Below are 53,761 nucleotides of genomic sequence, written 5' to 3' on the forward strand. Positions count from 1 at the left end.
TAGCGCGCCGCCCTGTCACGGCGGAGGTCGCGGGTTCGAGTCCCGTCAGGGTCGCAAGTGTGTTGCCGATACCGAGTATCGGCAACACAATGCGATAGGCATTCGGTTCGGGTGCCGTCCGGCCAGGTAGCTCAGTTGGTACGAGCGTCCGCCTGAAAAGCGGAAGGTCGCCGGTTCGATCCCGGCCCTGGCCACCACGATTCACCGAAGCTCCGTTGTCGAGAACGTCGACAGCGGAGTTTTTTCGTTGTCCCTTATGGCTAGGGCGCGATCCGCAGTGTGTCGACGAGGCCGTCGCTGAGAACGAACTCGTACTTCAGTTCCACCGGGCTTCCGGGGAAATTACCGTCCACTGTGGTGGTGACCACGTAGCTGTCGTCGGCGACCGTCTCCGTTCCGGTCACCTCGACCGTGTAGGTGAACTTCGATTCGAGGTCCCTGCGCCATTGCCGGATGCCGTCGCGCCCTCGGACGGTCCGGCCTTCGTCGGTCACGGCCCCGTTTTCGGTGAAGCAGGCTGTGAGCGCATCGAGATCTCCTGCGTCGGCTGCCCGAAAGTAGCGCGAGACGATCTCGGGTGTCGTGGTGGTACTCATGGGGTTCTCCCTGTCCCTGCCGGGTGAGGCAGTACGGCGTGTATAGCAACGCTATAGAAGTAGCATAGCGGTGTGACAACAAGGAGTGTGGCCGGTAACGCCCGGGACCGTCTGCTGAAGGCGGCGGCCCAACTGCTCGACGAGGCCAAAGGCAAGCCCGTGTCCACCCGGGCCGTCTGCGACCTCGCCGGCGTCCAGGCCCCGACGCTGTACCACCACTTCGGCAGCAAACAGGGCCTGTTCGACGCGGTCGTGGAGTACGGGTTCGGCCAGTACATCCGGGGCACGAATCGGCGAGAGGACGACCCGGTCGACGATCTGCGGCACGGCTGGGACGATCACGTCCGCTACGGGCTCGACAATCCCTCGTTCTACGTTCTGTTGTACGGCCGGATCGCCCCGGGGGAGTCGTGTGCGGTGACCTCCGTCGCCGCGGCGAAGCTCCTCGAGTTGCTGACCGAGATCGCGCAGCAGGGCCGCCTGCGGGTGACGCCGGCAGTCGCCGCCGGACAATTCGTGGCGGCGAACGTCGGCATGACCCTGCACCTCATCGCTCAGCCGGAGGGCCGGGCCGACCTCTCCCTGTCACGGGAACTGCGGGACAACGTGATCGCCGGGCTGATCCGGCCGGCACCCGACGCTGTGAGGTCGGAGGCCTCCCGAGAGGTGGTCGAGAAGGCGGACGCGCTCGCACGCGCCCTCGACGCCGATGCGGGGCGGTCCGGGTTGAGCGCCGGCGAACTGCTCCTGATGCGGGAATGGCTCGACAAGCTGGCGGCAGCGACCTAGCCCTCCGAGCGCTGCCGAAGTGTGCCGAGGATCTCGCGGTAGTGCAGGTGAGCCATGAAATGGCCACCGGTGCGGATGTTCAGCGTGGCACCGGGAATTCGGCGGGCGAGCGCGGGCGGCCAGTGCGTGGGCACGAGTTCGTCGTCGCTTCCACCCCAGACGTCGACCGGCACGGTCAGATCCTCGGGCGCGAACCCCCACGGCCGCATCCACGCGCGGTAGTCCTCCACCATCCCGGGGGCCGTCCGGAGTGCCTCACCGGACATGAGCGAGAAATTCCGGACCGGCTCGGAGCGGAGAACGGCCGCGTCCGCAGCACCGAGGTCGCGGGCACCGAGCCGCCGGAACAGCCGCGGAGCACGCAGCGCAACGGCGCCCATGACGCGAAAGCAGCTCCGCGCCACCAGCGGGGCGTGCTGGGACAGCCGGGTGAACGCGCGGTCCCCGGCGGGAAGCTGGGCGAACACCCCGGATTCGGTGAGGGGCAGGGCACCGGCGATCACCGCGACACTGGTCACGCGCGACGCGACCCTAGAGCCCACCGCGAGCGCGTACTGTCCGCCCATCGACCACCCCATGACACCGAAACGGCCGACACCGAGGTGATTCGCGAGGTCTTCGACGTCCCGGGCCCAGTCGAGGACCGTCCGGCCCGGCTGCGGATCCGACAGTCCGATCCCGGGACGGTCGGGGGACAGGAGACGGATGCCCGCGTCGCGAGCACTCCGGTCGGCGGGCGCGACGTCGAGGCGGCCGGCGAGTCCGCCGTGCGCGTTCACGACGGTGAATCCACCGGGGTCGCCGTACTCCGCGAAACCCATCAGGCGTCCGTCACGCAGCCGGATCACACGATCCTCGGGTCCGACATGAACTCTGGGCACGGGAAACCTCCGGCGGTCGAGGCGAGTCTATCCGGGGGAGGCCTCACGCAATCCGGACATCGTGACGACCGGAACCGGTGCCGTCGCCGGACGACACCGAGGTGACTGTCGCTAGGCTGACGTCCATGAGCAGTGCTGAAGAGCCGCTGACAGCGGGCCGCGACGGACTACTGTCGTTGCTTCGCAACGGGCAGCTGCCCTCGCGGGGGGCCAAGGCCCCGCAGCGGGAGCGTTACCAGCGGATCGTCGCCGCGGCGATGGAACTCGCCTCCGAGGGCGGGTACGACGCCGTGCAGATGCGGGCCATCGCCGATCGGGCCGGAGTCGCGCTGGGCACCGTGTACCGCTACTTCCCGTCGAAGAACCACATGCTGGTGATGGGCCTGTTGATGGTGTTCGAGGGGATGCGGTCCCGGTTCGAGGACGTCGCGATCCCGGGGGACACGCCGTCCGAGCGGATCCTGTTCGTCCTCCGGAAGAACACGGAAGTCCTCGAGAAGGACCGGCCCCGATACGAGGCGCTGGTGCGGGCGTTCATGTTCGCGGACGCGTCGGCTTCGGCCGAACTGGATGCGTTCGGCGCCCTGATGACCGAGATGTTCGCCAAGACCATCGGCGTCGAGCAGATCTCCGACGACCAGCTGAACGCCATCCGCGTGATCGGCGACGTCTGGATGTCGAGCCTGGTGTCCTGGGTCGCCGGCCGCATCTCGGTGGACGAGGTGATGGCTCACCTCGGGCTCGCGGTCCGTCTCGTGTTCCGGCGCCTCGGCGGCTAGTTCGCGAGCTCAGCGGAACGACTGCCGGATCACCGGTTCTCGCCGCTCGAGGATGGTGGCGGTGTGCTGGCGCACCATGGCGTCGAGGTGCTCACCCTGCGGTGCGAGCCAGAAGTCGCCCCGATCGATGCCTGCGAAGACCAACTCGGCGAACGTGTCGGTGTCGAGTCCGTCGGTGCCCAGCAGTTCGCGCATCTGGGCGACCATCCGGTCGACGGCCGGATGGGAGATTGCCCCGAACGGGTTGTCGAACACGGACGTGACGACGGGCCCCGGCGCGAGCACGCTCGCGGACACGGGGGCGCCCACCATGCTCAACTCCATCTGCAGGCACTCGGTGATCGCGACGACCGCGAATTTCGATGCGCTGTACGGCGACATCATCGGACCGGGCGCGAATCCACCGACCGACGCCGTGTTGACGACGCGGCCGCCGCCCTGGTCGATCATGCGCGGAACGAACGCCCGGATCCCATTGACGACACCCGTGACGTTGACACCGAGGGCGGCGTCCCAGTCGGATTCGCCGAGTTGCCACAGGAACCCGGCGCGCATGATTCCGGCGTTGTTGAACAGCAGGTCCACCCGGCCGAACGAGTCGAACGCGAGATCGGCCAGGGCGTGGACGGACCCGGAGTCCGCGACGTCCGTTGCGCAGGTGAGGGCGGCTCCGCCCAGGTCCGCGGCCAGACGGTCCAGTGCGGCCGTGTCGATGTCGGCGAGCACCACGGTCATACCGCGGGCGTGCGCGTGCCGGGCGATTCCCGCCCCGATTCCCGAGGCCGCGCCGGTGACGACGACAACCTGCTTCTCACGTGTTTCCGGTTCCGTCACGGCTCGACCGTAGGGCCGTAGCCGGCCGAGTCGGCCCGGGTTTCTCTCTCAGCGGGAGGTATTCACGTGCCGCGACGCCACAGCGGTTCGAGGTCCGGGCCCTCCTCGCCCTGCTGTTGCGCGCCCCGGAAACGTGCCGCGAAGACGATCCAGCCGATGGCGGCCATGAGCAGGAAGCTGACCAGCCGGTAGACGACGATCGCGGATACTGCTTCGGCGCCGGTCATTCCGCTGGCGGTCAGTGCGGGGACGAGCACCGCGTCCATGACACCGAGTCCTGCGGGCAGGAGCGGGATGGCCGACCCCGCGGCGTTGCCCGCCGCGTACGCGACGGCGAGTCCGGCGAACCCGGGATGTGCGCCGACCGCGTAGCACGCGAAGGCGAGGCACGAGGCGTCGGCGATCCAGTTGAACAGCGACCACCCGAACGCGCGGGCCGTGTCGCGGCGATCCATCCGGACGGCGCTCATCTGGTTCACGATGTGCTTCCATCGGCGAACACCGTTCAGCGGAGGCTTCTTTCGAAGCGCATTGAATCCGCGTAGCGCGGTGATGCCGACACCTTCGAGGGCGTCGGGCCGCGAGGCGGCGTACTGAGCCACCACCAGGAAGGCGAACAGGCCGCCGCACGTGAAGATCAGCGAGAACGGGTTGGTCTTCGCCCCGACGAGCAGTGCGCCCGCCAGTCCGACGAGCGCCAGGCCGATGGCCTGGAGGGCGCCGGCCATCACCAGTTGCCACGTCGCGACCACCGGTGAGGCACCCCAGAGGCGTGTCTGCCGGTACGTGAACGTCGTCGCCAGAACGGGGCCGCCGGGCAGTGTCACGCTCATCGAATTGGAGGCGAACGTCACCGCGAGGGACTGCCGCTGTCTGACGTGCACATCCGCGACCCCCAGCAGGCAGCGCTGGACGCGGGCGAAACTGGACATCGACGCCAGCGACGCCACGACGGCGGCGGCCACCCATCCCCAGTGGAGGTCGCCGAGGTTCTGGACGCTCTCCGAGAGGTCCGGCCAGATGAGGACGATCTCCACCGTGAGCACGACGACGAGGAGGCCGCCGATCACCCATTCGACACGACGCCTGCGGGGCGTCGGGCGGGCGTCTTCGGCGTCAGTCATACGCGTCCATTACACATGGCCGGTGATCACACCGTGTATCCGCCGTCGACGTCGAGCTTCTGTCCGGTGACGAACCCGGCCCGGTCGCTCGCGAGGAAACAGACCGCCTCGGCGACATCGACGGCGGTGCCGAATCGGCGTAACGGTATCCGGCTCGTGGCGGCGTCGAGTGCGCGCTGATCGAGTTCTTCGGAGCTGATCAGCCGCTCGGCCATGCCGTCGGTGAGCATTCCCGGGCCGACCGAGTTGAAGCGGACGCCGTAGCGGCCCTCCTCGGCGGCGAATCCTTTGACCAGCTGTTCGATCGCGCCCTTCGTGCCCGGCGACAGTCCGTCGCGCACCGGGAATCGGCTGGTGGCCGCGGTCGTGACCGCGACGACGGATCCGGACGCCTCCCGCAGCGCGGGCAGGGCGGCCTTGACGACGGTGAAGAAGGCGACGGCCTCCTGTTCGAGGTGTTCGGCGTAGTCCCGGGGAGCGACCTCGGACAGGTGGATCATCGGAATGTGCGGTCCCGCGGCGTGAACGAGGATGCCGATGCCGCCGAAGTGCTCGACGGTTTGCTTGACGACACTCGCGACGCGGGGCTGGTCGGTGAGGTCGGCGGAGAACGCCTGCGCTCCGACGCCGCGGCCTTCCAGTTCGCCGACGAGGTCCGCGGCGACGTCGGCATTGGATCGGTAGGTGATGGCCACGTCGTGGCCGAGGGCTGCGAGTTGCCGTGCGATGGCGGAGCCGATGCCGCCGGTGCCGCCCGTGACGAGTGCGGCGCAACGACGTCGGGGGGTGCTGGTGGCGGGTGTCGCCATGAGGAACTCCAAGCGTGTGAGGGACGAGCGTCCCTAACCTAGCAACTGCTTGGTTTCGGTGTGCGGGGAAACGGTTCACCCCCGGCCGAGCGCAGCCTAGCCTGGCTATCCGACCAGGCCTTTTCGCCTTAGCCTGAACGCATGTCAGCAGAGAACGCCGAGCGGGCCGAGCCCTCGGGGCATCCCGACGAGCCGCACGCACCCAGTCTGGCGAGCCGCCTCAACTGGTTGCGGGCCGGTGTCCTCGGCGCCGACGACGGCATCGTGTCGACCGCCGGGCTGGTGGTCGGCGTGGCCGCGGCCACCACCGAGCGAGCGGCAATATTCACCGCCGGATTCGCGGGTCTCGCGGCCGGCGCGGTGTCGATGGCGCTGGGCGAATACGTCTCGGTGAGCACCCAGCGCGACACCGAACGCGCGCTGCTGTCGAAAGAACGGCGCGAACTCACCGAGACCCCCGACGCCGAATTCGAGGAACTCGTCGCGATGTACGAGGCCAAGGGGCTGAGTGACGACACCGCCCGGACGGTCGCGCGCGAACTCACCGATCACGATGCGTTCGCCGCCCACGTGGACGTCGAACTGGGCATCGACCCGGACGATCTGACCAACCCCTGGCAGGCCGCCGGGTCCTCGGCGCTGTCCTTCACGCTCGGCGCCCTCATCCCGTTGCTGGCGATTCTCCTACCGCCTGTGCACCTGCGCATTCCGGTGGCGTTCGTCGCGGTGCTGGTCGCGCTGGCGCTCACGGGCACCGTGAGCGCGGCTCTCGGCGGCGCACAGCGCACCCGGGCAGTGCTCCGCGTCGTGCTGGGCGGGGCACTCGCGATGATCGTCACGTACGGAATCGGCCAGCTGGTGGGGACGAGCATCGCCTAGCTTCGGGCGACAGTCACTCGCTCCGGCAGATCATGACCGGACATTTCGCGTGGTGGAGCAGATTCTGGCTCGTCGAGCCCATCAATGCGCCGAGCCACGGTCCCCGGCCGTGGCTGCCGACGACGATCAGCTGAGCGTCCCCCGCATGCCGCAGGAGGACGTCGGCTGCGGCGCCCTGCTCGGCCACCCTGGTCACAGACACGTCCGGGTATCGTTCCGATTCGCCCGCGAGGGCCTCGGAGAGCAGCGCCTCCTCTTCCTGCTTCACGGCGTCCCAGTCGACGAGCATGCCGGTGCCGCCCGCGCCGAGCGTGGGGGAGCCCTGCCACGTGTGGACGGCGGTCAGCGGCGCCTCGAAGAACGACGCGTACTCGAATGCATGGGCCACGGCGTCGCGGCTGAGGTCGCTTCCGTCGACCCCGACGACCACCGGACGCTGGTCGGGTGTGGTGACTTCACCCCGGAGAACGGTCACCGGGCAGGGTGCGCGGTTGACGACGTGCAGCGCCGTCGAGCCGAGCAGCACCGATCGGATCGCTCCCGTTCCCGTGGATCCGAGCACGATCAACCGCGCCCAGTCGGCGGCCTCGAGCAGTGCGGTGCCCGCGGGACCGGGACTGATGGTCGTCTCGATCTCGAGACCGGGGAACTTCGGTCCCAGCAGCCGCTTCGCCGTCCCGATGATGGCCTCACCGTCCTCGCGCAGCTGACTGAGGAACTGCGACTCCAGCATGATCGCGGCGGGGCTGTACAGCGGACCGTCCTGTGGCAGTGCGTGCACGAGCGACAGCGTGGCACCCCACTTCGACGCGACTGCGGCGCCCCACAGGGCGGCGGCGGTGGAGGCGTCGGATCCGTCCAGGCCGACGACGACGGAATGACTGGCGGGTGTGCTCACGTCTGGCTCCCTTCGCTCACGCTGTTGGGTACTCCCCGACTGTGCCCTACTTCCAGACTTTTCGGGCCGCCTTCCTCGCGGTCTTCCACTCGGGTTTCACCAGCGGCGTCAGGGTGTCGCCGCGATCGAGCTCACGTTGCAAGAGCATTCCGAGGCCCAGGCTCGACTCGGCGGAGTGCTGATCCTCCGCGACCATCGCGAGGATGTGGTCCCGTGCGACGACCGCGTCCTGGTACTCGCCGAGCACGTCCTGAAAGCCCTTGAACTTCGTCTGAGCGCGGTCGGAGGCTTTCGGTGCCAGCGACCTCGTCGCCTCGATCGCATAGCGCATTCGCTTGGCGCGCTTGCGCGCTCGGTGCGTCAGTTCATCGCGCTCGGCCCGGGTGGTCGCGGCCGCCGTCTTCCGCACGCGCTTACGGACGGACTTCGACAAGGTGCGCAGGGATTTCGTCACGGCCTTCTTCGACGGGCCGCCGTCCCCGGACGCCTCGACGGCGACGAGGAATGTGTCGAGCCCGGCGAGCAGGTCGAGGTAGCGCTGGGAGTTGAGGGCGGCCAGGGCCGCGGGCCGGGCCGTCGCGGCGAGTCCCGAGAAGTATTCGTCGAGGCGCGCCCGCACGACCTCGCGATCGGGTATTTCCTCGGCGCCGCCCAGCCGATCCACGAGCCGGCTCCACTGCACCTCGGTGTCCCGCGCCGAGCCGAGGGCCTGACCGACCCAGCGGAGTTCGACGATCAACTCGTCGACCGTTTCCTGGTCACGCAGGCTGGACCCGTACACCTGGAGGACACTCCGGATGCGCCGGGCCGAGACCCGGAGGTCGTGGACGGACTCCTCGAGGTTGCGCCGCACGCCGAGGTCGGCCGTCACGAGAGAATCCTTCTGCGCCGCCAGATACTCCAGTAGCAGTGTCCGGGGAGTGGACCCCTTCTTCCTGCGCGCGGGGCGCGGGGTGCCGGTCACCGCGTCGCCGAGCGCCCGCCGCAACTTCGACGGCGCGTCCGACCGGGCTATCCCGGCGTCCGTCAGCCGGGAGTCGATGGCGTCGAACAGGTTTCGGTCTCCGGCCCCGAGCTCCACTTCGATCTCGCGCCACACCCGCTCGTCGGATCCGGTCCCCGTCTCGGGGACGGCGGCGATCACGACGTCCGAGACGACCTCGGCGAGCGTCGTCCCCGCCGCGTCCACGAGCCGCTGCCGTTCGCGGTCGGTGCTGATGAGCGCAACCGGGTTCAGGGCGGCGCCGCGGGTGACGGCCGTGAGCAGTTCCGCGAATTCCCGGGGCACTTCCGTCTCGGGGAGCTCGGCGTCGGGCGCCAGCTGCAGCTCGGTCCGCTCGTCCGCACCTGCCGGGATCTTCAGGTGCCAGCCGGCGTCGTCGCCGCCCTCCCGGCGGCGGAGGGTGATTCCGGCGCGGAGCAGCAGGAGTTCGCCCGTGTCGTAGTACAGGGCGGACAGCTGGATCGAGTCGAGCAGAGGTTCGCCGTCCACACCGGGCAGTCCCGAGAGGCTGGGTATCTGCTGCTCCGAACCGGCCTCGTACTTGCGTTCCACTTCGGAGACGGACGTCGCGGTACTCATGTCACCATCCTTCCGGCTGAGCGGGCCGGGGGAAAGAATCCGAGGTCAGCTCGGCCAGTCGAGGCTCCGGACGCTCGCGAAGCGTCGCGTGACGCCGGAGTAGGGGTCGACGAACTCGACGGACCGGGCCAGCAGCCGCAGCGGCGTCGAATAGTCGTCGGCGGCAACGTCGTAGAAGTCGGGATAGAAGTTGTCGCCGTGGATCGGGATACCCAGCGAACTCATGTGCAGCCGTAACTGGTGCGTCTTGCCGGTGTGCGGCAGCAGCCGGTACCGGGCCGCGTCGCCGTGGACCTCGAGGAGTTCGATGCGGCTCTCGCTGTTGGCGGGACCGTCCACCTCGTACGCCTTCAGGACGCCCCGCTCCTTGACGATTCGACTGCGGACGGTGGCGGGTAGCGGGAGATCGGGGTCGTAACGCGCGACCGCCTCGTATTCCTTGACCACCCGGCGCTGGTCGAACAGCGACTGGTAGTCGCGCCGGACCTCCCGCCGCACCGTGAAGATCAGCACCCCGGCGGTCAACCGGTCGAGCCGGTGCGCGGGTGTCAGTTCCGGGAGGTCGAGGTCTCGGCGCAACCGGACCAGCGCCGACTCGGCGATGTACGCGCCGCGCGGGGTGCTGGCCAGGAAGTGAGGCTTGTCCACGACGAGGAGATCCTCGTCGCGGTGCAGGATCTCGATCTCGAACGGGACCCGCTTCTCGACCGGCGGATCCCGGTACAGGTACACGAATCTGCGGGGGGCGAACGGGGTGTCCTCGGTGATCGGCTGCCCGCGCTCGTCGACGACTTCCGCTGTGGCGACCTTCTCGCGGAGGCGGGTCTCGTCGTGCGGAAAACGTGCGACCAGGTACTCGAGCACGGTGGGCCACGCGCCGTCGTCCGGCATCCTCAGCCGCGTCGGGTTGAGGCCGTCGCGGACGGGAAGCGGGGCGTCGGGCACCTCGTCACGGTAGTCGACAGGCTGCGGAAATCCGCCGTTGACCGCCGGGGGACTCGAGGTTACTATCCGGTAAGTTTGTGACGCGGGCCACCCGGACTGGCCGCTGAGGCGCGTCATCGGGATTTCACGGGGGTTCGAAGTGATCGTGCGTCGATGGGCGTTTCGACCGGGTGCGGTGGCAGTCGCTCTGGCGATGGGGGTGGGGCTCGCGGTGGTGCCCACGGTGACGGCGTCGGCGGATCCGACGGGTGGGGCGGCCGGGGCCGCGTGGAACGCGGCGGTCGACGCGCCGCCCGAGTACCCGGTGATCGCGATCGACTGGGATGTCCCCATCACCATGAGCGACGGAACGGTGCTGAAGGCCAACGTCTATCGCCCCGCGGACGCCTCCGGCACGCCGATCGACACCAGGATGCCGTCGGTTCTCAATGTCACGCCGTACACGAAGCTGGTCGGCAACGTCGTCGATTCCGTGTTCGCGGTGCCGGGACTCGAGGACACCGTCGTCGACCTGGTGAACTCGTTCGATCTCGCCGGAACCCCGTTCGACGGTGTCGGCGAAGCGGCGAAGGTGCTCACCGGTGGCGGCATGCGCGTCTTCGGCATCAACCGCGACCTCGTCCGGAACGGGTACACCCAGGTGGTGGTCGATGCGCGGGGCACCGGCTTCTCCCAGGGGGAATGGCAGGCGCTCGGTCCGCTCGAGCAACAGGACTCCGTCGAGATCATCGACTGGATGAGCAAGCAGGGATGGTCCGACGGCACGGTCGGCATGGCGGGGGTGTCCTATTCGGGAATCAACTCGCTGCAGGCCGCGGGGCATCAGCCGCCGGCGTTGAAGGCCATCTTCCCGACCGAACCGGGCAACGATCTGCTCCGCGACATCGTCGGAACGGGCGGTGGTCTCGGCGTGGGATTCATGCCGCTGTGGCTGTCGCTGGTCAACGGTCTCAAGTTCGTTCCCGACGTCCAGGCCATCGCGCAGGGACGCTTCGACCAGCAGTGGCTGCAGGATCGGTTGCGGGATCCGCTGACACTGTTTCCCGCACTGATCGAGGCCATGACCGCGCCGGACATCACCGGTCTCGACCCCGGCACGCTGCGGGTGGCGCAGGACGGCCAGTTCTACGAGGAGCGGAAGGCGCAGGCCGCGAACATCGAGGTGCCGACGATGCTCTACGGCGCGTGGCACGACATCTTCACGAACAGCGAGCCGCGGGTCTACAACGACATCCCACTGCCTGCCGGTGAGAAGCAGCTGATCATGAGCGACGCCTACCACATCTCGTTCGGTGGCGGCTTCGGTGAACAGGGTGCGCCGCCACGACTCGACGTCCTCGAACGCGCCTGGTTCGACAAGTGGCTGAAGGGCATCGACAACGGCATCGACGAGTACGGCCCGGTCACGCTGTACCAGCAGGGCAACGGCTGGACCACCACCGATCAGTTTCCGCGGGCCGGTGTCGACTACCAGCGGATGTACCTGTCGGGTGCCCCCAGTGGCACCGCCGGGCACGCCGCCCACGACGGCAGCCTGGTGTCGGCGAAACCCGGCGACGCAGCACGACTCACCGTCGCACCCGGCCTTCGTGGGCTCTGTTCCCGCGACGGAGCACAGGGCACCGCAGGCGCGGCCGTCGTCTTCGGATCGGTGTGCAGCAAGGACTCCCGGTTCGCCGAGGCCGAGGGACTGACGTTCACCAGCGCCCCCGTCGCGCAGCCGACCGAGCTGTCGGGTCCGGTCAATCTGCACCTCGAAACGGTGCTCGACGCCCCGGACGGATTCTGGGCGGTGACACTGAACGACGTCGCACCGGACGGCACGTCGACCCCGCTCACCAATGGTGCGCTCACCGCTTCCATGCGGGCCGTGGACGATTCGAAGAGCACCAAGTCGGCGAACGGAGACTACACCGAACCGCACCACTATCTGACGGTGGACGCGCGTCAGCCGCTGGTGCCGGGTGAAGTGACGCCAGTGGACATCAACTTCGTGCCCACCGACGCCGTCCTCGCGCCGGGGCACCGGCTGCGCGTCGACGTGTACGCGGGCAGCGTCCCCCGGTACCTGCCGCTCGGACCGATTCTGGCCGACAGCCAACTGAAGCCGCAGCACGTCGCGTTGTCCCCGGATCGGCCGAGTTTCCTCAATCTGCCGCTGGTCGGAGCGCAGGCGTGGTGAAACGTTCACGCCAACTCCCGAGATCCGTAGGGTTGACGCCATGACCAAGTGGACAGCTTCGGACATCGTCGATCAGAGCGGCCGCACGTTCGTCGTCACGGGCGCCAACAGTGGTCTCGGGGAGGTGGCCGCGCGAGCGCTGGGCAAGGCGGGGGCGCACGTCGTGCTGGCCTGCCGTAACACCCACAAGGGGGAGGTCGTCGCACGGTCGATCGGTGACAACGCCGAGGTGCGCCGCCTCGATCTGTCCGACCTCGCCTCGGTGCGCGAGTTCGCCGCCGGTGTCGAGTCCGTCGACGTGCTCGTGAACAACGCCGGCGTGATGGCGGTTCCGCAGCGTACGACCGCCGACGGATTCGAAATGCAGATCGGCACAAACCATCTCGGGCACTTCGCGTTGACCGGCCTGCTGCTCGACAAGATCACCGATCGGGTCGCCACGATGTCGAGTGCGGCACATCAGGCGGGAACGATTCACCTCGACGACCTCAACTGGGAACGCCGCAAGTACAACCGCTGGAGCGCCTACGGGCAGTCGAAACTCGCGAATCTGCTGTTCACGTACGAGTTGCAGCGCAGGCTGTCCGCGGCGGGGTCACCCGTGAAAGCGGTGGCCGCGCACCCCGGTTACGCATCGACCAATCTGCAGGCCCACACCGAGTCGGTGCAGGACAAGCTGATGGCCGTCGGCAACCGGATCTTCGCGCAGTCGGCGGAGATGGGGGCGCTGCCGATGCTGTACGCGGCAACCGCATCCGACGTGATCGGTGGCAGCTACATCGGGCCGGACGGCCTGTTCGAGCAGCGTGGCCATCCGAAGGTGGTGGGCTCCAACAAGAAGTCGCGGGACGAGCACACCGCGCGGGCGCTGTGGGCGCTGTCGGAGGACCTGACGGGCGTCGAGTTCACGTTCGGGTGACGCGACGCCCGTCAGGGTTGCTCAGTCTTCGGTGACCTCGAGGGTGACGTCGATGTTGCCGCGGGTGGCGTTGGAGTAGGGGCACACCTGGTGTGCCTTCTCGGTCAACTCGAGCGCCTCGGCGCGGGGCAGGTGGGGCAGGGAAACCTCGAGAGTGACGGCGAGACCGAATCCGCCGCTGTCCGTCGGGCCGATGCCGACGCGGGCGCCGACGGCCGAGTCGGCGACGTTCGCCTTCGCCTGACGGCCGACCAACTGGAGCGCGGAGTGGAAGCACGCCGCGTATCCGGCGGCGAACAGCTGCTCGGGGTTGGTGCCGTCGCCGGACCCGCCCATCTCGGTGGGGATCGCGAGGTTCAGGTCGAGCTTGCCGTCGGACGTGCGGGCGTGGCCGTTGCGGCCTTCTCCGGTCGCGAGGGCTTCGGCGGTGTAGACGATCTTCATGGTTACTTCTCTCCTGTAGGGGTGGTGAAGCTGTGAAGTGACTCGGTGAGCCGCGACAGGGTGTCCCGGAGGGCGACGAGTTCGTCGATCTCCATTCCCGTCGAGTCGGCGAGTTCGGCGGGGATGCCCTCCGCGGCGGCGCGGAGGGCCGCACCCTTCTCGGTGAGGTGGATCCCGACCCGGCGCTCGTCGGCCGAGGAGCGCCGGCGTTCGACCAGGCCCAGGGTTTCGAGCCGCTTGAGCAGTGGAGACAGCGTGCCGGTGTCGAGGTCGAGGGCGTCGCAGATCTCACGTACTCCGCGGCCGTCCCGTTCCCAGAGCACCAACAGCACGAGGTACTGCGGGTAGGTCACTCCCAGCGAGTCGAGCATCGACCGGTATCTCGCCGTCATGGCCCGGGAAGCCGAGTACAGGGCGAAGCACACCTGGCGGTCGAGGGTGAGGTTGTCGGTCACCACTGAATAGTTGCACACAACTAGGTTGTGCACAACCAAGAACTGGAATCGGTGATTGCGCTTACACTGTTGGCCAGTGACACGGGGTGCTGCCCGGCGACGAGCCGGACGGCTGAGAACAGACCCGTCGAACCTGAACTGGGTAATGCCGGCGAAGGGATGTCGCGGAGACGCCCGTATGCGCTCATCCGATGTCTCGTCGCCGACCGAACGGAAGGTGACAGCATGCAGCTCGACAAGCAGATCGTCCTGGTGACCGGCGGTGGGCGGGGCCTCGGCGCCGCCATCGTGCGGTCGTTCGCGGCGCAGAACGCGCGGGTGATCGTGAACTACCGGAACAGCCGGGACGCGGCCGAAGAACTCGCGGCGTCCCTGGGCGCGGACCGTGCGGTCGCGCTCCGGGCCGACGTCACCGATGCCGGACAGGTGGCGGCCCTGTTCTCCGCGGCGGAGGAGCACTTCGGCTCCCCGGTGACCACGGTGATCAACAACGCGCTCGCCGACTTCTCCTTCAACGGCGACGCACGCGACAAGGCGGACGTCATCACGTGGGAGTCCTTCGACTCGCAGCTGCGTGGCAGCGTGAAGGCGACGCTGCACACGACGCAGGCTGCGCTGCCGGGCATGCGTTCGCTCGGGTTCGGCCGGATCGTGAACATCGGCACCAACCTGTTCCAGAACCCCGTCGTCCCGTACCACGATTACACGGCCGCCAAGGCCGCCGCGCTGTCGCTGACCCGCACCCTCGCCGCCGACCTCGGTCCCGACGGCATCACCGTCAACATGGTCTCGGGCGGGCTGCTCCGCACCACCGACGCGAGCGCCGCCACTCCCGACGAGGTATTCGACCTCATCGCGGCGAGCACCCCGCTGCAGCGCGTCACCACCCCGGACGAATTCGCCGACGCGGTGCTGTTCTTCGCGTCCCCGTGGTCGCGGTCGGTGACCGGCCAGAACCTCGTCGTCGACGGCGGACTGGTCAAGGACTGACATGACCGACGTCCGGCAACTGCACTTCAACGCATTCCTCTACAGCTGCGGGCACCACGGCGCCGCGTGGCGGCACCCCTCGTCCCAGGTGGAGCGACTCTGCGACATCGCCTACTACGAGGAGTTGGCGCAGACCGCGGAGCGGGGCTGCCTCGACGCGGTGTTCTTCGCGGACGGGCATTCGGTGCGCGACCCCGCGTCCGGAGGCATGTGGTTCCTGGAACCGCTCACCGCGCTGTCCGCGATGGCGCGGGCGACGGAGCGGGTCGGACTGGTGACGACGGTGTCCACCACGTTCTACACACCGTTCCACGCCGCCCGGATGCTGGCGTCGCTCGACCACATCAGCGGCGGCCGCGCCGGCTGGAACGTGGTGACGTCGATGTTCGACGCCGAAGCGCGCAACCACGGGCTCGAGGAGATGCCGCCGCACGACGAACGCTATTCGCGTGCCGCGGAATTCGTCGACGTGGCACTCGCTCTGTGGGATTCGTGGGCGCCCGACGCGCTCGTGCTCGACCGGGACGGCATCTTCGCGGACCCGGCCAAGGTGAAGCCGGTCGAGCATCGGGGAAAGCATTTCCTCGTGGACGGTCCGCTGAACGTGCCGCACTCGCCGCAGGGTCGTCCCGTGCTGTTCCAGGCGGGCGCGTCCGATCAGGGCCGCGACCTGGCCGCCCGGTGCGCCGAGGGCATCTACGCCGTCGCCTACGACCTCACGGCCGCGCAGAGCTACTACGACGACGTGAAGCGGCGCATCCGCGCGGCGGGCCGCGACGCCGACGCGGTGACCGTGATGCCGGGTCTCGTGACCTATGTCGGTTCGACCATCGAGGAGGCCCGGCGGAAGAAGGCGGAACTCGACGCGCTCCTGCCCGTCGAACAGTCGCTGGCGCAGTTGTCGATGTTCGTCCAGCAGGACTGCAGTGCCTGGGAACTGGACGCTCCCGTTCCCGCGCTGCCGCCGCTGTCGGAGTTCACCGGGCCGCAGGGCCGGTACGACACGATCCGGCGGATCATCGAGAAGGACCGTCCCACCGTGCGGTCGCTGCTGGGCACGTTGGCGGCCGGCGGTGGCCACTGCACCATGATCGGAACCCCGGAATCGATCGCCGACGAGATCGAGATGTGGTTCCGCCGCGGCGGGGCCGACGGCTTCAACCTGATGCCGCCGCTCTACCCGAACGGCCTCGCAGACTTCGTCGACGAGGTGATCCCCGTCCTGCAGAAGCGTGGGCTGTTCCGCGCGGAGTATGAGACAGAGACTCTGCGCGACCATCTCCGGGGGCGCCCGTAGTTGCCACCACAAAGAACACAACCTTCTCTAAGTACGCAACAGTGACTGTGAGCGTCCCTCCCCCCGACACTGGCTGTTATCGCGATCACACCACGACGCGAGTTCGGACGAGGAGTGGCAATGCTGGTAGCACTCGGCTTTCTGATGGTGGCCGTGTTCATGTTCTTGATCATGTCCAAACGGGCCACTCCCGTGGTCGGGTTGATCGCCGTCCCGGTCGCATTCGGGATCGCGGCCGGGGCGGGCCTCGGCATCGGCGACATGATCACCGACGGAATCAAGGCGCTGGCACCGACGGCCGCGTTGCTGTTCTTCGCGATCATCTTCTTCGGGATCATGATCGACGTCGGCCTGTTCGACCCGCTGGTGAAACTCATCCTCCGGCTTGTCCGCAACGACCCCATGCGGCTCGTCGTCGGCACCGCGGTGCTCGCGATGGTGGTGTCGCTGGACGGTGACGGATCCACGACGTTCATCATCGTGACGTCCGCACTGTTGCCGCTGTACATGAAGCTGAAGGTCAGCCCCGTGGTCCTCACGGTGGTCGCCGGCCTGGCGAACGGCGCGATGAACATCGTCCCCTGGGGCGGACCGACGGTCCGGGCCGCCGCTGCGCTGGGTATCTCGCCGTCGGACGTGTTCGTCCCGATGATCCCGTCACTGGTGGTCGGACTGCTCGTCGTGCTGCTGTTCGCCGTGCAGCTGGGCTACAGCGAACGCCGTCGCATCGGCACGCTCGAACTCACTGACGAGCGCCTCCTCGTCTCCGCGGGCTCCGGCCTCCGGCGGTCCGCGACCGGCTCCGGCTCCGGTGGCAACGGTGACGCACCCCGAACCGGTGGCGGCTCCGGCGACGCCGGATCGGACGACGGCCAGGGCTTCGTCGACGGTCTCGACCCCGAGCGGCCCACGCTGCGCCCGAAGCTGCTGTGGTTCAACGCGCTCGTGACCGTGGCGCTCCTCGTCGTGCTCGTGATGGACGTACTGCCGATTCCGGTCCTGTTCATGGTGGCCGCATCGATCGCGCTGACGGTGAACTTCCCGCGGGTCAAGGAACAGCAGGAAGCGATCACCCGCCACTCGTCGAGCATCGTCTCCGTGGTCGCGATGGTGTTCGCCGCCGCTGTCCTCACCGGCGTATTCCAGGGCACCGGAATGGTCGAGGCCATGGCGCAGTGGCTGCTCGAAATCATCCCGGCCTCGCTCGGACCGCACCTGGCCGTCATCACGGGCATCCTGAGCCTGCCGTTCACGTTCTTCATGAGCAACGACGCCTTCTACTTCGGCATCATGCCCGTGCTCGCCGAGACGGCGGCCACGTACGGCATCGAGCCGGTCGAGATGGCCCGCGCATCCATCACCGGCCAGACGTTCCACATGCAGAGCCCCCTCGTCCCGGCCATCCTCCTGCTCGTGACCCTGGCGGGTGTCCCGCTGGCGGATCATCACAAGAAGGTGCTGTGGCGCGCGGCGCTGGTGTCGCTGTCGATGCTGGTGATCGGTGTGGTCCTCGGACAGATCCCCTGGTGACCTAGTCCTCGGTGTCGGTGTCGGTGGCGGGCCCCTCAGGGGTCGCGCCGCCTTCGCCGCTCCAGTCGGCGCCCGAGCTCTTGTCGTCCTCGGCCGGATCGGACACCACGTCCTTGTCCGCGCCCGGGGCGCCGCTGTCGGTGGTCGTGGTCTTCGGTCCGGATGCATCCTTCGGTGTCATGTCCGACGGATACCCCGACAGCGGGGTGCTCCAATCAGGCGGACCCGGGTCAGCAGTTCGAAAACTCCGTCGGGGATTGGCAGGTGAACAATACTTCGACGTAGTGTTCCCCGGGTTATCGACGATGAAGGAGTGGAACTGTGGCGCGCAAAGTTGTTGTCGAACGCATCGACGACATCGACGGAACTCCGATCAAGAACGGTAAGGGGGAGACCATTCCGTTCTCTGTCGACGGCGTCGACTACGAGATCGATCTGAAGGTCAAGAACGCCAGGGAATTCCACAAGACTCTCGACTACTACATCGAGCATGCAACGCGGGTCGGTGGAAGGAAGCGTCGGTCGACTCCTGCAGTGGCACCGTCGCAGGGGCGTAGCCAGGCGAAGGAAATTCGAGAATGGGCGACGTCGCAGGGCTACGAGTTGTCCACGCGTGGACGTATTCCTGCCGAGATCGAGGAAGCGTATAACGCCGCTCACTGAGTCCACGATGCCGCGGGTGGTCGCCTGGTCCGTCGTCAGTACCGGCGCGCTGCGTGAAATGACATGGAGCTCATCGCTACTCGCGTGACCGGGCGTCCCGGAGCGGGTGCGTGGACGACCATGCGGTTTCCCGCGTAGATCGCCGCGTGCCCGCCCCCGTAGAAGAGGACGACGTCGCCGGGCTGCAGGTCGCACTCGTCCACGGCGGTCCCGTGTCGGAGTTGCTCGTAGGTGGTGCGCGGAACCGATATGCCGGCCTGTTTGTATGCCCATTGAACGAGGCCGGAGCTGTCGAAGGCCCGGTGGTCACCGGCGCCGCGGGTGCACGGGATTCCGATTCTGGACGCGGCGGCGTGCAGTGCATGGCGTCCCGGCCGTACCGGAGGCGGGCGGAACGTGTGAACCAGGTGATATCCGTGGTTCCCGGTGTGTGGGTTCATGCCGTCGTTGCTCCAGTGCACTCGGTGGTGTCGCGTCGTGGGGGACGCCCGTCTACAGAGTGGTCCCGGTGCGGTCCGGACACATCGGCCGAACTACCCGGGTACGTGCCTGTCTTCTCTGCCTCTGCCGCCCGGACTCGACGGCTGCCGGGTAAACCATTCGATCTGGTCGGTTTGGTACTCGCGAGTAGTGCACACCGCTCGTAACGTCGAGGAGTAATTGTCAGGTCAAAGGGAGTGGTCCGCTACGTCCCGTGGACTGGGATGAAGGAGCGGACGATGACGATCCGAGAATCGGCGAACTGTGCTTTCGGTGTCGCACGCTTGGCGTTCGATGCGGGAGCTGCCCTCCTGTCCGTTGCCGTGGCGGTACCCGTTGCCTTCGCCGCGGGCGAGGCGCGATCGATGGCACACGCGGCACGGGGCGACATCACGCCGGCCACCGGGCCGTCGGACAGCGAGCATGTGCACGACCTGGGAACCGTCGTCGAACTGATCTAGCCGGCGACCCGCTCGTCACCCGGTGCCGGAGTGAGCTCCGGTCATCAGGGCGGCGAGGTCGTCCGGTTCGAGGAACGACGGGGGCGGCGGCGGCCCCCAGGCGTACAGACCTTGCAGGCCGTGCAGCACTTCCGGGCTCCAGAGTTCGTCCTCGGGGACGGTGTCCATGTCGGAGTAGTACTCGGAGAAGTTCCCCGCCGGGTCCTTGAGGTACCAGAAGAAGTTCGCACCGGCGTAGTGCCGTCCGAGACCCCAGATGTGGCGTTCGGGGTTGTTCTCCAGCATCGTGTGGGCGCCGCGGCCGACCTCGTCGATGTCGTCGACCTGCCAGCTGGTGTGATGCATGAAGCTCACCGGTGCGGCCATGACGAGGACGTTGTGGTGCTCGACGGAGCAGCGCAGGAACGCGGCCTTGTCGCCCATGTAGTCGCTGACCTTGAATCCGAGACCGTCGGTGAAGAACCTCATCGTGGTCTCGAGGTCGGTGGACCCGAGCACCGCGTGCCCGAGTTTGCGGGGGCGCACCGGCTCGGTGCGGGTGAGGAACGGGGCCCGTCCCCAGCGGTCGATGCGCCCGGGCCCGTTGTAGGGGGTGGCCGCGACGGCGGGTTCGATGACGATCCGGGACCGGACCTGCGCCCGCACTCGCGTGCCGGTGACCGGTTCCACGGCACTGACGGACGTGCCGTTCTGACGGGTCGCCACACCGAGCCCGGCCAGCCGCGCACTGATGGAGGCGATGTCGTCGGGGTCGTCGGCGGCGACCGTCAACTCGACCAGTCGACGCGCGGGCGCGTGGACGATCTCGAGTTGTTCGCCGCCGTTGCGGGTGGCGAACACCCCGCCCTCGCGGTGTTCGAGGCCGAATTCGACGTAGTAGGCGATGGTCTCGTCGACGTTGGGAACGCCGAGGGTGACCTTGCCCAGTCCGTGCAGTGCCATGATCGCGTCCTCTACTTCGCGCCGGGATCGGCGACGAAACGCTGATGAAGTGTGCCGATGCCGTCGATCCAGCTGTCGAGCGTCTCACCGGCCTGCAGGAACCGCTGCGGATCGCGGCCGACGCCGACGCCGGCCGGAGTGCCGGTGAAGATCACATCCCCGGGGTAGAGGGTGACGGTGTGGGAGAGGGCGGCGACCAGCTTCGAGACCGGGAAGATCAGGTCGCGGGTGCGGCCCTTCTGCACTTCCTCGCCGTCGACGGTGCAGCCGAGTTCGAGGTCGTCGGGGTCGGCGAACTCGTCCGGGGTCACCAGCCACGGACCTTGCGGGGAGAACCCGGCGAAGGACTTGCCGAGACCGAATTGCGGTGCGGGACCGCGTAGCTGGGAGATGCGTTCGGAGATGTCCTGTCCGGCGGTGAGACCGGCGATGTGGGACCAGGCGTCGGCCTCGTCGATGTTGCTTGTTTCGCGGCCGATGACAACGACGAGTTCGATCTCCCAGTCGACGTTGCCACCGGCGGGAATCACGACGTCGGTGTCGGGGCCGGTGAAGCTGGACGCGTACTTGGTGAACACCGGCGGCAGTTGCGTGGGGGAGTCGAAGCCGGATTCGGCGGCGTGGGCGTGGTAGTTCAGCCCGACGGCGAACACCTGTCGGGGGGCCGGCGACGGTGCCCGGAGAAGGGACCGGTCGATCGGGACTCTGTTCCCCGTCAGCGCGTGGGTGTCCTGTTCCGCCACCCATCCGGTGACGTCGTCCCAAGCCTGGTAGACGGCGGGAAGTTCGGGGCCGAACCGGCCGCGGGAGGCGTGGGCGATGTCGACGGCCCGTTCGGAACCCTCGTCTCCGAAGACGAGAGCGGCACGGTTGTCGATGTTGGCGATACGCATGAAAGTGGTTCTCCTGGAGCGTTGTCTGTGGTGTGTGGTCAGAGGTCTGCGTTGACGGTGGCGGGCGTGGGCCTCGTATCGGAAGGGCCGGGGGTTACCTGCCTCGGTCCCCGCGGGGACGGCAGGGCCACGAAGGCGACGGCGCACAGCACCGTCAGCGCGGCGACGAGGTAGAGGACTGCGGTGTAGCTTCCTGTTCGGTCCACCACGGCACCGACCCACAGGGGCGCGATGCCGCCGCCGAGGACGAACGCCATGTAGGGGCCTGCATAAGCTTTTCCGAAGGCGGCGAGCCCGAAGTAGCGGGACGTGAAGTAGCCCACCATATCCAGCTCGGCGCCGAGCATGCACCCCAGCGTGAAGGCCAGGACGGGGGCGAACCCGACTCCGCCGACCGCGAACAGCACGACGCCGGTGGCACACAGCACGCAGAGCGAGGCCGCGACCGCGGTCGGCCGGAGGACGTCGATGAGCAGTCCGATCACCAGTCGGCTCAGGATGACCGCGAGTCCCATGATCGATGCGATCGATGCCGCACCGCCGACACTCATCCCGTACTGCCGAAGCATCGGGACCAGGTAGGGGATGAGGCCGGTGAAGGCGACCGACATCAGGCCGAATGTGAGGACCAACCGCCAGTAGAGGGGGTTCCGGCGGATGGTGGCGAAGTCGTCACCGTCGTCGGCCGCCAGTCCGGGCGTGCCCAGCGTGCTTACGCTTCGGGGTGCGACCTTCAGGAGGAAGAGGGTGGGGAGGGTTCCGGCGAGCGCGATGCAGGCCAACGTGAGGTAGCCGAGCCGCCATCCTTCGAGTTCGATGACGCGGCCGATGGCGACCGGAATGATGGCGCCGGAGAGTCCCATCCCCATCATCGTGATGCCGAGCGCGAGGCCCCTGGCGCGGTCGAACCAGCTGCTCACCGCCCGGGTGAAGGCAATCGGTCCGGAACTTGCACCGAAGAATCCGATCAACGCCATCGCTGTCATGTAGGCCGGCACCGAGTGCACGACCGTTCCCAGTGCGGCGAATCCGGTTGCCAGGCACAGTGCTCCGGCAATCGTCGGGGCCTTCACTCCGAACTTGTCGACGGCGTAGCCGACGACGGGGGCGGCGAGCGCCATCCCGAAGGTCAGCAAGGTGATGGACAGCCCGTACATCGCAGCGCTGAGGCCGATCTCCCTACCGAGATCGCTGGTGAACAGACCCGCCGAGTAGATGGCGAGCCCGGATACCCCAGTGCCGACACCCACGGCGGCCGCTGACAGAGTCGGCCACCCGCGCCGGAATTCGTCCCCGCGTGACATGGTCAATGCCTTGCTCCTTTGTTGCGGTGGTGATGACCATCACTGTTCCTGTTCTCGGGTTATCCGGGAAGCGGCAGTTCGTGATGGAGGGAATTCGTGCGGCGAATACACCCTGTTCGGGCGGGGTACGCGCCCACGAGTGCTAGCGGCCGGCGCGTCTTCCCAGAATCCGTCGTTGCGATGCCGCCGCCGCTTTCACGAGAGCGGACGGATCACACCCGAGCACGACTCCGCCGCGCTTGACGAATCGGCCGCCGATGAGCACCGAATCGACATTGCCCTCGTGAGCGGCGAGAACCACCGATGCCACCGGATCGAGTACGGGCACCAGGTTCAGGTCCGTTGCACGCACCAGGACGATATCGGCCTGCTTGCCGGGAGTGAGCGAGCCGATCCGGTCGTCGAGTCCGATCGCTCTCGCCCCCTCGATGGTGGCGAATGCCAGCACATCTTGCAGGAACAGCTGCGCACGGTCGGCCGCGACGGAGCTGTGCCCGCCGCCCATCCACGAACGGTGATAGCCGAAGAGCATTCGCATCTGCGTGAACATGTCTCCGCTGCATTTGGTCTCGGTATCCCCGCTGAGGCTCGGTCGTACACCCGCGGCGAGCATCCGGTCGAGCGGGATGTCGCCGATGCCTTGCGAGTTGAGTTCGCAGTGCACGCCGATCGACACGGTGGCACCGGCATCGGCGATCATCGCGAGTTCGGCGTCGGAGGAGCGGCAACAGTGCACGAACGTCAGGTCGTCGGCGAGGAGGCCCGCCTCGTCGTACTGGGCCACGGCGTGGACCGGTTCGTTGTGCGGGTACGCACCGGCATGCACCGACGTGCGGATGCCCAGGTCGCGCGCGAGGGCGAGGTCGGCCTGCCACACGCCGGGCGCCGCCATCTCGGGGCCCCTGGCCGCCATGGCCAACGTCACGAGTCCGCCCGGGTCGGAGAAGTGCTGCTTCTGCAGCCGTTCGATGTCGGCCGGGTGGGTGAGCATGCTGTTCTCGGTCCACCGGCCGTTGCCCTGCAGTGGCCATCCGTGGCCGAAGACGGCACGGATACCCGCCTCGCGCAGACCGGTGACCGCAGCGTCGGAATGCTCGGGTGAATTCTGGATGTGGGACCAATCGAAGAGGGTGGTCGTCCCGGCGCTCGACGCCGACACCGCGCCGAGGAGGTTTCCGATCCTGACGTCCTCGGGCTCGTACGCCGCTCCGATTCCCCTGAGCATTTCGTCGAAGTACTGGAGGGGATCGAGTTCGGCGTATCCGTGCCGCATGACGCTCTGCCAGGTATGGCGGTGAGTGTCGACGAATCCGGGAAGCGCGATCATTCCGTCGACGTCGACGACCTCGACGTCCGGCTCGACGTCGATCCGTGTGTCGATTCCTGCGATCAGATCGTCGCTGATCAAGATGTCGGCTCGGTCGAAGTTTCCGATGGCCGGATCGACGCTGACGACCGTTGCGCCCCGGAGCAGGGTGCGGCGTGGTGTGGCATGACTCGGGTCCATGAGTGTCCTGTTCGGAGAGAGGCAGAGTGTCTGCCTCAGTCTCATTTTCCCGCGGTTATTTGGGAACGCCGGGTTGCCTATAGTTTGTATCCATGAGCTCGATACAGCGGATCTCCGGCCATCGCGCCAAGCTGGACCTCAACCTCATCGTGTCTCTGGACGCGCTTCTGCGCGAGCGAAGCGTGAGCCGCGCGGCGATCGAAGTCGGTCTGAGTCAGCCGGCAATGAGTGCGGCGCTCGCGCGGCTTCGGAGGTACTTCGGCGACCCGCTACTGGCCCGGGTCGGCAACTCGTATCAGCTCACGCCGCTCGCCCGCAGCCTGGTCGAGCGCACGACGGTGGCGATCTCGGCGGTCGATCGAGTGCTCGACGCCGAGCCGGGTATCGAGATCGAACGGTCCAGCCGCGAGTTCACCCTGATCATGTCCGACTACATGCTCGCCGCCGTCGGGGACACGATCACCCGCGATCTGCTGGCGCAGGCTCCGCACCTGCGCATCAACTTCGTCCAGTTGCGACCGGAGATCGTCGACCGTGCATCGGACAGCCTCCGTACCGCTGATGCCCTGGTCGTACCCCGCGGCTTCGTCAGCGACCTGCCCTCGGTCGACCTCTTCTCCGACCGGTGGGTCTGCGTGGTGGCCGAGGACAACGAGCACATCGGGGACGCCGTACGGCTGGACCAGCTCACCGAATACCCGTGGGCTGTGTTTCAGACGCACCCACACGCCGCGACGACACCGTTGCATCAGGTCCGGGCGCAGGGGGTCGAACCGTATGTGCAGGTTGTCGGCGAAAATTATCTGGCTCTGCCGTATTTCGTCGCCCACACCGATCGGATCGCGCTTCTGCCGGAGCGATTGGCGGCCCGGATGAGCGGCGGAATGGGAATTCGGTCGGTCGACTTCCCCTTGAATCTCGCCCCACTGAACCATGCTCTGTGGTGGCACCCGATGTACAACGCGGATCCTGAACACCGCTGGCTCCGAGCGCAACTCGTCAAGTCTCTGGAGTGACTGCCGAAGCCGGCGCGGGAGGGTCGTCTCGGGTACACGCGAGACGACCCTCCCGGCATTTCAGTCGACGGCCAGGCACCGCTTGATCGCCAGCTGAGCATCTTCGCGCGCGGGGGCGTCGGCGCTGGCCCACGCGATGTATCCGTCGGGCCTGACCAGGAGGCTCGTGACCTCACCCAGCCCGGTGGGTGCGAGAACGATGTGGCCGGTGTGTGCGCGTACCGGCGCGCCCTGCAGTGCGAGGTCCGCGTAGGTGTCCGCGCCGGTGGCGTCGATGAGGACGAGTGCAGAATCGCGCAGCATTTCACCCATCCTGATCGGACCGATCGCGGTGACGAGATCCAGGTCGGGGCAGCGGTATCCGACCATCGGATGATGGTGTGACTCAGCAGGGTAGGGGAAGGACAGCCCGTTGAGTTCGAGCCCGATTCGGCGATTGACCTCCGGAATGGGCAACAGGTCGCGTTCGAACATCCGCTTGAATTCCACCCCCTCCGGTGTGAAGTCGAACTGGACCGAACACTGAGCCGCGACACTTCTCAGCAGCGCCTCGGCCACCGGGCGCCGTTCGGCCTCATAGGTTTCCAGGAGTGCCGGTCCCGCGTGTTCGTTGATCACAGCGGCGAGCTTCCACCCGAGGTTGAACGCATCCTGGATGCAGAAGTTCATCCCGACGCCGCTGGCAGGGTAGTGGATGCGAGCCGATTCGCCGACGAGGAACACCCGACCCCTCTGGAATTTCGTTGCGATTCTGAGCGAATCGGTGAAACGGGACGCCCACACCAGATCGTCGAACGGCAGGTCCTTCTCGAGGACATCGGTGAGGCATCGGCGAACCTCGTCGGCCGTGACCGGCTCCGCCGCAGGGGCGTGCCTGCGCTCGGCGTGCACGATGTTGAACCGGGTGATGGATTCGTTCTCGCCGAACGGAAACGAGGTGACCCACCCCTTGTCGTTGTCGATCATCCGCCGCGCTTCGGGCCAGGGCCGGTCCATCCTCAGGTCTGCCACGATTCCGGTGAATGTCGGCCCATGGCCTTCGAAATCGAGACCGAGTTGCGATCGCACGATACTTCGCCCACCGTCGGCGCCGACCAGGTAGTCGGCTGACAGGCTCACGGGTCCGTCCTCGGCCGTCGCGGTCACGGTCACGGCGGTGGACTGCTGGACGACGGATTCGACGGTCACGCCGTGCCTGACGACGACTCCGAGACGGAGGGCTTCCTCGAGCAGCAGTTCCTCGGTGTGGTTCTGGGGAAGAACCAGCCGAAACCCGAACCTCGATTCGAGGTGGCGCCATTCGACGGGTTGCATCCCGGCCCAGATATGAACGGGAATAAGCGGATTGGAACGAATCGTCGCGGCCCTGTCGATGAACTTCTGCGCAAGGCCCCGAGAATCGAGGAGCTCGAGAACTCTCGGCAGAACGGTCCCGGCTCGCGACTGTACCGGCTGCGTTCGACGTTCGAGGACGACGACGTCGACTCCGGCCCGGGCCAGTTCGGTCGCGACCGTCAGACCCGACGGTCCGCCGCCGACGACTATTACTCGAGCGGTCATTTCGAATCAATCTCCTTGTTGTACGGCATCGTGGGAGGTGAGGTCGTGTGGCAGGACCGGTCCAGGTATTCGTGCAGGAACCCGGCGACTTCGGCGATCGTGGCGTCCGTGTCGAACGCGGGGTCCTCGTGATTGGCACCTTCGAGAAGGCGCAGGCGCACCGTCTCCCCGCGGCGTCGAAGTTCCTGTGCCATCCGCCGGCTCTGCTGCACCGACGTGACCGAGTCGCGTGTTCCGTGGAGCAGGAAGACCGGCACGTGGATGTCATGCGCGTTCGCAAATGGGCTGATGGCGGCGAGGTCGCGATCGCTCACAGTCGACTCCTCGACTCCCAGCAATCGGGCCCTCAGGTAGCGAGACGACGGCGGTGCGGGGACCCCTGGCGGCCAGTCCTGCTCGAGGATCTCACGCGGTATCGGCGAGCCGGCGTCCGGACGGTCGAGGTCGCCCCGTGAGGTGAGGTCGTAACAGCCGAAGTAGCCGACAGCGGCCTGCACGGCTGGACCGGGCAGATCGTGCGGTGTCCGTGAAACCGCCGGAGTGGCGGTGGCCAGAAGCGCGAGATGGGCACCTGCCGATGCTCCCCAGAGCGCGACCCGAGTCGCGTCGACACCGAAGCCTTGCCCGGGACCTTTCAGCCACTCGAGCGCGGTCGCGATGTCGATGATCTGGGCGGGGAGGGGAGCGGCGGTGGAGGGGCGGTAGTCGATGCTCGCGACGGCAAATCCGTGCCGCGCGAGCCGTTCCGCCCGCGCAGCATGACTCTTGCGAGAGTCGATCATCCAACCACCGCCGTGCAGGTAGAGGACGACGGCGGGGGCGGCAACGTCGATCGGCAGAGTCAGATCCAGGCGGAGGATGTGCCCCCCGGGACGCCCGAATTCGATGTCGGGACAGGATTGGATCTCGTAACGGGCGGGCTGCCCGACCGGGGTTCTCACGTTGACGTCACCTCTTCGCCTGGTCGCGGGTCCACTCGGCGAGGTGGCCCGTGGCTCAAGGGTGGCGGATCAGGGAGTATTCGGGAATCGGCAGTTCGATATGGCGGGAATCCACCGGGCGAATAGCTTCAGGTCGGGGTGTGATTCGATGCCGGCGGAGGGCCACAGCGCCGGGCGCGGCATACTCTGACTCGTCACCGCGCCTCCCCGCGCCGAAATCGTTGAAAGATGGTACTTACATGGCAGATTCACGGATCGCGTCCCTGACACCCGCCGAGCTGGACGTCGAGGAGAAGGCGTTGTACGACAGCATCGTGACGGGGCCGCGGGCTCAGGGACCTCAGCTGTTCGCGCTTCAGGATGACCACGGCAGGCTCAACGGGCCGTTCGGGTTGATGCTGCATGTGCCCGGGCTCGGCTCTGCGTTGCAAGAACTCGGAAGTGCGGTGCGCTATCGGACGGCGATGACCGCCCGGATCAGAGAAATCGCGATACTCGCTGTCGCGGCCGCAACGGAAAGCCAATTCGAACGTTACGCCCACGAACGGGTCGGACACGCCATCGGACTGAGCGACGAAGAGATGACGGCACTTCGGGGTGGCGACTTCGGTTCCGAAGACGCCACCGAACAGGCCGCGTACGACGTGTGCCGTCATCTGCTCGGGGGCGCCAACACCCTCGGAGACGAGGAATTCCGCCGATTCGAAGCCCGCCTCGGTCACTCGGCGCTGCTCGAACTCGTGGTGCTCGTGGGCTATTACCGGACCCTGTCTCAGATGATGAACGTCTTCGACGTCGGGGCACCTGCGGGTCTCGAAGCCGAGTAGAACACCGCAGCATCTGTTTCAGCGTCGGCGGGAACGGCGCAGCCGGAGCCGGCTGTAGGTGACGGCCGCGAGCACGCAACTGATGAGCACCAGCATGGCGATGCTGAGCAGCCACCACGATGCGGCATGCTGCCAGAGCGTATCGGGCTCGGTGCCCGTGGCGTTCGTGCGCAGGTCCACCGTCGAGGCGGCGGCCGCGAACCCCCAGCGGGACGGGAAGAGCCACGACACCTGTTCGAGCACGGCGCGTCCGGTGATCGTGATCAGTCCTCCGCACATCACCAACTGCACCATGATCGTGACCACCAGCATCGGCATCACCTGCTCGTTCGAGCGGGCCACCGACGACAACGCCAATCCGACCAGGACGCAGGAGCAGGTGGTGACGGCGATGTCCACGATCAATTCGACGGAGCCGGAGGGGATCGCACTGCCCCGGCCCGGAAAACCCTTGCCCACGAAAACGATCACCACCATGATCACCGACTGCACGATCGCGGCGGCGCAGAATACGACGATCTTCGCCGTCAGGTAGGCGGACGGGAGCAGGCCGGCGGCACGTTCGCGGTGATAGATCATGCGCTCTCCGACCAGATCGCGGATGGTCAGTGAGCAACCCATGAAGGCGGCGCCGAGGATCAGCACGACCAGGATCTGGGTGAGTTCGCCGGATTCGTCGAGGCCCGACGGGCCGAATCCGGTGTCGCCGGGCACGAGCACGGCCAGGCCGCCGAGCACGAACGGGAGAAGGGACAAGAAGATCAGGTACCCACGGTCGGCGCGGATCAGCCGCGCCTGGCGGCGGACGACGGTGCTCAGCTGCTTACGCCGCGACGTGTGCGCGGGACTGCCGAGAGGTCCGGGTGGGCTCGGTGGTGGCACCTCGACGGCGGGGCGGGTGGCGCGGTACTCGGCGAACACCCCGTCGGGGTCGGCCGCGACACGGGAGAAGATGTCGGCCCAATCGGTGCTGCCCAGCGCGGCCCCGACCCGGTCCGGCGGGCCCACGTAGGCGGTCTTGCCGCCCGGTGCGAGGAGCAGGACCTGATCGCACATCTCGAGATACGACAGCGAATGCGTGACGATGACGATGACGCGGCCAGAATCGGCGAGGCGGCGCAACGTCGCCATGATCTGCCGGTCGAGCGCAGGGTCGAGACCCGAGGTCGGTTCGTCGAGGATCAGCAGGGACGGGCCGGTGAGCAACTCCATTGCGACGGACGCGCGTTTGCGTTGTCCGCCGGACAACCGGTCGACCCTCGTGTCGGCGTGTTCGGACAGCTGCAGTTCCTCGAGGACCGTCGCTATCACCTCCTCGCGGTCGGCCCGGGTGGTGTCCGGCGGCAGCCTCAGCTCGGCGGCGTAGCCGAGCGCCTGCCGGATGGTCAGCTGCCGGTGCACGACGTCGTCCTGGGGGACCATCCCGATGCGGGAGCGGAGCACCTGGTATTCGGCGTGCACGCTGCGTCCCTCGAACTCGACCACACCTTCCGTGGGGCGTTCCGAACCGGAGATGATGGTGGCCACCGTGGTCTTTCCCGCGCCGGAGGGGCCGATCACCGCGGTGAGACTCCCCGGCTGGGCCGTGAACGTGACGTCCTCGAGCAGCCGCCGCCCGCCCTCGATGGTGAGCCCGACGCCGTCCACCCGCAGCCCGCCTGCGGTCGGAGCCACCGCCTGCCGTGGAACCAGCCGGCCGTCCTTCACACTGAGGTCGGTGTTCCCGATCGTGACGACGTCGCCGTCGGTCAGCTGCGCGCGCGACACCCGGGCGCCGCCGACGAACGTGCCGTTGACGCTCCCCAGGTCGTCGATCTCGAGGCCGGACGGCACGTTGTGGACGATCGCGTGATGGCGTGAGGCCAGCACGTCCCGGACGACGATGTCGTTGTCGGGTGACCGTCCCACCGTGAGTGATCCCGTCGGGACCGCCTCGTGCGGTGTCGGGGGTGGGGCGCTCGAGGCCCCCACCTCGATCGTCGACTCGTCCCATCGGCCGCCCACATCCTGTCGCGTCGCGTCGGGATCCTCGACCGAGATCCGCACGACCGGCCCCTCGACCGCGTCGCCCAGCCGGACGAGGACGGCGTTCGTGACGGGAATCTTTTCTCTGCGCTCGCCGTCGACGAAGATCCCGTTCTTGCTGTCGGAGTCGACGAGCTGCCATCCCTCGTCCCACGTCAGCCGTGCATGCTCGCGCGACACCACGGGATCGACGATCGTGATCTCTAATTGCGGATCCCGGCCGATGCGGACGGCCTTGCCCGCGCGGTAGCTCGCCCGGCCGTGTTCGGTCTCGACCACGACCCGCGGGTGCGCTGTGTTCGCCCGGTCGTCCATCGCCACGGCCTCCGGTCAGCGTCATCGGGCGTAGAGCGTCGACTCCATCAATGGTCGCATGCACGCCCCGGGATTCGTCGGCATAACGCTCACTCTCGGTACCCCCGGGGCCAGGATGTGAGGAACACTGAGCGGGGTGAGTACGTCCCTGGCGAATCCCGGTGTCGGACTGGCTGTGCTGTGCACCGTGATGGTCGTGTGCGCGGCGGTGGTCTACCGCTTCACCCACCTCGGTAGCCCACTGGTCGTGCCCGGTGCGGCGATTCGAGGTGCCGCCCAGCTCGCCGCGGTGTCCCTGATCCTGGCCGCGGCTCTCGCGCATCTGTGGTCGTCGATCCTCGTGCTCGTCGTGATGTTCGCGGCGGCGGTGGGAACGTCCGCTCGCCGTGCGAAAGCCGGGCGGTCCGCCGGGTGGCTGGCGCTGCCTCTCGCCGCGGGTGTCGGCATCGTGTTGCCGTTGATGCTGGTCAGCCAGGTGGTGCCGCTCGAAGGTGTCGCTCTCGTTCCCGTCGGCGGAATCGTGCTCGGTGGGGCGATGACGGCCACCTCACTCGCCGCGCGACGCGCGCTCGATGCGGTCGAACAACGGTGGGGTGAGGTGGAGGCGGGGCTCAGTCTCGGGCTCGACGTCCGTGATGCCCGCATGGAAGTGGTCCGGTCTGCCGCCTCGGACGCGTTGCTCCCAGGACTCGATCAGACCCGGACCGTCGGGCTGGTCACCCTGCCGGGGGCGTTCGTCGGGGTGCTGCTGGCAAGCGGTTCCGCCGTTCAGGCCGGGGCGGTCCAGATCCTCGTCCTGGTCGGGCTGCTGCTCGCGCAGACGTGTGCGGTGGCCGTCACGATCGAACTGGTGGCCCGGGAAGCGGTTCACCGGCCGAGACTCCACACCGCGCGGACATGAAGGATCCGGGTCTGGCCCGAACGCCGGTCAAGTGCATCGTCGGTCACGCATACTGGTCGGTGGTCGGTCCCTGCTGACGAGGCGGTGTCTTGTGGTGCATCCCGAGGTATTGGTGGTCGGAGCTGGTCCGGTCGGGCTGACGGCGGCGATCGAACTGCGCAGGCGAGGCGTCGCCTGCCGCATCATCGATCCACTGCTCGAGCCACCGCAGTACGCGAAGGCGGTGGGGATCCAACCGCGCAGCCTCGAGGTGTTCGAGAGCATGGGTGTGCTGCGGCACATCCTGGACGCGGCGATCCAGATGCGCGGGCAGATCGTGTACGTCAACGGCGACGAGGTGGCCCGCCTGGAATTGTCGCTACCGGCCGACGTCCCGTTCGAATTCATCGGGCTGCCGCAGTACGAGACCGAACGCATCCTCACCGAATACCTGGCCACGTTCGGCACCACGATCGAACGAGGAACGAGACTGACGGCGTTCGAACAGGACGACGACGGCGTCGTCGCCACGGTCACCGGCGCGGACGGCGACGAAACCGTCCGAACCCAGTACCTTTTCGGCTGCGACGGCGCCCACAGCGTGGTCCGCAAGGGACTCGGCCTCACCTTCGAGGGCGGTGCGTTCCTCGAGCAGTACATGCTCGGCGACGTCGAAGTCGACTGGTCGATGCCCCGCGGCTACGGGATCCGGTCGATGCATCAGACGGACGGCGAGACCGACGACCTGCTCGTGTGCATCCCGCTGCCCGGGCGCCGCCGCTACCGGATGTCGATGCTGGTGCCCAGCGACCTCGCCGGCACCGGCACCCCCGCGGCCGACAAGATCGCGCACGGTTTCGAGGCGGGACCGAAACCGGAGCTGAGCCACATCCAGGCCGTGCTCGACCGCCTGTCACCCGAGCCGACGCGGGCGTCGAACCTCCGCTGGTCGTCCATCTTCCGGATCAGCCACCGCATCGTCGACTCGTACGGGCGCGGGCGGGTGTTCGTCGCGGGCGACGCCGCCCACATTCATCCGCCGACCGGCGCGCAGGGTATGAACACCGGCATCCAGGACGCGCACAACCTGGCGTGGAAGGTCGCGCTGGCCGTGTCCGGCGCCGCGGCCCCCGACCTGCTGGACAGTTACGACGCCGAACGGCGACCCATCGGGGAGGAGGTGGTGGGACGCACCGTGCGCAGCGCCCGGGAGGGGATCGGGGCGGGGTCGTCGGATCCCGACTACGTGATCCGACGCGAGGCCCAACTCCTCATCAGCTACGCGGACAGTCCGATCGTCGCCCAACCGGAGTCGAATGCGGCGCTCGCGCCCGGCAGCCGGGCGCCGGACGCCCGCGGGCTGACCCGTGCCGCGGTCGCGTTTCCCCTCCGGCTGTTCACTCTCCTCGCGGGACGGAACCACACGTTGCTGCTGTACGCCGACGAATCGGTCGACGCGCGCGGGCTGGAACTGCTCGAGGCCGCGGCGACGTCGGTGGGCGCGGCGACCCGGGGACTCGTCGACACGTACCTCGTCGCGTCGCCTTCCGCCGAGGTCGGGGAAACGGTGCTTCCCCTCGTCCGAGACCGTGACGGCGAGTTCGCGCACGCGTACGGCGCGGAGGGTTCCGCCGCGTTCGTCGTCCGCCCGGACGGCTATCTGGGGTTCCGGCAGAGTCCGGTCGCGGTCGACGGTCTTACGGAGTACCTGAAGTCGACTTTCCGCTGAGCTCGGGAGTGGTGGGCAGGCCGCGCCGGATGTCACCCGGCGCGGGCTTGCCGAGCGGCGCCCCGACGCGGGTGGCCGAATCGAGCAGCCACGGCACACTCGTGACCATCACGCCGGACGTGAACAGCAACCTGCCCTTGAGGCGCAGCGCATTCTGGTTGTGCAGCAGGTGTTCCCACCAGCGACCGACCACGTACTCGGGGATGAAGATGGTGACGACGCCGTCCGGAATCCGTTTCCGGACGGATTTCACGTACCCCACGATGGGCCGGGTGACTTCACGGTAGGGCGATTCGAGGACTTTCAGCGGCACCGGAATTTCATACTTCTCCCACTCCCGCTGCAGTTTTCCGGTGTTGTCGCCCAGCACGGTGACGGCTTCCAGGGTCGTCGGATGGGTGGCGCGGGCGTAGGCCAGGGCCCGGGCGGTGGGTTTGTTGAGCACGGACACCAGCACGATGGTGTGCACCTGGGAGGGGAGGGTGAAGCTGTCCTCGTCGACGACGAGGAGGGCCGCGATCCGGTCGTAGTGCCGCCGCACCCCGCGCATCAGGAAGAACAGGATCGGCATGGCGATCACCACGAGGTAGGCGCCCTGGGTGAACTTCGTGATCGTGACGATGATCAGGACAGTGCCGGTGAGGACGGCGCCGGTGCCGTTGAGGGCCCGCCGGCCGTGGATTCGACGACGTTCTCGGGCGTCGGATTCGGTTGTCAGCACACGGTTCCAGTGCCGGACCATGCCCGCCTGGCTGAGGGTGAACGACGTGAACACGCCGAGGATGTACAGCTGGATGAGGTGGGTGACGGACGCGTCGAACAGGACGATCAATCCGCCCGCCGTCACGGCGAGGAGCACGATGCCGTTGCTGAACGCCAACCGGTCGCCGCGGGTGTTCAGCTGGACCGGGAGGTAGCGGTCACGGCCGAGCACCGAGGCGAGCAGCGGGAAACCGTTGTAGGCGGTGTTCGCGGCGAGCACGAGGATCAGCACGGTCGCGGCCTGGACATAGAAGAAGCCGATGTTGGTGGTGCCGCCGAACACGGCCGCCGAGATCTGGGCGATGACGGTGCGCTGCGGATCGGTCTCGCAGTTTCCGGCGAACCCGATCAGATCGCACGGGTTCACCGCGACGTGCACCTTGGCGACGATGGCCAGCGCGGTGATTCCCGCGAACATCACGATGGCCGTCGCGGCCATCGCCATGAGTGTCTTCGCGGCGTTGGCGCTCTTGGGTTTACGGAACGCAGGCACCCCGTTGGAGATCGCCTCGACACCCGTCAGCGCGGTACATCCGGAGGAGAACGCGCGCAGCGCGAAGAACACGAGGGCCAGACCGGTCAGCCCGGACAGTTCCGGTTCGATGGTGTACCCGGCGCTTTCGGCGACGGGTGTCGAACCGGCCGCGACGCGGACGAACCCCGTCACGATCAGGATCATCACCCCGGCGATGAACCCGTACGTCGGGAAGGCGAACATGGTCCCCGATTCGCGGATCCCGCGCAGGTTCATCACCGTCAGCAACACGACGAACGCCACGGCCAGCGCCACCCGGTGCGTGTTCAGCGCGGGCACGGCGGAGATGAGATTGTCGACGCCCGCCGACACCGACACCGCCACCGTCATGACGTAGTCGATGAGCAGTGCCGACGCCACCGTCAGACCCGCGGACGGACCGAGGTTCTTCGTCGCCACCTCGTACGAGCCGCCTCCGCTGGGGTAGGCGTACACCACCTGGCGGTACGACAGGGCGACCACGGCGAGAAGCACCACGACCCCGGCCGCCAGATACGGCGTCAGGTAGAAATAGGCGAGACCGCCCAGGGACAGGATCAGCAGGATCTCCTGCGTCGCGTATGCCACGGACGACAGAGGGTCGGAGGCGAAGATCGGCAGCGCCAGACGCTTGGTCAGCAACTGCTCCCCGAGGTCGTCACTGCGCAGCGGGCGTCCCAGAGCCAGCCGCCGGACCGCTCGAACGAGAGCCACCACCAGTTCAGCGTAGAACCAGGCGCTTCGCGCCCGTGCGCCTTTCCGGTTGTTCCCGCTACCGAAAAGGCGCACGGGTGCGGAGCGCCTGGTGCACCGTGGGATTGCTCCGGCTCGGCGCGTGGCGAACAGGCGGCGCCGCACGCGTTTCGGGAGGTCGGCCTGTCCGCGATGGTCGGCCGAGATGTCGGCGACGCCGCGACCGTGATCGACCGCACCGACCGGGACGAAGCGACGGGCGTGATTGCACTGTCCGAGACGGTGCGGGCCGCTCATGCGCTGGCGGACGATCTGGCGGTCGCGATGGCGGACCTGCCGGGCCGGCGACCGCTGGTGGTCGGCGGCGACTGCAGCATTCTGCTCGGGATCTTCCCGCGCTGCGCAGGCACCTGGGTTCGGCGGGACTGTGGTTCGTCGACGGGCATCCGGATTATCTCGACGGACGGTCCTCGGACACGGGCGAGACGGCGGACATGGAGCTCGCGGTGCGGTGACGTACCCCCAGCCGGGAGGCCTCGACTGGGATCAACTCGCCGACGTCGTCGCGCCACTGGCGCGGTCACCTCGACTCGTGGGGGTCAGCGTCGCCGACTTCCGCCCCGATCTCGATCCCACCGGCGACCAGGCGACCCGAGTGCTCGACTTTCTCGGACGCACCCTGCCGTGAGCGGGAAGATCCGGGTTCCTGTCGTCGTTGGACTGGGTCGGCACCTGCCGCGGGCCTTTGTGATCGAGCTCACATCCACTCCCTCCGGGAATTGATCGCAGGCTTGGCACGTTAGTTGAGTGAGTAACGCTCAACTTATAGGAGGCTGAGGAATGCCAGCATTCTTCGGGCCGGAGGGCCCAGGTCGCATCGACATCAGTCGGCTCATGAGTCGCTCCACCCAGGAGCTCATGGCTGCTGCTGCCCGCTTCGCCGCAGGTCGTGGCGACGCGGAACTCGATGCGCTCCACGTTCTGCGCGTCATGACAGAACACGAACCCGTCACCTCTCTGATGCGCCGCGCAGGCGCCGACACGTCGGCCGTCGCCGATGCCGTCGAACTGCGTCTGCCCCAGAGCCGTGACACGTCAGGCTTTGCAACACCCGCACTGAGCGGCGCGCTGAAGACGGCGCTGCTCGAGGCGCACCAACTCGCGCGCGCCCTCGGGTCCACCTACATCGATCCCGAGCACCTCTTCCTGGCGCTCGCCGCGGATCAGGACCACGCCGCCGGACGCCTGCTCGCGTCCGAGGGAATCACCCCGGAGCGCCTGCAGACCGCCGTGCAGGGTGGATCGGTGGAGGAGGAGTCCTCGAACTCGGGGACCCCCACGCTCGACAAGTACGGCTTCGACCTCACCGAACGCGCACGCGGCGGCGGAGTCGACCCGGTGATCGGGCGCGCCGACGAGATCGAGCAGACCATCGAAATTCTCTCGCGCCGCACCAAGAACAACCCCGTGCTGGTGGGTGAGGCCGGCGTCGGCAAGACGGCGGTCGTAGAGGGCCTCGCCCAGCGCATCGTCGACGGCGACGTTCCCGACCGCCTGACGGGTAAGCGCATCGTCCAGCTCGACCTGTCGAGCATGGTGTCGGGCACCCGGTACCGCGGCGACTTCGAGGAACGTCTCAACAAGGTGATCGACGAGATCTCGGCCCACTCGGACGAGCTGATCGTCTTCATCGACGAGGTCCACTCCATCGCCGGTGCCGGCGGCGGCGCCGACGGTGCGATGGATGCGGGCAACATCCTCAAGCCGAAGCTCGCCCGCGGTGAGCTGCACATCGTCGGTGCGACGACGCTCGACGAGTACCGCAAGCACATCGAGAAGGATCCGGCGCTCGAACGCAGGTTCCAGCCGGTGACGGTGGCGGAGCCGAGTGTGGAGGATGCGGTGGCGATCCTGTCCGGTCTGCGTGACCGGTACGAGGAGCATCACGGCGTCCGTTACACGGACGAGGCGATCACGGCGGCGGTCGAGCTGTCGGCCCGTTACATCGGTGACCGCTTCCTGCCGGACAAGGCGATCGACCTGATCGATCAGGCCGGGGCCCGGTTGCGGCTGCGGATGCCGAGCGTCGACGTCGAGGCTCTGCGGGCGAAGCTCGCGGAACTCGAGCAGGCCAAGGAACAGGCCGTCGCCGACGAGCAGTACGAGAAGGCGTCGCGACTGCGGGACGAGGCCATGGAGGTTCAGGCCCGGATCGAGGGGAAGGCGGTCGGCACGAACGACGTGACGCCCGAGGTGACTGCCGAGCAGATCGCGGAGGTCGTGTCGCGGGCCACTGGAATCCCGGCCAGCCAGATGACCGAGGAGGAGAAGGAACGCCTCCGCCGGCTCGAGGACGAACTGCATCGTCGTGTCATCGGCCAGGACGACGCCGTGCGGGCCATCGCCCGGGCGGTGCGCCGCAGCCGCACCGGCATGAACGATCCGGATCGTCCCGTGGGCAGCTTCCTGTTCCTCGGACCGACCGGTGTCGGCAAGACCGAACTGGCGAAGGCGCTGGCCGCCACGCTGTTCGGTGACGAGAACAAGATGCTGCGACTCGACATGAGCGAGTTCGGTGAACGTCACACGGTCAGCCGGCTCGTCGGTGCCCCTCCCGGCTACGTCGGGTACGGGGAGGCGGGACAGCTCACCGAGCAGGTCCGCCGGAACCCGTACTCGGTGATCCTGCTCGACGAGATCGAGAAGGCGCACCCCGACGTGTTCAATACGCTGCTGCAGGTGCTCGATGACGGTCGGCTCACGGACGGTCAGGGCCGGACGGTGGATTTCAAGAACACCGTTCTGATCATGACCAGCAATCTGGGGTCCGACATCATCTCCAGCAAGTCGGGTGCGCTGGGCTTCAGCACCGGTGACGCGGAGGCTTCGGAGAAGCCGCTGCGGGATCGGGTGATGGGCCGGCTGCGTGAGTCGATGCGTCCGGAGTTCCTGAACCGGATCGACGAGATCGTGATCTTCCGCAAGCTCGACACCGAGCAGCTGCACCGGATCACCGACCTGCTGCTGGACGACAGCCGGAAGCGTCTGCAGTCCAAGGGCATCGAGATCTCGTTCAGCGAGGACGCGGTCGATTGGATTGCCGAGCACGGACACCAGCCCGAGTTCGGGGCGCGTCCGTTGCGCCGGTCGATCCAGCGGGCCGTCGACGATCGGATCGCCGATCTGCTGCTCGACGACGTCCTCGTCGAGGGTGGCAGCATCGCGGTCGGAGTGTCCGACGACGAGTTGGATCTCGTAGTCGGCTGATCCCCGACGTGAGTGGCAGAGTGTGCTTCGGCACGCTCTGCCACTCACGTGTGTGGGTAGCCCCTTGCCCGCCCTCGCCGTCTCGGATCAGCACCCGGTGATGAGGTGTGCGTCGTGCACCGTCACCTGTGCGGTGTGCAGGGCTGCAGTGTGATCCGGGTGTGTGCCCGGAGCGTTGCCCTCCACGCCGGAGAAGAGCCGAATTACCGTCGACTCGCGGTGTGTGCTCGCCTCCGAAACGGTTACCTACTACCCAGCCTGTTCAGTCGAGCAACTCGACTTCCCAATTCTCCTTCTGCACTTGCAGATCGATTTCCCGGATCTTCCGGGCGAGATCGTCTGCCGTCCGCCGCAGATCCCGGACGGGCAACGCCGCGACGAAGACGAGTTCGGAGCGGAGTTGCCTGCCGTATCGGTCCTGCTCACGCCCGGAGGCGGCATCCGCGGCGGCGGACACTACCCGGTGCCGGATGCGCAGCATGTCCCGGCGGGCCAGTGCGTCCGTGATGCTCGCGTCGCCCAGTGGTGCAGCGGTATTCGTCCGATTGATTCTTCGGACGAGGACCTCCAGGCGGTCCAGGACCTCCTCGAGTTCGACGAGGAGCGCCGCGGCGTCCTCCGCCGGCGACTCGCCCTCCTGGTGTCGTGCGTTCGTGAGGATGCGCGACTTCAGGTGCTCCACCCGACGCGTCAGATCGCCCCGTTCGGCCAGTGCCTCAGCCAACTTCACGGTTACCTCCTTTCTCGAAGTCGTTGTAGCACAGCGTTAATGGTGAATGGAAAAGTGTCCGGCAGGGAGCGGACGGGTCGCGGCACCGTGAAGGGGGCGATCGAAGCGCGTCGAACGCGCGGGTGAATTCCCCGAACCATCGTGTCGGAGAGATATCTCGGTGGGCGCTCATGCGCCTTTCGTCGAGTCGAATTCGAGCATCTTCAATAGGTACCACATTCGCGCCCGTGTGGCGACAGTCGATTCGCCCCAGGTGAGTGCCGAAGTGTGTTCCGCCGTTCGTTGGCACTCACGTGCTGGTGGGGGCGACTATCCTCGAGGGCATGCGAGCGGAAGACGGCGAATTGACCTCCAAGCACCAACCGTTGCTGGTGCTGAGCAAGATCACGGAGATCCTCGATGCCTTCAGCCTGACGCGTCCGTCGATGACGCTGGGCGAGATCCACCAGGCGACGGGACTGCCGACGTCGACGGTCCAACGGCTGGTCAGCAACCTCGTGGCGCAGGAATTCCTCGACCGGTCCGGCGACCAGATCCGGATCGGCGTGAAGATGGCGTTCTGGGCCGCGACGGCCACCAAGGGACTCGACATCCTGGCTGTCGTCACGCCGGTGTTGAAGGAGATCCGCGACGCCACCGGCGAGACCGCCAGCTTCTTCCGGGTCGAGCAGGGCTACCGCGTGTGCGTGGCCATCGCGGAGACCGAGCACGCGCTGCGTCGCAACATGTACGTCGGAAAGATCGTCCCCCTGCCCGCGGGATCGGCGGGCCGGGTGTTGCTCGCCTGGAACCAGGACCTCACCGAACAGGTCCTCGCCGGCCCCATCGAGCCGATGACCGAGGGCACCGTCACCGACACCGCGGTGCTGCGTGAACTGATCCACCAGGCCAAGGCCGACGGATACGCCATCACCGCGGGCGAGCGGGAGGACAGCGCCTCGGGACTGGCTGCGCCCGTGTTCGATTCGTCCGCCGACGTGATCGGTGCTCTGGCGATCAGCGGGCCGACACTGCGCATGCCACGCGAACAGTGCGAGAAGTGGGTGGATCTGCTCGTCGGCAGCGCCGAGCAGGTCACCCGGACGCTGGGTGGCCGCTACCCGTCATGAGTTGCGCCGCGATCGTGCGGCCGGCGTCGTGCATGGCCACGGCGTCCGTGGCGACGAGGACGCCGGCGAACCGGGACCGGTAGTCGCCGAGATCGTCGCCGACGGAGCCGACGACGGCGTACACCGGGGCGGTGCCCGCGCGGGCGAGGATCGCGGAGATGATCTTGCCCGCCTTCGTCTGTCCGTCGAGCCTGCCCTCGCCGACGACGATCGCCGACGGGTCCGCGGCCAGGGTGTCGAAGCCGATCACGTCGAGGATGTAATCGGCGCCCGAGCGCAGTTCGGCGCCGTACCGCGCCCACATCCCGCCGGAGAACCCGCCTGCCGCACCGGTCGCGTCGACACTCGACGGGTCGCGGGGCAGAGCCCGCGCCTTCGCCTCGAGCTGCCGCGTGAGGAGTTGCACGGCGCCCGCGTCGGCGCCCTTCTGCGGTCCGAACACCCTGGCCGCGTCGACGTACCGGGTGGTGACGTCGGTCAGGACGGTGACGGCGGCGCCCCGGAGTCCGCCGCCCGCCTCGATGGCGGCGACGGCCCCGGTGCCGCCGTCCGTGGTGGCGGACCCGCCGGCCGCGACGACGATGTGCCGGGCACCGCGCCGGGCGGCGTCGGCGACGAGCATCCCGGTGCCGTACGTGGTGGCGGTGACCGGGTCACGGGGGCCGTCGTGCGGCGTGGTGATCCCGGAGGCGGCGGCGATCTCGATGACCGCGGTCCCGTCGTCGGACAGTCCGTACGTCGGCCGGCACGGGCTGCCCCACGGGTTGCGGGACCGGGTGGTGACCGGGCGCAATCCGAGGGGGACGGTGAGAACGTCGAGGGTGCCCTCGCCGCCGTCGGCGACCGGCAACCTGATCGCGGTACCGCCGGACGACTCGACCCCCGTCGCGACCGCGTCGGCGACCTCGCGGGCGGTGTAGGTGCCCTTGAAACTGTCGGGGGCGATCAGAACCGTCATGAGTTCCACGCTTCCGGGTTGACCGGATGCGGGGGAATCCGGTTCTGCGCCATGGCCACAGCGTTCTCGGCGCACAGCCTCGCCATCTCGGCGCGCACCGACACCGTGGCACTGCCGAGGTGGGGGAGCAGGACCGTGTTCGACAGTTCCGCGAGTCCCGGGGCGAGCGCGGGTTCGTCCTCGTAGACGTCCAGCCCGGCCCCGGTGATCTCCCCGGACTTCAGGGCGGCGACGAGGGCGGTTTCGTCGACGACGGGACCGCGGGCGGTGTTGATCAGGATCGCGGAGGGCTTCATCGCCGTCAGCACGCCCGCATCGACCAGGTGGCGGGTCTGCGCGTTGAGGGGCACGTGCAGCGACAGGTAGTCGCTGGTGGTGACGAGGGTGTCCCAGTCGGTGTGGGTGACGAGTCCGGCGAATTCGCCGAGTTCCTCGTCCGAGACCGGCCGGTCGCCGGGCGGCCGCGGGCAGAACAGCACCTGCATCCCGAACGCCAGTGCCCGTTTCGCGGTCGCCCGCGCGATCCGGCCGAATCCGGCGAGACCGAGCGTGCGCCCCGAAACATCCTGGCCGAGGAGCAGATTCGGTTCCCATCCGGTGAACTGTCCGGCGCGGACGAACGTGTCGGCCTCCACGGCGCGGCGGGCGGTGGCCATGATCAGCAGCATCGCGACGTCGGCGGTGGCGTCGGTGAGCACACCGGGTGTGTTGCCGACGAGTATCGAGTTCGCGGTCGCCGCCCCGATGTCGACGTTGTTGAACCCGACCGCGTAGTTGGAGATACCGCGGATCTTCGCGGCGGCCAGGAGGTCGGCGTCGAACGTGTCGCGAAGCTGGGACACCACCACGTCGTAGTCGCCGGACACGCAGACCTCCCGCAGCCGGGCGGCGTCCGGAAGCTCGTCGGGAACGTCGACGCTGCCCGCGGCGCGCAGCAGCGTGAGGGCGGGTTCGGGGATCGGGGTGGTGACGTAGAACCGCGCGGCGCTCATCGGCCGCCTCCGATGACCCACTCGAACGCGGTGGCATTGGAGCGTGCGCCCTGCGCGGCCTTGGACCGATTGGCTTCGCCGAGTTCGGCGAGGGTCTTCTCGGACAGTTCCACGAGGGAGCCGAACGTGGTGGGGTTCAGCCAGTCCGGGCGGGTGGCGAACAGCAGGTCCTCGCTGGCGGTGTTGCCGCTGGCGCCGGGTGCGAACGGGCAGCCACCGAGTCCGCCGAGGGCGCCGTCGACGGTCATCGCGCCGGCCGCGACCGCGGCGAGACTGTTCGCGACCCCGAGACCCCAGGTGTCGTGGCCGTGGAAGACGATGCCGCGCTGCGGGGTTTCGAGCCGTACCCGGGAGACGAGCGAGTACACCTCGGCGGGGACGGCCTGGCCGAGGGTGTCGCAGACGACGACGTCGACGGCGCCGTGGGCGCGCGGGTCGTTGGCGATGTCGATGACCCGCTGCTCGGGCACCCGGCCCTCGAACGGGCAGGTGAACGACGTCGCGATGCACAGCTGGATGCTGCCGCCGACCTGCTGGGCGAGTTCGATCGCGGCGGGCATCGCGGCGAGGCTGTCCTCGGTGGAGCGACCGATGTTCGCCTGGTTGTGGGAATCGGAGGCGGAGAAGCAGTACTGGAAATGTCGTGCGCCGGCCGCGGCGGCCTTCTCCATGTGCCGGGGCGTCGCCACCCACACCCAGCAGTGATCGAGTTCCTCCGGGGTCAGCTCCGAGATCACCTCGACGGTGTTCGCCATCGGCGGGACCAGGTCGGGGCGGGCCATCGACCCGATCTCGAGCGCGGGCACGCCGAGTTCGAGGAGCCGGCGGGCGATCTCGAGCTTCCGGGCGGTGGGCAGCATCTTGCCCGTCAACTGCAACCCGTCACGCAGGGTGACGTCGCGGAGCAGGGTGCGTGATTCGAAGGACTGCGTCATGAGAGGCCACCTACCGTGTCGTTGACGATGGAGTCGATCTGTTCCGGGGTCTTGCCGAGCACCGTTTCCAGGACCTCCCGGGTGTGCTCGCCGAGGTCCGGTCCGACGTTGCGGATGGGCAGCGACTTGCCGCCGATCACCGGGACGATGCCGGGGAACCCGACCTGCTTCGGCTCGGCCTCACCGGTGTCGACGGTGAACTGCTGAATCATGTTGCGGGCCGCGTACTGCTCGTCGCTGCAGATGTCGGCGGCGGTGTTGATCGGACCCGACGGCACCCCGGCCGCATCGAGGATCTTCAGCGCCTCGTCGCGCGAGTACTGGATCGTCCACTGGCCGATCGCGGTGTCGAGTTCGTCGCGGCGCGCCCACCGTCCGGCGTTGGTGGACAGGTCCGGGTCGGCGCCGAGGTCGGGACGGCCGATGGTGTCCATGTAGCGCTGGAAGATGGCGTCACCGTTGCCGGCGATGATGATGCTGTCACCGTCGCTGCAGATGTACGCGTTCGACGGGGCGATGCCCTCCATTCGACCGCCGACGCGTTCGCGTTTGATGCCGTACGCGAGGTAGTCGGGGATCAGCGACTCCATCATCGACAGGATCGATTCGTTGAGGGCGACGTCGATGATCCGATGCGGCAGGGACGGACCCGGGGTTCCGGCGACCTTCGCGGCTTCGCGCTGGAACAGGGCCATCACCGCACCGAACGCTGCGTAGAGGCCGGCGATCGAGTCGCCGATCGACACCCCCACCCGCACCGGTGGCCGGTCCGGGTCGCCGACGAGTTCACGGAATCCGCCCGCGGCCTCCGCGACCGCGGCGAACCCCGGCCTCTGCGACATCGGCCCGGTCTGCCCGAACGCCGAGATGCGGGTGATCACCAGGTCCGGATTGGCCGCGTTCAACGCGTCCGGTCCGATGCCCCACTTCTCCAGGGTGCCGGGCCGGAAGTTCTCCAGCAGGATGTCGCACTTGGCGGCGAGATCCAGGACGAGCTGCCTGCCTTCCTCGGTGCGCAGGTCCAGCACGATCGACTTCTTGTTGCGGTTGATCGTGCGGTACAGCATCGAGGTGTCGCCGGAGTACAGCCGCCAGTTGCGCAGTTCGTCGCCGGTCTTCGGGCGCTCCACCTTGATGACCTCGGCCCCGAAGTCGGCGAGCATCCGGCCCGCGGTCGGTGCGGCGATGTAGTTACCGAGCTCGAGTACCCGAACCCCGTCGAGGGGCCGAATGGTGTTGTCGGAGAACATGGTGATCCTTAACTGATAGTGACGCTCAGAGAACGAGGCTCATGGGCAGGACGAGCAGTATTGCGACGACCGATGCCACCGATACTCCCACCGAACACGTCTTCAGCGTGCCTCGTGTGGTCTGACCCATCAAGGACTGCAGCAGCCAGAACGTGTTGCTGGTGACGTGGACCGCGAACAGGGAGCCGGCGCCGGCCGCGAGGGCGATGAGGACGGGGTCGAGGCCGAGGGTCGGTGCGATGGGGGCGAGGACGCCCGCGGCGGTGATCGCGGAGATGGTCACCGAGCCGACGGCGACGTGCAGGACGGCGGCGATCACCCACACCATCAGCAGCGGAGCGGCGTGATTGGCAGTGAAGTACTTGCCGAGGATGTCACCGAGACCGGCCGCTGCGATCGTCGCGGCGAGGGACCCGCCGACGCCGGTGAGGATGAGGATCTGGCCGCTCTCGCTGAAACCGCTGGCGATCGCCTTCTGGACGCGGTGCTGGCCGACGGTGAGGCGTCCGACGAAGCTGGTGCCGATCAGTCCGATCAACAACGCGATGAGCGGTTCGGACACGAACGCGACGACCGGATTGCTGATCTCGGCGATGTCCAGGATCGCGCCGGTCGCGATGAGCAGGAGGGAAACGAGCAGCGGAGCGAGGAGCAGGATGAGGGGGCGGTCGTGCGCCGCGCGCCCGGCCGTGACCTCGGTGACGGTCGCGGCGCGCTGCGCCTGGGCGACGCCGCCGCCGGCATCGGGCCGCGGGGTGGTCCCGCCGCTGCCGCCGTCGGTCCACTGGTCTTCTTCGTCGTCGACGACCGTCTGATGGAAGTGCTCTTCGTCCTTCTCCGGGTTCCACCAACCGCGGGTGAACAGGAAGGACATGATCGCGACCGAGATCGCCACGGTCGGGATCACCAGGATGAGTCCGAAGATCAGCATCTTGCCGAGCGGCACACCGAGTAGTCCGGCGAGGGCGAGGGCGCCGACACCGGGAACCATGAGCACGATGCCGCACTCGAGGCCGATGGCGAGGGCGGTGGCCATGCGTGCGGTCCCGACCCGGCCGACCTTCGGTGCGAGGTTGCGGGCGAGCGGGGCGGAGATGACGAGCAGGACGTCGAGGAAGATGGACTGCAGCAACGTCGCGATTGTCAGCGATAGCGCATAGGGCATTCGTTTCGGCCCGAACACGCGTAGAAGTGTCCCGACCAGGCGCTGGATCGCGCCCATTTCTTTCAGCATGGCGCCCATCAGGACGCCGAAGGCGATCAGAAGTCCCACTTCGGCCATGATGTCGCCGAAACCGGTGCTGATGACTTCCACCGTTTCGGCCGTGCCGAGTCCCGTCGTGAGTCCGAGGTAGGCGGATCCGACGACCAGTGACACCACTGGGTTGAACTTGAAACGCACGATCATCAGAACGACCGCCGCTACGGCGACCGTGGTGTTGATCAGGATTGCTACGTCTGACATGTGCGCGTCCTTATCGAGGAGGCGGGGTAGTGACTGGTGTCACAGGTACACCCATATTATGAGCATACACTCACGATATAAGCAATGGGCCTCCGGGCCCGTGCGCCTTTCCGGTTGTTCCGGCAACCAGAAAGGCGCACGGGGCCGAAGGCCCTGGAATACTCGACGCATGGTCGTGCTGGATCCGTTTGCGGTGGGACGGCCGACGGCCGCCGAGCGCAGAGCGTCGGAGGACTGGAGCGAGATCCAACTCTGGTCCGACCGCGTGTACATGCCCTATGTCGTGCGTCCGCTCGGTGCCGGGCTGTCACCCCGGTCGAGCATGTACTCCACGAAGATCGGCGACATCACCGTCACCCGGTTCTCCTACGGAATTCCCGTCTCGGTCGGCGACTTCTCGTCCGACGCCGGAAACGCGCTCGTTCTCACGACCATCCGGGGCAACGCCCGGCACCACCTCGACCACGACGCCACCGCGGACACACCGGTTGGTGACACGTTCGTCGCCGACTGCAGTCGCGTCGACTACCTCGTCGAGTTCTCGCCTGACCACGTCCAGCTCAATCTCACCGTTCCCCACACCCTGCTCGCTGACACGGCCGTGCGGTGGTGGGGATTCGACCCCGGAGATCTTCTCTGGCAACGCAAATGCGTCATCGGGGGCGGTGGATCCGGCTGGCAGGCGCTGCTCGGATACGCCATGCGGACGACGGGAGAGCTACCCGGACACGCCACCGAGGGGCGCATCGGGCTCAACCTGCAGGAGTTGCTCGTCGGTCACCTGCTCACCGAATGGGCGGCTCGCACCGGAGTGGACCCGGACAGGTCCACCGGCCCCGCGGCGCCCGGCTATGTGCGGCACGCCGTCCAGTACATCCGGGAGTACGCCCGCGAACTGCCGACCGCCTCCGACATCGCCGACGCGGTGGGGGTCAGCGTCCGGACCCTGTCCGGGTCGTTCCGGAAATACCTGGACACCACCCCGGCCGAATACGTGCGTGAGCAGCGGCTCCAGGGCATTCGGGAGGAACTGCTCACCGCGTCGCCGGGGGAGACCGTCGCCTCGATCGCCGGCGCGTGGGGATACGTCAACCTCGGCCTCTTCGCGGCCGCCTATCGTCGCCGGTTCGGCGAGAATCCGTCGCAGACCAGGGCCTTCGGCCCCGTGAGTGGTTGACGAGTCCAGAGACTCCTCAACCACTCACGGGCGGCGGAGCCGCCTACAGCTCCGCGCGGACCAGCTTCGCCGCGTCGACGAGGTTGCGCAGCGACGCCTCGACCTCGGCGGGACCGCGGGTCTTCAGGCCGCAGTCGGGGTTGACCCACAGCCGTTCCACCGGCACCGCCTTCAGCGCCTCCCGCAGCGACGCCGCGATCTCCTCGACACCGGGCACCCGCGGCGAGTGGATGTCGTACACGCCCGGGCCGACGCCGAGGTCGAAGCCGACGGCGTTGAGGTCGTCGAGGACCTCCATGTGCGAGCGCGCGGCCTCGATGGAGGTGACGTCGGCGTCGAGCCTCGCGATGGCCTCGATGACCTCACCGAACTCCGAATAGCAGAGGTGGGTGTGGATCTGCGTCGAGTCCGAGACGCCCGACGTCGCGAGACGGAACGCCCCGACCGACCAGTCGAGGTACGCCGGCTGAGCCGCGGCCCGCAGGGGCAGCAGTTCGCGCAGCGCGGGCTCGTCCACCTGGACGATCCGGATGCCCGCGCCCTGCAGATCCACCGTTTCGTCGCGGATGGCCAGCGCCACCTGGTTGGCGGAGTCGGCCAGCGGCTGGTCGTCGCGCACGAACGACCACGCCAGGATCGTCACCGGACCGGTGAGCATGCCCTTCACCGGACGCTGCGTCAGCGACTGCGCGTACGTGATCCATTCGACGGTCATCGGGTTGCTGCGGCGCACATCGCCGTACAGGATCGGCGGTCGAACGCAGCGGCTGCCGTACGACTGCACCCAGCCGTTGTCCGTCGCGAAGAACCCGTCCAGCTGTTCGGCGAAGTACTGCACCATGTCGTTGCGTTCCGGTTCGCCGTGCACCAGCACGTCGAGGTCCAGAGTCTCCTGCAGCGCAACCACATCCGCGACCTCGGCGCGCATCCGGTTCAGGTACTCGGCCTCGTCGATCTCACCCTTGCGCCGGGCCGCGCGCGCGACGCGGATCTGCGTCGTCTGCGGGTAGGAGCCGATCGTCGTGGTCGGCAGCACCGGAAGCGACAGCGCCGACTGGGCTTCCCGACGTTCCGCCGCGGGACTGCGCCCCGGATCGGACGCGGTGAGCGCGTCCAGCCGGGCACGGACAGTGGCGTCGTGCAGACGTGGGTCGGTGCTGCGGGTGGACGCCGCCGCGCGGGCGAGCGCGAACTCGTCGTCGACGGATTCGCGACCGCTGGTCAGTGCGGTCCCGAGTGTGACGACCTCGCGGACCTTCTCGGTGCCGAACGCCAGCCACGACCGCAGCGCCTTGTCGATGCCGGTCTCCGCGTCGAGCGTGTACGGGACGTGCAGCAGCGAGCACGACGTCGAGACGGCGAGCGAACCGGTGCTGCCCAGCAGGGTGCCGAGCGACGCCAGGGCCGCGTCCAGGTCGGTGCGCCAGATGTTGCGTCCGTCGACGACACCGGCGACGACGTGCTTGCGGGTCAGATCGGGAACCGTGGCGAGGGGGTCGGATCCGGCAACCAGGTCGATCGCGATCCCCTCGACACCGGTCGACGCGATCGCGGGAAGTGCATCACCGAGGCTGCCGAAGTACGACGCGACGAGGATCGCCGGTCGCGACTCCAGCGCGGACAACCGGTCGTAGGCCCGCTTGGCCGCCGCGATCTCCCCCGGTGTGCGGTCGGCGACCAGCGCGGGTTCGTCGATCTGCACCCAGTCGGCGCCCGCGTCGGCGAGCCGACCGAGCAGGTCCGCATACAGCGGGACGAGTTCGTCGAGGCGGTCGAGGAGGGGTGCATCCGAGCCGACAGCCTTCGACAGCAGCAGGAACGTGACCGGACCCACCACCACCGGGCGGGCCGGAATGTCCAGGGCACGTGCCTCTTCGAGTTCGCGGAGCACCTTCGACGGGTCGAGGGCGAACGTCGTCGTCGGGGAGATCTCCGGCACCAGGTAGTGGTAGTTGGTGTCGAACCACTTGGTCATCTCCAGCGGGGCGACCGTGTCGTTGCCGCGGGCGGCGGCGAAGTAGCGGTCGAGGTCGCTCTCGATGCCGGCGACACGGTCGGGCAGTGCGCCGAGCATCGCCGCGGTGTCCAGCACATGGTCGTAGTACGAGAACGTGTTGACGGGCACGGAGTCGAGGCCGGCGTCGCGCAGGCTCGTCCAGGTCTGACCGCGCTGATCCCGGGCGAGCGCGTCGAGCGCTTCGGCGTCGAGGCGGCCGGCCCAGTACGACTCGACGGCCTTCTTCAGTTCGCGATTCGGACCGATGCGAGGTGAGCCCAGCACGGTCGCGGTGAAAGTGAATGTCACGGTATCTCCAGTTGCGTACGCGGTACGGCCACCGCCGGCACACGGGTACACCTCTCGAGCCCAGGGACGTGCTGCAGCGCGAGAAGGTCTACACGCCCAATCCACGAGGCGGTAACCGTCGGGCACGGCGTGCCCGACACAGTCGGCAGGTCTTCGGACTCGCAGGCAGCCGGTGCGACATCGCACCGGACCTAGTGGCCGTCGCTTCCCAGGCGGTTGCCCAGTGCATGGTGACGGCGGTCGTTCCTGCTCACCGCTGCGGGACAGTCCCGGATTCTCACCGGGTTCCCTCTCACACGCGGACTCCGGGGAGTCCGACGTGCTTCGACGCCAGGTGCGGTCTTCGGGGCTCCTCACGACCGTGCCGGGCGAACCAGCTGCACCGGCCAGCATAGGCCTTCGGCCCGTGCGCCTTTTTGGTAGCCCCAACTACCAAAAAGGCGCACGGGCCCGGAGGGCCTACAGCCAGCCGTTCGACTCCGCGGCGCGGACGGCCTCGGCGCGGGTGCTGGCGCCGGTCTTGCCGATCGCCGAGGAGAGGTGATTGCGCACGGTACCTGCGGACAGGAACAGTGCGGCCGCGATGGAGGCGACCGGCGCACCGTCCCGCGCCGCCCGCAGCACGTCCGTCTCCCGGTCGGTGAGCGGTGATTCCCCGCTGACGAGACTGTCGGCGGCGAGAGCCGGGTCGACGACGCGCAGTCCGGCATGGACGCGCCGGACGGCGTCGGCGAGCTGCCGGGCCGGGGTGTCCTTCACGACGAACCCCGACGCACCGGCCTGCAGTGCCTTGCGCAGGTACCCGGGACGACCGAACGTCGTCACGATCAGGACGCGGGTCTGCGGCATCTCGGCCCGCAGTGCCGCGGCCGCGGCGATCCCGTCCAGACCGGGCATTTCGACGTCGAGGAGCGCGACGTCGGGGGAGTGCTCGCGCGCCGCCGCGACGACCTCGTCGCCGCGCCCGACCTCCGCGACGACCGTGAGGTCCGCCTCCAGGTCGAGCAGGGCGGCGAGGGCACCGCGGACGAGTGCCTGATCGTCGGCGAGCAGCAGCCGGATCGTCACGAGGCCTCTTCCTTCAGCACGTGCAACGAGAACCCGCCGGGTTGCGGATGGGTGATGACGACCCGGGCTCCGGCGGCGGCGGCGCGCTCCCGAAGGCCCACCAGCCCGTTCCCGTGCACGGATTCACTACACCCGGCGCCGTCGTCGACGACGGTGACCTCGCGTTCGCCCACCGTGACCGAGCAGTACGTTGCGCCGCTGTGCCGGACCACGTTCGTGACACCCTCCCGGACGGTCCACGCGAACAACTCGCGCAGTCCGGTGGGTACCGACTCGGTGCTGTTGGGCAGCTCCGCCTCGATTCCGGCCGACCGCAACGCTTCCCCGGCCCGGGCGATCTCCACCGGAAGCGACAGCCCCCGGATTCCCTGCACGGCCTGCCGGACGTCCGCGAGCGCGTCGCGGGAAAGACGTTCCAGGTCCGCCACTTCGGTGCGGGCCCGGTCGATGTCGATGTCGAGGAGCCGGCCGACGAGTTCGGCCTTGACGGTGATGACGGTGAGGGAATGCCCCAGGATGTCGTGGAGGTCGCGGGCCATCCGGGTGCGTTCCTCCTGCACTGCGAGCCGTTCGCTCGCTTCCCGTTCCCGGACCAGTTCGATGTTGCGGTTGATCAGCTTGGTCACGCCGAACATCGCGAACGCTGCCGCGCACACGCCCAGCGAGAGCCCGGTGCCCGACCCCCAGTCCATCACCGTGGAGATCACTTCCACGAGAACTGCGACGGTCAGGGCGGTGATCCCGCCGAGCCACGCGGGGAACAGCATGACCGCGGAGACCGCGAGGAAGACGGCGGCGGACAGCCCCGACGACCCGACGGCGACCACCATGACGACTGCGAGCCCGAACAGCGCCACGACGAGCGGCGCCGCCTGGTTCAGCGGCGGCCGAAACTCGTTGTGCGCGCGCCGGGTATGCGACCAACGGAACATCGCGAGGTACGTCACCGCGAAGGCGAGCGTGGCGATCATCCCGATCCAGCCGCGGACGTGATCGCGGGCGGCCCAGCCGTCGAGGAACGGCTGGAACAGGAAGACCGTCCAGGCGGCGGCGAAAATGAATCCGAAACGGCCCCATCGTCTGGTCACGACGGGGCCGTCGGGGGTGGTCACGGCAGTCACGATACCGCCGTCACACTCGCTCGGTGTCGCGCTGGAACCGCCACGCCGCACCGCCGACGAAGATCGCCAGCCACACCGCGACGTTGAGGAGCCACGTCCACTGCATCGCGTCACCGGTGAGCGGCGCGTGCACCAGCTGACTCAGCCCGTACGTGGGCATGAACTGCGCGATCGACGCCCACACCGAACCGTCCTGCAGCGGCATGAACAGCCCGCCCGCGAAGCCGAGCACGGCGAGCCCGGGGCCGAGGATCTGCATGACGTTCTCGCTCGGCAGCAGGTACCCCATGAACAGGCCGAACGCGGCGAACACTGCGGATCCGAGCCAGGTGATCAGGGCCGTCGTGAACCACAGGGACGTGTCCATGTGGACCGACGTGAACGCGCCCACGAGGTAGACGACGCCGACGGCCCCGAGGCCGAGCATCATCGCGACGAGCACCTTGACGAAGATGTAGACCCCGGGGGACAGGGGGGTGAGCCGCAACTGCCGGCTCCATCCTGACGCCCGTTCCACCGACACCATCGCGCCGCCGCTCGTCGTCGCGATCATCGCGCCGTACAGTGCCATGCTGATCATCACGTACGCCGAGATGTTCCCGTTGCCTGCGCTCTCCCCCGAGTAGCTGGGGTTCAGACCGAAGATGAGGAAGAAGACGACCGGCATGACGAGAGTGATGATCATCGTGCGCCGATTGCGCAGCAGCCGGCGCAGTTCGAGCCCGAGGAGGGTGGTGTTGAGTCCGCCGAGCGGGGGAACGCGGCGGGGTGCGGCGAGGGTGGTCATCAGTTCGATCCTTCCGTGGCGGAGTCGTCGGAGGTGAGTGCGATGAATGCGTCTTCGAGTCCTCGGGAGACGATTTCGAGGTCGCAGGCAGGCGTCTGCGTGAGGAGGTGGCGGGCCACGGCGTCGGTGTCCGTCGAGTGGACGAGGACGCTGTCGCCGCGAACCTCGATGCTGTCGGCGCCGGGGATCGCGAACAGCTGTTCCCTGTCGGCGCCCGGGAAGTGGGCGCGAACCGTGCGTCCCGCGGCCAGTGCCTTCACCTCGGCGGCGGTGCCGTCGGCGACCACTTTTCCCTTGCGCACCAGCACGATCCGGTCGGCGTAGGCGTCGGCCTCCTCGAGGTAGTGCGTCGCGAAGACCACCGTCCGGCCGCTGTCCGCGTCGGCGCGGATCGCCGACCAGAAGTCCCGCCTGCCCTCGACGTCCATGCCGGTGGTCGGCTCGTCGAGGATCAGCAACTCGGGATCGGAGAGCAATGCCATCGCGAACCGTAGTCGCTGCTGCTGACCACCGGAACACTTGCCCACCAACCGGTTTCCGAGATCGGCGATACCGGCCCGGGTGAGGACCTCGTCGACCGGCCGGGTGTCGGCGAACAGGCTAGCGGTGAGCCGGACGGTCTCCTCGACCGTCAGCTCCTTCAGGAGCCCGCCCGTCTGCATGACCGCCGAGACCAGACCCTTCGCGATCGCGGTGCGCGGATCGGTGCCGAACACGGACACCTCGCCGGCTGTGGGGCGGGACAGTCCGAGGAGGATGTCGACGGTGGTGGTCTTGCCGGCGCCGTTGGGTCCGAGGAACGCGACGATCTCGCCGGGCCGGATCTCGAGGTCCAGCCCCCGGACGGCGTGAACGTCACCGAAGTGCTTGTGGACGCCGCGCAGGCTGACTGCCGGAGCCGGCGACGCGGAGGCCTTCGAGTAGGTGCGGTGCTCTGTCGATGTCATGCATTCAGCGTGCGATCCGGACGGCCGCCGACCCCCACACGTCCGTCACGACCTCACCGTGACAAATGTCAGGGGCCCGGGGTAGGTGTGGCGCCGATCGGGGGCAGCCGTTACTGTGGGCGCCATGCAGCGCGCATATTTCTGGTTTAGCAGGCCGGCCCCGGGTGGGCCGGTCGGCGTAACCACGCGCTGACTTCTTCCACCC

49 protein-coding genes, 1 tRNA gene and 2 riboswitches are annotated in these 53,761 nt (G+C 67.9%); of the genes, 19 read left to right on the forward strand and 31 right to left on the reverse strand.

Annotation, left to right across the window (positions count from 1 at the left end; genetic code table 11):
* Positions 1 to 120: 120 nt before the first annotated feature.
* A tRNA-Phe gene (locus QM693_RS32825) sits at positions 121 to 197 on the forward strand.
* Positions 198 to 260: 63 nt separating this feature from the next.
* Here the strand turns inward: QM693_RS32825 and QM693_RS32830 are convergent.
* Positions 261 to 596 (reverse strand): nuclear transport factor 2 family protein, encoded by a 336-nt coding sequence (locus QM693_RS32830; protein ID WP_280778690.1) that lies wholly within the window; start codon positions 594 to 596, stop codon positions 261 to 263.
* A gap of 72 nt (positions 597 to 668) precedes the next feature.
* On the opposite strand from QM693_RS32830, the gene QM693_RS32835 reads away from it, so the two are divergent.
* Positions 669 to 1,385: a TetR/AcrR family transcriptional regulator gene (locus tag QM693_RS32835; protein WP_283354420.1), complete on the forward strand. Its 717-nt coding sequence runs from the start codon at positions 669 to 671 to the stop codon at positions 1,383 to 1,385.
* Here the strand turns inward: QM693_RS32835 and QM693_RS32840 are convergent.
* Positions 1,382 to 2,233, reverse strand: coding sequence for an alpha/beta fold hydrolase (locus QM693_RS32840; RefSeq protein ID WP_283354442.1), 852 nt, complete (start codon positions 2,231 to 2,233; stop codon positions 1,382 to 1,384). The genes QM693_RS32835 and QM693_RS32840 overlap by 4 nt on opposite strands.
* 158 nt (positions 2,234 to 2,391) lie before the next feature.
* Between QM693_RS32840 and QM693_RS32845 the strand changes: the two genes are divergently transcribed.
* Entirely contained in the window at positions 2,392 to 3,045 is a 654-nt protein-coding gene (locus QM693_RS32845) for a TetR family transcriptional regulator (RefSeq protein ID WP_128970053.1), read from the forward strand.
* Between the two features lie 9 nt (positions 3,046 to 3,054).
* Here the strand turns inward: QM693_RS32845 and QM693_RS32850 are convergent, their stop codons facing one another.
* From QM693_RS32850 to QM693_RS32860, 3 genes are all read right to left on the reverse strand, one after another.
* On the reverse strand, positions 3,055 to 3,879 hold the full coding sequence (locus QM693_RS32850) for an SDR family oxidoreductase (RefSeq protein ID WP_280778687.1): 825 nt from the start codon (positions 3,877 to 3,879) through the stop codon (positions 3,055 to 3,057).
* Positions 3,880 to 3,941: 62 nt separating this feature from the next.
* Positions 3,942 to 5,003 carry a lysylphosphatidylglycerol synthase transmembrane domain-containing protein gene (locus QM693_RS32855; RefSeq protein ID WP_283354421.1) on the reverse strand — a complete coding sequence of 354 codons (1,062 nt, stop codon included), beginning with the start codon at positions 5,001 to 5,003 and terminating at the stop codon, positions 3,942 to 3,944.
* 26 nt (positions 5,004 to 5,029) lie between these two features.
* Entirely contained in the window at positions 5,030 to 5,812 is a 783-nt protein-coding gene (locus tag QM693_RS32860) for an SDR family NAD(P)-dependent oxidoreductase (RefSeq protein WP_280778684.1), read from the reverse strand.
* Between the two features lie 141 nt (positions 5,813 to 5,953).
* On the opposite strand from QM693_RS32860, the gene QM693_RS32865 reads away from it, so the two are divergent.
* On the forward strand, positions 5,954 to 6,691 hold the full coding sequence (locus tag QM693_RS32865; RefSeq protein ID WP_280778683.1) for a VIT1/CCC1 transporter family protein: 738 nt from the start codon (positions 5,954 to 5,956) through the stop codon (positions 6,689 to 6,691).
* Positions 6,692 to 6,704: 13 nt separating this feature from the next.
* On the opposite strand, the gene QM693_RS32870 is transcribed toward QM693_RS32865, so the two are convergent.
* The 3 genes from QM693_RS32870 to QM693_RS32880 are packed head-to-tail and all read right to left on the reverse strand — an operon-like array spanning position 6,705 to position 10,116.
* Positions 6,705 to 7,589: a universal stress protein gene (locus tag QM693_RS32870; protein ID WP_283354422.1), complete on the reverse strand. Its 885-nt coding sequence runs from the start codon at positions 7,587 to 7,589 to the stop codon at positions 6,705 to 6,707.
* Between the two features lie 46 nt (positions 7,590 to 7,635).
* Positions 7,636 to 9,171: a CYTH and CHAD domain-containing protein gene (locus QM693_RS32875; RefSeq protein WP_283354423.1), complete on the reverse strand. Its 1,536-nt coding sequence runs from the start codon at positions 9,169 to 9,171 to the stop codon at positions 7,636 to 7,638.
* Between the two features lie 45 nt (positions 9,172 to 9,216).
* Positions 9,217 to 10,116, reverse strand: coding sequence for a pseudouridine synthase (locus tag QM693_RS32880; RefSeq protein WP_283330684.1), 900 nt, complete (start codon positions 10,114 to 10,116; stop codon positions 9,217 to 9,219).
* A 193-nt stretch (positions 10,117 to 10,309) separates the two neighbouring features.
* Here QM693_RS32880 and QM693_RS32885 point away from each other — a divergent pair, with 193 nt between their 5' ends.
* Complete coding sequence (locus tag QM693_RS32885) at positions 10,310 to 12,298, forward strand: CocE/NonD family hydrolase (protein ID WP_283354443.1); 1,989 nt, start codon at positions 10,310 to 10,312, stop codon at positions 12,296 to 12,298.
* A gap of 40 nt (positions 12,299 to 12,338) precedes the next feature.
* Positions 12,339 to 13,217, forward strand: a complete 879-nt coding sequence (locus tag QM693_RS32890) for an oxidoreductase (RefSeq protein WP_280778679.1) — start codon at positions 12,339 to 12,341, stop codon at positions 13,215 to 13,217.
* Positions 13,218 to 13,238: 21 nt separating this feature from the next.
* Here the strand turns inward: QM693_RS32890 and QM693_RS32895 are convergent, their stop codons facing one another.
* Both QM693_RS32895 and QM693_RS32900 read right to left on the reverse strand, forming a co-directional pair.
* Positions 13,239 to 13,661: an organic hydroperoxide resistance protein gene (locus tag QM693_RS32895; protein ID WP_005255157.1), complete on the reverse strand. Its 423-nt coding sequence runs from the start codon at positions 13,659 to 13,661 to the stop codon at positions 13,239 to 13,241.
* 2 nt (positions 13,662 to 13,663) lie between these two features.
* Positions 13,664 to 14,116, reverse strand: coding sequence for a MarR family winged helix-turn-helix transcriptional regulator (locus tag QM693_RS32900; protein ID WP_007301081.1), 453 nt, complete (start codon positions 14,114 to 14,116; stop codon positions 13,664 to 13,666).
* 72 nt (positions 14,117 to 14,188) lie between these two features.
* A riboswitch (TPP riboswitch) is annotated at positions 14,189 to 14,293 on the forward strand.
* Between the two features lie 48 nt (positions 14,294 to 14,341).
* On the opposite strand from QM693_RS32900, the gene QM693_RS32905 reads away from it, so the two are divergent.
* The 3 genes from QM693_RS32905 (at position 14,342) to QM693_RS32915 (ending at position 17,933) form a co-directional block, all read left to right on the forward strand.
* Positions 14,342 to 15,106, forward strand: a complete 765-nt coding sequence (locus QM693_RS32905; RefSeq protein ID WP_283330685.1) for a 3-oxoacyl-ACP reductase — start codon at positions 14,342 to 14,344, stop codon at positions 15,104 to 15,106.
* A gap of 1 nt (position 15,107) precedes the next feature.
* A complete protein-coding gene (locus QM693_RS32910; RefSeq protein WP_283354424.1) occupies positions 15,108 to 16,403 on the forward strand; it encodes an LLM class flavin-dependent oxidoreductase in 1,296 nt (431 codons plus the stop codon).
* 120 nt (positions 16,404 to 16,523) lie between these two features.
* Positions 16,524 to 17,933 carry a CitMHS family transporter gene (locus tag QM693_RS32915; protein WP_283354425.1) on the forward strand — a complete coding sequence of 470 codons (1,410 nt, stop codon included), beginning with the start codon at positions 16,524 to 16,526 and terminating at the stop codon, positions 17,931 to 17,933.
* Between the two features lies 1 nt (position 17,934).
* Here the strand turns inward: QM693_RS32915 and QM693_RS32920 are convergent, their stop codons facing one another.
* Positions 17,935 to 18,114: a hypothetical protein gene (locus tag QM693_RS32920; protein ID WP_283330687.1), complete on the reverse strand. Its 180-nt coding sequence runs from the start codon at positions 18,112 to 18,114 to the stop codon at positions 17,935 to 17,937.
* 140 nt (positions 18,115 to 18,254) lie between these two features.
* Between QM693_RS32920 and QM693_RS32925 the strand changes: the two genes are divergently transcribed.
* Positions 18,255 to 18,596: a histone-like nucleoid-structuring protein Lsr2 gene (locus QM693_RS32925; RefSeq protein WP_005255167.1), complete on the forward strand. Its 342-nt coding sequence runs from the start codon at positions 18,255 to 18,257 to the stop codon at positions 18,594 to 18,596.
* A 35-nt stretch (positions 18,597 to 18,631) separates the two neighbouring features.
* Here the strand turns inward: QM693_RS32925 and QM693_RS32930 are convergent, their stop codons facing one another.
* On the reverse strand, positions 18,632 to 19,036 hold the full coding sequence (locus QM693_RS32930; protein ID WP_283354426.1) for a C40 family peptidase: 405 nt from the start codon (positions 19,034 to 19,036) through the stop codon (positions 18,632 to 18,634).
* Between the two features lie 279 nt (positions 19,037 to 19,315).
* Between QM693_RS32930 and QM693_RS32935 the strand changes: the two genes are divergently transcribed.
* Positions 19,316 to 19,537, forward strand: coding sequence for a hypothetical protein (locus QM693_RS32935; RefSeq protein ID WP_105413018.1), 222 nt, complete (start codon positions 19,316 to 19,318; stop codon positions 19,535 to 19,537).
* Positions 19,538 to 19,552: 15 nt separating this feature from the next.
* Here the strand turns inward: QM693_RS32935 and QM693_RS32940 are convergent, their stop codons facing one another.
* From QM693_RS32940 to QM693_RS32955, 4 genes are all read right to left on the reverse strand, one after another.
* Positions 19,553 to 20,479 carry a VOC family protein gene (locus QM693_RS32940; RefSeq protein WP_283354427.1) on the reverse strand — a complete coding sequence of 309 codons (927 nt, stop codon included), beginning with the start codon at positions 20,477 to 20,479 and terminating at the stop codon, positions 19,553 to 19,555.
* A gap of 11 nt (positions 20,480 to 20,490) precedes the next feature.
* Positions 20,491 to 21,372, reverse strand: coding sequence for a fumarylacetoacetate hydrolase family protein (locus QM693_RS32945; RefSeq protein ID WP_283354428.1), 882 nt, complete (start codon positions 21,370 to 21,372; stop codon positions 20,491 to 20,493).
* Between the two features lie 38 nt (positions 21,373 to 21,410).
* A complete protein-coding gene (locus tag QM693_RS32950) occupies positions 21,411 to 22,676 on the reverse strand; it encodes an MFS transporter (RefSeq protein ID WP_283330960.1) in 1,266 nt (421 codons plus the stop codon).
* Positions 22,677 to 22,818: 142 nt separating this feature from the next.
* Positions 22,819 to 24,183 carry an amidohydrolase family protein gene (locus QM693_RS32955; protein ID WP_283330691.1) on the reverse strand — a complete coding sequence of 455 codons (1,365 nt, stop codon included), beginning with the start codon at positions 24,181 to 24,183 and terminating at the stop codon, positions 22,819 to 22,821.
* A 92-nt stretch (positions 24,184 to 24,275) separates the two neighbouring features.
* Between QM693_RS32955 and QM693_RS32960 the strand changes: the two genes are divergently transcribed.
* Positions 24,276 to 25,199 carry a LysR family transcriptional regulator gene (locus tag QM693_RS32960; RefSeq protein ID WP_280778669.1) on the forward strand — a complete coding sequence of 308 codons (924 nt, stop codon included), beginning with the start codon at positions 24,276 to 24,278 and terminating at the stop codon, positions 25,197 to 25,199.
* Positions 25,200 to 25,259: 60 nt separating this feature from the next.
* Here the strand turns inward: QM693_RS32960 and QM693_RS32965 are convergent, their stop codons facing one another.
* On the reverse strand, positions 25,260 to 26,759 hold the full coding sequence (locus tag QM693_RS32965) for an FAD-dependent oxidoreductase (RefSeq protein ID WP_283354429.1): 1,500 nt from the start codon (positions 26,757 to 26,759) through the stop codon (positions 25,260 to 25,262).
* The gene (locus QM693_RS32970) at positions 26,756 to 27,700 is read right to left on the reverse strand and encodes an alpha/beta hydrolase (RefSeq protein WP_283354430.1); all 945 of its coding nucleotides are present in this window, start codon (positions 27,698 to 27,700) and stop codon (positions 26,756 to 26,758) included. The genes QM693_RS32965 and QM693_RS32970 overlap by 4 nt, the downstream gene beginning before the upstream one ends.
* Before the next feature lie 239 nt (positions 27,701 to 27,939).
* Here QM693_RS32970 and QM693_RS32975 point away from each other — a divergent pair, with 239 nt between their 5' ends.
* On the forward strand, positions 27,940 to 28,527 hold the full coding sequence (locus QM693_RS32975; protein WP_283354431.1) for a carboxymuconolactone decarboxylase family protein: 588 nt from the start codon (positions 27,940 to 27,942) through the stop codon (positions 28,525 to 28,527).
* 18 nt (positions 28,528 to 28,545) lie between these two features.
* Here the strand turns inward: QM693_RS32975 and QM693_RS32980 are convergent, their stop codons facing one another.
* On the reverse strand, positions 28,546 to 30,867 hold the full coding sequence (locus tag QM693_RS32980; protein WP_283330695.1) for an ATP-binding cassette domain-containing protein: 2,322 nt from the start codon (positions 30,865 to 30,867) through the stop codon (positions 28,546 to 28,548).
* 136 nt (positions 30,868 to 31,003) lie between these two features.
* Here QM693_RS32980 and QM693_RS32985 point away from each other — a divergent pair, with 136 nt between their 5' ends.
* Together QM693_RS32985 and QM693_RS32990 are read left to right on the forward strand one after the other, a co-directional pair.
* Complete coding sequence (locus QM693_RS32985) at positions 31,004 to 31,768, forward strand: ABC transporter permease (protein WP_283330696.1); 765 nt, start codon at positions 31,004 to 31,006, stop codon at positions 31,766 to 31,768.
* A gap of 91 nt (positions 31,769 to 31,859) precedes the next feature.
* On the forward strand, positions 31,860 to 33,476 hold the full coding sequence (locus QM693_RS32990; protein ID WP_283330697.1) for an FAD-dependent monooxygenase: 1,617 nt from the start codon (positions 31,860 to 31,862) through the stop codon (positions 33,474 to 33,476).
* Here the strand turns inward: QM693_RS32990 and QM693_RS32995 are convergent.
* Entirely contained in the window at positions 33,445 to 35,469 is a 2,025-nt protein-coding gene (locus tag QM693_RS32995; protein WP_283330698.1) for an APC family permease, read from the reverse strand. The genes QM693_RS32990 and QM693_RS32995 overlap by 32 nt on opposite strands.
* A gap of 487 nt (positions 35,470 to 35,956) precedes the next feature.
* Here QM693_RS32995 and QM693_RS33000 point away from each other — a divergent pair, with 487 nt between their 5' ends.
* Positions 35,957 to 36,133: a hypothetical protein gene (locus QM693_RS33000; RefSeq protein WP_283330699.1), complete on the forward strand. Its 177-nt coding sequence runs from the start codon at positions 35,957 to 35,959 to the stop codon at positions 36,131 to 36,133.
* Positions 36,134 to 36,285: 152 nt separating this feature from the next.
* A complete protein-coding gene (locus tag QM693_RS33005) occupies positions 36,286 to 38,712 on the forward strand; it encodes an ATP-dependent Clp protease ATP-binding subunit (protein WP_283354432.1) in 2,427 nt (808 codons plus the stop codon).
* A 262-nt stretch (positions 38,713 to 38,974) separates the two neighbouring features.
* On the opposite strand, the gene QM693_RS33010 is transcribed toward QM693_RS33005, so the two are convergent.
* Positions 38,975 to 39,442 (reverse strand): DIP1984 family protein, encoded by a 468-nt coding sequence (locus QM693_RS33010; protein ID WP_280778660.1) that lies wholly within the window; start codon positions 39,440 to 39,442, stop codon positions 38,975 to 38,977.
* Between the two features lie 323 nt (positions 39,443 to 39,765).
* On the opposite strand from QM693_RS33010, the gene QM693_RS33015 reads away from it, so the two are divergent.
* Positions 39,766 to 40,551 (forward strand): IclR family transcriptional regulator, encoded by a 786-nt coding sequence (locus QM693_RS33015; protein ID WP_283354433.1) that lies wholly within the window; start codon positions 39,766 to 39,768, stop codon positions 40,549 to 40,551.
* Here the strand turns inward: QM693_RS33015 and QM693_RS33020 are convergent.
* Genes QM693_RS33020 through QM693_RS33040 form a run of 5 tightly spaced genes read right to left on the reverse strand, consistent with a single transcriptional unit; the run spans position 40,517 to position 46,151 of the window.
* The gene (locus tag QM693_RS33020) at positions 40,517 to 41,509 is read right to left on the reverse strand and encodes a glycerate kinase (RefSeq protein ID WP_283354434.1); all 993 of its coding nucleotides are present in this window, start codon (positions 41,507 to 41,509) and stop codon (positions 40,517 to 40,519) included. The genes QM693_RS33015 and QM693_RS33020 overlap by 35 nt on opposite strands.
* Complete coding sequence (locus QM693_RS33025; protein ID WP_283354435.1) at positions 41,506 to 42,501, reverse strand: 2-hydroxyacid dehydrogenase; 996 nt, start codon at positions 42,499 to 42,501, stop codon at positions 41,506 to 41,508. Before QM693_RS33025 ends, QM693_RS33020 begins: the two co-directional genes overlap by 4 nt.
* Complete coding sequence (locus tag QM693_RS33030) at positions 42,498 to 43,436, reverse strand: hydroxymethylglutaryl-CoA lyase (RefSeq protein ID WP_283354436.1); 939 nt, start codon at positions 43,434 to 43,436, stop codon at positions 42,498 to 42,500. Before QM693_RS33030 ends, QM693_RS33025 begins: the two co-directional genes overlap by 4 nt.
* On the reverse strand, positions 43,433 to 44,686 hold the full coding sequence (locus QM693_RS33035) for a CaiB/BaiF CoA transferase family protein (RefSeq protein WP_009477976.1): 1,254 nt from the start codon (positions 44,684 to 44,686) through the stop codon (positions 43,433 to 43,435). The genes QM693_RS33030 and QM693_RS33035 overlap by 4 nt, the downstream gene beginning before the upstream one ends.
* 25 nt (positions 44,687 to 44,711) lie before the next feature.
* Positions 44,712 to 46,151, reverse strand: coding sequence for a GntP family permease (locus tag QM693_RS33040; protein WP_283354437.1), 1,440 nt, complete (start codon positions 46,149 to 46,151; stop codon positions 44,712 to 44,714).
* 169 nt (positions 46,152 to 46,320) lie between these two features.
* Between QM693_RS33040 and QM693_RS33045 the strand changes: the two genes are divergently transcribed.
* The gene (locus tag QM693_RS33045) at positions 46,321 to 47,328 is read left to right on the forward strand and encodes an AraC family transcriptional regulator (RefSeq protein ID WP_283330704.1); all 1,008 of its coding nucleotides are present in this window, start codon (positions 46,321 to 46,323) and stop codon (positions 47,326 to 47,328) included.
* A gap of 43 nt (positions 47,329 to 47,371) precedes the next feature.
* Here the strand turns inward: QM693_RS33045 and metE are convergent, their stop codons facing one another.
* The 5 genes from metE to QM693_RS33070 form a co-directional block, all read right to left on the reverse strand.
* The gene (gene metE / locus QM693_RS33050) at positions 47,372 to 49,633 is read right to left on the reverse strand and encodes a 5-methyltetrahydropteroyltriglutamate--homocysteine S-methyltransferase (protein WP_283354438.1); all 2,262 of its coding nucleotides are present in this window, start codon (positions 49,631 to 49,633) and stop codon (positions 47,372 to 47,374) included.
* A gap of 127 nt (positions 49,634 to 49,760) precedes the next feature.
* Positions 49,761 to 49,971: riboswitch (cobalamin riboswitch) on the reverse strand.
* 121 nt (positions 49,972 to 50,092) lie between these two features.
* Complete coding sequence (locus QM693_RS33055; RefSeq protein ID WP_061043544.1) at positions 50,093 to 50,701, reverse strand: response regulator transcription factor; 609 nt, start codon at positions 50,699 to 50,701, stop codon at positions 50,093 to 50,095.
* Positions 50,698 to 51,813 (reverse strand): sensor histidine kinase, encoded by a 1,116-nt coding sequence (locus tag QM693_RS33060; RefSeq protein WP_283354439.1) that lies wholly within the window; start codon positions 51,811 to 51,813, stop codon positions 50,698 to 50,700. The genes QM693_RS33055 and QM693_RS33060 overlap by 4 nt, the downstream gene beginning before the upstream one ends.
* Positions 51,814 to 51,832: 19 nt before the next feature.
* Positions 51,833 to 52,609, reverse strand: a complete 777-nt coding sequence (locus QM693_RS33065) for an ABC transporter permease (protein WP_283354440.1) — start codon at positions 52,607 to 52,609, stop codon at positions 51,833 to 51,835.
* A complete protein-coding gene (locus QM693_RS33070; RefSeq protein ID WP_283354441.1) occupies positions 52,609 to 53,556 on the reverse strand; it encodes an ABC transporter ATP-binding protein in 948 nt (315 codons plus the stop codon). Before QM693_RS33070 ends, QM693_RS33065 begins: the two co-directional genes overlap by 1 nt.
* Positions 53,557 to 53,761: the final 205 nt, after the last annotated feature.

The organism is Rhodococcus sp. IEGM 1305, assembly GCF_030058635.1.
GTDB lineage: Bacteria > Actinomycetota > Actinomycetes > Mycobacteriales > Mycobacteriaceae > Rhodococcus_F > Rhodococcus_F opacus_D.

What these genes read in the sequence shown, in the direction of transcription:
- QM693_RS32975 (WP_283354431.1), top strand. Translation starts at nt 27,940, where the DNA reads ATGGCAGATTCACGGATCGCGTCCCTGACACCCGCCGAGCTGGACGTC.
- QM693_RS32935 (WP_105413018.1), top strand. Translation starts at nt 19,316, where the DNA reads ATGACGATCCGAGAATCGGCGAACTGTGCTTTCGGTGTCGCACGCTTG.
- QM693_RS32845 (WP_128970053.1), top strand. Translation starts at nt 2,392, where the DNA reads ATGAGCAGTGCTGAAGAGCCGCTGACAGCGGGCCGCGACGGACTACTG.
- QM693_RS33045 (WP_283330704.1), top strand. Translation starts at nt 46,321, where the DNA reads ATGGTCGTGCTGGATCCGTTTGCGGTGGGACGGCCGACGGCCGCCGAG.
- QM693_RS33040 (WP_283354437.1), bottom strand. Translation starts at nt 46,151, where the DNA reads ATGTCAGACGTAGCAATCCTGATCAACACCACGGTCGCCGTAGCGGCG.
- QM693_RS32965 (WP_283354429.1), bottom strand. Translation starts at nt 26,759, where the DNA reads ATGACCGCTCGAGTAATAGTCGTCGGCGGCGGACCGTCGGGTCTGACG.
- QM693_RS32940 (WP_283354427.1), bottom strand. Translation starts at nt 20,479, where the DNA reads ATGGCACTGCACGGACTGGGCAAGGTCACCCTCGGCGTTCCCAACGTC.
- QM693_RS33025 (WP_283354435.1), bottom strand. Translation starts at nt 42,501, where the DNA reads ATGAGCGCCGCGCGGTTCTACGTCACCACCCCGATCCCCGAACCCGCC.
- QM693_RS33015 (WP_283354433.1), top strand. Translation starts at nt 39,766, where the DNA reads ATGCGAGCGGAAGACGGCGAATTGACCTCCAAGCACCAACCGTTGCTG.
- QM693_RS33035 (WP_009477976.1), bottom strand. Translation starts at nt 44,686, where the DNA reads ATGTTCTCCGACAACACCATTCGGCCCCTCGACGGGGTTCGGGTACTC.
- QM693_RS33070 (WP_283354441.1), bottom strand. Translation starts at nt 53,556, where the DNA reads ATGACATCGACAGAGCACCGCACCTACTCGAAGGCCTCCGCGTCGCCG.
- QM693_RS32830 (WP_280778690.1), bottom strand. Translation starts at nt 596, where the DNA reads ATGAGTACCACCACGACACCCGAGATCGTCTCGCGCTACTTTCGGGCA.
- QM693_RS32860 (WP_280778684.1), bottom strand. Translation starts at nt 5,812, where the DNA reads ATGGCGACACCCGCCACCAGCACCCCCCGACGTCGTTGCGCCGCACTC.
- QM693_RS32855 (WP_283354421.1), bottom strand. Translation starts at nt 5,003, where the DNA reads ATGACTGACGCCGAAGACGCCCGCCCGACGCCCCGCAGGCGTCGTGTC.
- QM693_RS32945 (WP_283354428.1), bottom strand. Translation starts at nt 21,372, where the DNA reads ATGCGTATCGCCAACATCGACAACCGTGCCGCTCTCGTCTTCGGAGAC.
- QM693_RS32960 (WP_280778669.1), top strand. Translation starts at nt 24,276, where the DNA reads ATGAGCTCGATACAGCGGATCTCCGGCCATCGCGCCAAGCTGGACCTC.
- QM693_RS32865 (WP_280778683.1), top strand. Translation starts at nt 5,954, where the DNA reads ATGTCAGCAGAGAACGCCGAGCGGGCCGAGCCCTCGGGGCATCCCGAC.
- QM693_RS32915 (WP_283354425.1), top strand. Translation starts at nt 16,524, where the DNA reads ATGCTGGTAGCACTCGGCTTTCTGATGGTGGCCGTGTTCATGTTCTTG.
- QM693_RS33030 (WP_283354436.1), bottom strand. Translation starts at nt 43,436, where the DNA reads ATGACGCAGTCCTTCGAATCACGCACCCTGCTCCGCGACGTCACCCTG.
- QM693_RS32890 (WP_280778679.1), top strand. Translation starts at nt 12,339, where the DNA reads ATGACCAAGTGGACAGCTTCGGACATCGTCGATCAGAGCGGCCGCACG.
- QM693_RS32955 (WP_283330691.1), bottom strand. Translation starts at nt 24,183, where the DNA reads ATGGACCCGAGTCATGCCACACCACGCCGCACCCTGCTCCGGGGCGCA.
- QM693_RS32875 (WP_283354423.1), bottom strand. Translation starts at nt 9,171, where the DNA reads ATGAGTACCGCGACGTCCGTCTCCGAAGTGGAACGCAAGTACGAGGCC.
- QM693_RS33065 (WP_283354440.1), bottom strand. Translation starts at nt 52,609, where the DNA reads ATGACCACCCTCGCCGCACCCCGCCGCGTTCCCCCGCTCGGCGGACTC.
- QM693_RS32885 (WP_283354443.1), top strand. Translation starts at nt 10,310, where the DNA reads ATGGGGGTGGGGCTCGCGGTGGTGCCCACGGTGACGGCGTCGGCGGAT.
- QM693_RS32920 (WP_283330687.1), bottom strand. Translation starts at nt 18,114, where the DNA reads ATGACACCGAAGGATGCATCCGGACCGAAGACCACGACCACCGACAGC.
- QM693_RS33005 (WP_283354432.1), top strand. Translation starts at nt 36,286, where the DNA reads ATGCCAGCATTCTTCGGGCCGGAGGGCCCAGGTCGCATCGACATCAGT.
- QM693_RS32930 (WP_283354426.1), bottom strand. Translation starts at nt 19,036, where the DNA reads ATGAACCCACACACCGGGAACCACGGATATCACCTGGTTCACACGTTC.
- QM693_RS32950 (WP_283330960.1), bottom strand. Translation starts at nt 22,676, where the DNA reads ATGTCACGCGGGGACGAATTCCGGCGCGGGTGGCCGACTCTGTCAGCG.
- QM693_RS32895 (WP_005255157.1), bottom strand. Translation starts at nt 13,661, where the DNA reads ATGAAGATCGTCTACACCGCCGAAGCCCTCGCGACCGGAGAAGGCCGC.
- QM693_RS32910 (WP_283354424.1), top strand. Translation starts at nt 15,108, where the DNA reads ATGACCGACGTCCGGCAACTGCACTTCAACGCATTCCTCTACAGCTGC.
- QM693_RS33020 (WP_283354434.1), bottom strand. Translation starts at nt 41,509, where the DNA reads ATGACGGTTCTGATCGCCCCCGACAGTTTCAAGGGCACCTACACCGCC.
- QM693_RS32980 (WP_283330695.1), bottom strand. Translation starts at nt 30,867, where the DNA reads ATGGACGACCGGGCGAACACAGCGCACCCGCGGGTCGTGGTCGAGACC.
- QM693_RS32905 (WP_283330685.1), top strand. Translation starts at nt 14,342, where the DNA reads ATGCAGCTCGACAAGCAGATCGTCCTGGTGACCGGCGGTGGGCGGGGC.